The sequence below is a fragment of the Nonomuraea sp. NPDC001699 genome (genome assembly GCF_053596455.1).
Genome location: NZ_JBSFGF010000031.1, coordinates 1 through 56,790 on the forward strand (window position 1 = coordinate 1; position 56,790 = coordinate 56,790).

The 56,790-nt window shown below is 71.7% G+C and carries 52 protein-coding genes (1 of these 52 only partly in view); 27 read left to right on the forward strand and 25 right to left on the reverse strand.

The features are described from left to right. Positions 1-278: 278 nt before the first annotated feature. Positions 279-737, forward strand: a complete 459-nt coding sequence (locus ACWCSU_RS46765; RefSeq protein WP_449942812.1) for a hypothetical protein — start codon at positions 279-281, stop codon at positions 735-737. 154 nt (positions 738-891) lie between these two features. Here ACWCSU_RS46765 and ACWCSU_RS46770 read toward each other — a convergent pair whose 3' ends face one another. Together ACWCSU_RS46770 and ACWCSU_RS46775 are read right to left on the reverse strand one after the other, a co-directional pair. Beyond that, a complete protein-coding gene (locus ACWCSU_RS46770; RefSeq protein WP_357696634.1) occupies positions 892-1,422 on the reverse strand; it encodes a YbhB/YbcL family Raf kinase inhibitor-like protein in 531 nt (176 codons plus the stop codon). A gap of 62 nt (positions 1,423-1,484) precedes the next feature. Further along, positions 1,485-3,485 (reverse strand): HelD family protein, encoded by a 2,001-nt coding sequence (locus ACWCSU_RS46775; RefSeq protein ID WP_397038054.1) that lies wholly within the window; start codon positions 3,483-3,485, stop codon positions 1,485-1,487. Positions 3,486-3,605: 120 nt separating this feature from the next. On the opposite strand from ACWCSU_RS46775, the gene ACWCSU_RS46780 reads away from it, so the two are divergent. After that, positions 3,606-3,941: a hypothetical protein gene (locus ACWCSU_RS46780; RefSeq protein ID WP_449942814.1), complete on the forward strand. Its 336-nt coding sequence runs from the start codon at positions 3,606-3,608 to the stop codon at positions 3,939-3,941. Positions 3,942-4,027: 86 nt separating this feature from the next. On the opposite strand, the gene ACWCSU_RS46785 is transcribed toward ACWCSU_RS46780, so the two are convergent. Further along, a complete protein-coding gene (locus ACWCSU_RS46785) occupies positions 4,028-4,672 on the reverse strand; it encodes a TetR/AcrR family transcriptional regulator (protein WP_449942816.1) in 645 nt (214 codons plus the stop codon). After that, a complete protein-coding gene (locus ACWCSU_RS46790) occupies positions 4,672-5,271 on the reverse strand; it encodes an NADPH-dependent FMN reductase (RefSeq protein ID WP_449942818.1) in 600 nt (199 codons plus the stop codon). The genes ACWCSU_RS46785 and ACWCSU_RS46790 overlap by 1 nt, the downstream gene beginning before the upstream one ends. A gap of 83 nt (positions 5,272-5,354) precedes the next feature. Between ACWCSU_RS46790 and ACWCSU_RS46795 the strand changes: the two genes are divergently transcribed. Then, complete coding sequence (locus ACWCSU_RS46795) at positions 5,355-6,539, forward strand: MFS transporter (RefSeq protein WP_449942820.1); 1,185 nt, start codon at positions 5,355-5,357, stop codon at positions 6,537-6,539. 279 nt (positions 6,540-6,818) lie between these two features. Here the strand turns inward: ACWCSU_RS46795 and ACWCSU_RS46800 are convergent, their stop codons facing one another. From ACWCSU_RS46800 to ACWCSU_RS46810, 3 genes are all read right to left on the reverse strand, one after another. Further along, on the reverse strand, positions 6,819-8,471 hold the full coding sequence (locus ACWCSU_RS46800) for a DNA repair helicase XPB (protein WP_357696610.1): 1,653 nt from the start codon (positions 8,469-8,471) through the stop codon (positions 6,819-6,821). Positions 8,472-8,538: 67 nt separating this feature from the next. Beyond that, positions 8,539-8,892 (reverse strand): hypothetical protein, encoded by a 354-nt coding sequence (locus ACWCSU_RS46805; RefSeq protein ID WP_357696608.1) that lies wholly within the window; start codon positions 8,890-8,892, stop codon positions 8,539-8,541. Between the two features lie 68 nt (positions 8,893-8,960). Beyond that, positions 8,961-10,436: an AMP-binding protein gene (locus ACWCSU_RS46810; RefSeq protein ID WP_357696606.1), complete on the reverse strand. Its 1,476-nt coding sequence runs from the start codon at positions 10,434-10,436 to the stop codon at positions 8,961-8,963. Positions 10,437-10,859: 423 nt separating this feature from the next. On the opposite strand from ACWCSU_RS46810, the gene ACWCSU_RS46815 reads away from it, so the two are divergent. Further along, positions 10,860-12,215, forward strand: coding sequence for a hypothetical protein (locus ACWCSU_RS46815; RefSeq protein ID WP_449942822.1), 1,356 nt, complete (start codon positions 10,860-10,862; stop codon positions 12,213-12,215). A gap of 22 nt (positions 12,216-12,237) precedes the next feature. On the opposite strand, the gene ACWCSU_RS46820 is transcribed toward ACWCSU_RS46815, so the two are convergent. Next, positions 12,238-14,568 carry a helicase-associated domain-containing protein gene (locus ACWCSU_RS46820; protein ID WP_449942824.1) on the reverse strand — a complete coding sequence of 777 codons (2,331 nt, stop codon included), beginning with the start codon at positions 14,566-14,568 and terminating at the stop codon, positions 12,238-12,240. 46 nt (positions 14,569-14,614) lie between these two features. Between ACWCSU_RS46820 and ACWCSU_RS46825 the strand changes: the two genes are divergently transcribed. Then, positions 14,615-15,313, forward strand: a complete 699-nt coding sequence (locus ACWCSU_RS46825; protein WP_449942826.1) for a hypothetical protein — start codon at positions 14,615-14,617, stop codon at positions 15,311-15,313. Here ACWCSU_RS46825 and ACWCSU_RS46830 read toward each other — a convergent pair. Together ACWCSU_RS46830 and ACWCSU_RS46835 are read right to left on the reverse strand one after the other, a co-directional pair. Continuing rightward, complete coding sequence (locus ACWCSU_RS46830) at positions 15,306-15,923, reverse strand: TetR/AcrR family transcriptional regulator (protein ID WP_357696596.1); 618 nt, start codon at positions 15,921-15,923, stop codon at positions 15,306-15,308. The genes ACWCSU_RS46825 and ACWCSU_RS46830 overlap by 8 nt on opposite strands. A gap of 34 nt (positions 15,924-15,957) precedes the next feature. Then, positions 15,958-16,095 (reverse strand): hypothetical protein, encoded by a 138-nt coding sequence (locus ACWCSU_RS46835; RefSeq protein WP_449942829.1) that lies wholly within the window; start codon positions 16,093-16,095, stop codon positions 15,958-15,960. Positions 16,096-16,157: 62 nt separating this feature from the next. On the opposite strand from ACWCSU_RS46835, the gene ACWCSU_RS46840 reads away from it, so the two are divergent. The 3 genes from ACWCSU_RS46840 to ACWCSU_RS46850 all read left to right on the forward strand — a co-directional run bounded on the left by ACWCSU_RS46840 (position 16,158) and on the right by ACWCSU_RS46850 (position 17,567). Further along, positions 16,158-16,367 (forward strand): hypothetical protein, encoded by a 210-nt coding sequence (locus tag ACWCSU_RS46840; RefSeq protein WP_449942830.1) that lies wholly within the window; start codon positions 16,158-16,160, stop codon positions 16,365-16,367. Positions 16,368-16,472: 105 nt separating this feature from the next. Further along, on the forward strand, positions 16,473-17,081 hold the full coding sequence (locus tag ACWCSU_RS46845) for an HAD family hydrolase (protein WP_357696592.1): 609 nt from the start codon (positions 16,473-16,475) through the stop codon (positions 17,079-17,081). A 90-nt stretch (positions 17,082-17,171) separates the two neighbouring features. Next, positions 17,172-17,567: a cold-shock protein gene (locus ACWCSU_RS46850; RefSeq protein WP_357696590.1), complete on the forward strand. Its 396-nt coding sequence runs from the start codon at positions 17,172-17,174 to the stop codon at positions 17,565-17,567. On the opposite strand, the gene ACWCSU_RS46855 is transcribed toward ACWCSU_RS46850, so the two are convergent. After that, the gene (locus ACWCSU_RS46855) at positions 17,564-19,072 is read right to left on the reverse strand and encodes an MFS transporter (RefSeq protein ID WP_449942831.1); all 1,509 of its coding nucleotides are present in this window, start codon (positions 19,070-19,072) and stop codon (positions 17,564-17,566) included. The two genes, ACWCSU_RS46850 and ACWCSU_RS46855, sit on opposite strands and share 4 nt — an antisense overlap. A 125-nt stretch (positions 19,073-19,197) precedes the next feature. Between ACWCSU_RS46855 and ACWCSU_RS46860 the strand changes: the two genes are divergently transcribed. Continuing rightward, positions 19,198-19,998: a DUF3027 domain-containing protein gene (locus ACWCSU_RS46860; RefSeq protein WP_449942832.1), complete on the forward strand. Its 801-nt coding sequence runs from the start codon at positions 19,198-19,200 to the stop codon at positions 19,996-19,998. A gap of 87 nt (positions 19,999-20,085) precedes the next feature. After that, entirely contained in the window at positions 20,086-23,118 is a 3,033-nt protein-coding gene (locus ACWCSU_RS46865) for a sacsin N-terminal ATP-binding-like domain-containing protein (RefSeq protein WP_449942834.1), read from the forward strand. An 84-nt stretch (positions 23,119-23,202) separates the two neighbouring features. Here ACWCSU_RS46865 and ACWCSU_RS46870 read toward each other — a convergent pair whose 3' ends face one another. Both ACWCSU_RS46870 and ACWCSU_RS46875 read right to left on the reverse strand, forming a co-directional pair. Next, complete coding sequence (locus ACWCSU_RS46870; RefSeq protein WP_449942836.1) at positions 23,203-24,663, reverse strand: alpha/beta hydrolase; 1,461 nt, start codon at positions 24,661-24,663, stop codon at positions 23,203-23,205. Positions 24,664-24,755: 92 nt separating this feature from the next. Beyond that, entirely contained in the window at positions 24,756-24,968 is a 213-nt protein-coding gene (locus ACWCSU_RS46875) for a DUF2530 domain-containing protein (RefSeq protein ID WP_357696581.1), read from the reverse strand. 91 nt (positions 24,969-25,059) lie between these two features. Between ACWCSU_RS46875 and ACWCSU_RS46880 the strand changes: the two genes are divergently transcribed. The 4 genes from ACWCSU_RS46880 (at position 25,060) to thpR (ending at position 28,922) form a co-directional block, all read left to right on the forward strand. Continuing rightward, positions 25,060-26,496, forward strand: coding sequence for an NCS2 family permease (locus ACWCSU_RS46880; protein WP_449942974.1), 1,437 nt, complete (start codon positions 25,060-25,062; stop codon positions 26,494-26,496). A 126-nt stretch (positions 26,497-26,622) separates the two neighbouring features. Beyond that, positions 26,623-27,069 (forward strand): MarR family winged helix-turn-helix transcriptional regulator, encoded by a 447-nt coding sequence (locus ACWCSU_RS46885; RefSeq protein WP_357696577.1) that lies wholly within the window; start codon positions 26,623-26,625, stop codon positions 27,067-27,069. Between the two features lie 23 nt (positions 27,070-27,092). After that, a complete protein-coding gene (locus tag ACWCSU_RS46890) occupies positions 27,093-28,334 on the forward strand; it encodes an MFS transporter (RefSeq protein ID WP_449942838.1) in 1,242 nt (413 codons plus the stop codon). A gap of 30 nt (positions 28,335-28,364) precedes the next feature. Then, positions 28,365-28,922: an RNA 2',3'-cyclic phosphodiesterase gene (thpR, locus tag ACWCSU_RS46895; RefSeq protein WP_357696573.1), complete on the forward strand. Its 558-nt coding sequence runs from the start codon at positions 28,365-28,367 to the stop codon at positions 28,920-28,922. Positions 28,923-29,068: 146 nt separating this feature from the next. Here thpR and ACWCSU_RS46900 read toward each other — a convergent pair whose 3' ends face one another. Beyond that, complete coding sequence (locus tag ACWCSU_RS46900) at positions 29,069-30,037, reverse strand: aldo/keto reductase (protein WP_357696571.1); 969 nt, start codon at positions 30,035-30,037, stop codon at positions 29,069-29,071. Between the two features lie 70 nt (positions 30,038-30,107). Between ACWCSU_RS46900 and ACWCSU_RS46905 the strand changes: the two genes are divergently transcribed. Beyond that, positions 30,108-31,379 carry an MATE family efflux transporter gene (locus ACWCSU_RS46905; protein WP_449942840.1) on the forward strand — a complete coding sequence of 424 codons (1,272 nt, stop codon included), beginning with the start codon at positions 30,108-30,110 and terminating at the stop codon, positions 31,377-31,379. A 35-nt stretch (positions 31,380-31,414) separates the two neighbouring features. Next, the gene (locus tag ACWCSU_RS46910) at positions 31,415-32,413 is read left to right on the forward strand and encodes a hypothetical protein (protein ID WP_449942842.1); all 999 of its coding nucleotides are present in this window, start codon (positions 31,415-31,417) and stop codon (positions 32,411-32,413) included. Between the two features lie 4 nt (positions 32,414-32,417). Here the strand turns inward: ACWCSU_RS46910 and ACWCSU_RS46915 are convergent, their stop codons facing one another. After that, the gene (locus ACWCSU_RS46915) at positions 32,418-32,789 is read right to left on the reverse strand and encodes a hypothetical protein (RefSeq protein WP_449942843.1); all 372 of its coding nucleotides are present in this window, start codon (positions 32,787-32,789) and stop codon (positions 32,418-32,420) included. A 72-nt stretch (positions 32,790-32,861) separates the two neighbouring features. Between ACWCSU_RS46915 and lhgO the strand changes: the two genes are divergently transcribed. The 6 genes from lhgO to ACWCSU_RS46945 all read left to right on the forward strand — a co-directional run bounded on the left by lhgO (position 32,862) and on the right by ACWCSU_RS46945 (position 40,482). Next, positions 32,862-34,052, forward strand: coding sequence for an L-2-hydroxyglutarate oxidase (gene lhgO, locus ACWCSU_RS46920; RefSeq protein ID WP_449942844.1), 1,191 nt, complete (start codon positions 32,862-32,864; stop codon positions 34,050-34,052). A 17-nt stretch (positions 34,053-34,069) separates the two neighbouring features. Then, the gene (locus ACWCSU_RS46925) at positions 34,070-34,762 is read left to right on the forward strand and encodes a response regulator transcription factor (protein ID WP_357696563.1); all 693 of its coding nucleotides are present in this window, start codon (positions 34,070-34,072) and stop codon (positions 34,760-34,762) included. Further along, positions 34,762-36,174 (forward strand): sensor histidine kinase, encoded by a 1,413-nt coding sequence (locus ACWCSU_RS46930; protein ID WP_357696561.1) that lies wholly within the window; start codon positions 34,762-34,764, stop codon positions 36,172-36,174. The genes ACWCSU_RS46925 and ACWCSU_RS46930 overlap by 1 nt, the downstream gene beginning before the upstream one ends. 74 nt (positions 36,175-36,248) lie before the next feature. Next, positions 36,249-36,908 (forward strand): response regulator transcription factor, encoded by a 660-nt coding sequence (locus ACWCSU_RS46935; protein WP_357696674.1) that lies wholly within the window; start codon positions 36,249-36,251, stop codon positions 36,906-36,908. A gap of 110 nt (positions 36,909-37,018) precedes the next feature. After that, positions 37,019-38,878 (forward strand): ABC transporter, encoded by a 1,860-nt coding sequence (locus ACWCSU_RS46940; protein ID WP_449942848.1) that lies wholly within the window; start codon positions 37,019-37,021, stop codon positions 38,876-38,878. Continuing rightward, positions 38,875-40,482 (forward strand): YfjP family GTPase, encoded by a 1,608-nt coding sequence (locus tag ACWCSU_RS46945; RefSeq protein WP_357696557.1) that lies wholly within the window; start codon positions 38,875-38,877, stop codon positions 40,480-40,482. Before ACWCSU_RS46940 ends, ACWCSU_RS46945 begins: the two co-directional genes overlap by 4 nt. Before the next feature lie 6 nt (positions 40,483-40,488). Here the strand turns inward: ACWCSU_RS46945 and ACWCSU_RS46950 are convergent, their stop codons facing one another. The 4 genes from ACWCSU_RS46950 to tdh all read right to left on the reverse strand — a co-directional run bounded on the left by ACWCSU_RS46950 (position 40,489) and on the right by tdh (position 44,889). Then, the gene (locus ACWCSU_RS46950) at positions 40,489-41,649 is read right to left on the reverse strand and encodes an MFS transporter (protein WP_449942851.1); all 1,161 of its coding nucleotides are present in this window, start codon (positions 41,647-41,649) and stop codon (positions 40,489-40,491) included. Positions 41,650-41,772: 123 nt separating this feature from the next. Continuing rightward, a complete protein-coding gene (locus ACWCSU_RS46955; protein WP_364095357.1) occupies positions 41,773-42,675 on the reverse strand; it encodes a LysR family transcriptional regulator in 903 nt (300 codons plus the stop codon). Between the two features lie 13 nt (positions 42,676-42,688). Next, the gene (locus ACWCSU_RS46960) at positions 42,689-43,861 is read right to left on the reverse strand and encodes a glycine C-acetyltransferase (RefSeq protein WP_357696551.1); all 1,173 of its coding nucleotides are present in this window, start codon (positions 43,859-43,861) and stop codon (positions 42,689-42,691) included. Further along, positions 43,861-44,889, reverse strand: coding sequence for an L-threonine 3-dehydrogenase (gene tdh, locus ACWCSU_RS46965; RefSeq protein ID WP_357696549.1), 1,029 nt, complete (start codon positions 44,887-44,889; stop codon positions 43,861-43,863). The genes ACWCSU_RS46960 and tdh overlap by 1 nt, the downstream gene beginning before the upstream one ends. 170 nt (positions 44,890-45,059) lie before the next feature. Between tdh and ACWCSU_RS46970 the strand changes: the two genes are divergently transcribed. From ACWCSU_RS46970 to ACWCSU_RS46990, 5 genes are all read left to right on the forward strand, one after another. Beyond that, a complete protein-coding gene (locus tag ACWCSU_RS46970; protein ID WP_449942856.1) occupies positions 45,060-46,193 on the forward strand; it encodes an ROK family protein in 1,134 nt (377 codons plus the stop codon). Between the two features lie 154 nt (positions 46,194-46,347). Beyond that, the gene (locus ACWCSU_RS46975) at positions 46,348-47,259 is read left to right on the forward strand and encodes an ABC transporter permease (RefSeq protein WP_352325034.1); all 912 of its coding nucleotides are present in this window, start codon (positions 46,348-46,350) and stop codon (positions 47,257-47,259) included. Beyond that, complete coding sequence (locus ACWCSU_RS46980; protein WP_449942859.1) at positions 47,256-48,137, forward strand: carbohydrate ABC transporter permease; 882 nt, start codon at positions 47,256-47,258, stop codon at positions 48,135-48,137. The genes ACWCSU_RS46975 and ACWCSU_RS46980 overlap by 4 nt, the downstream gene beginning before the upstream one ends. Before the next feature lie 16 nt (positions 48,138-48,153). Next, positions 48,154-49,776, forward strand: coding sequence for a hypothetical protein (locus tag ACWCSU_RS46985; protein ID WP_449942861.1), 1,623 nt, complete (start codon positions 48,154-48,156; stop codon positions 49,774-49,776). A gap of 26 nt (positions 49,777-49,802) precedes the next feature. Then, a complete protein-coding gene (locus tag ACWCSU_RS46990; protein WP_449942864.1) occupies positions 49,803-50,972 on the forward strand; it encodes a Gfo/Idh/MocA family protein in 1,170 nt (389 codons plus the stop codon). Between the two features lie 33 nt (positions 50,973-51,005). Here the strand turns inward: ACWCSU_RS46990 and ACWCSU_RS46995 are convergent, their stop codons facing one another. The 6 genes from ACWCSU_RS46995 to ACWCSU_RS47020 form a co-directional block, all read right to left on the reverse strand. Further along, entirely contained in the window at positions 51,006-52,097 is a 1,092-nt protein-coding gene (locus tag ACWCSU_RS46995; protein WP_364095345.1) for an SPFH domain-containing protein, read from the reverse strand. 4 nt (positions 52,098-52,101) lie between these two features. Then, positions 52,102-52,533: an NfeD family protein gene (locus ACWCSU_RS47000; protein ID WP_357696537.1), complete on the reverse strand. Its 432-nt coding sequence runs from the start codon at positions 52,531-52,533 to the stop codon at positions 52,102-52,104. Positions 52,534-52,622: 89 nt separating this feature from the next. Continuing rightward, the gene (locus ACWCSU_RS47005) at positions 52,623-53,774 is read right to left on the reverse strand and encodes an Ig-like domain-containing protein (protein ID WP_449942867.1); all 1,152 of its coding nucleotides are present in this window, start codon (positions 53,772-53,774) and stop codon (positions 52,623-52,625) included. 78 nt (positions 53,775-53,852) lie between these two features. Continuing rightward, positions 53,853-54,956: a fumarylacetoacetase gene (gene fahA / locus ACWCSU_RS47010; protein WP_449942870.1), complete on the reverse strand. Its 1,104-nt coding sequence runs from the start codon at positions 54,954-54,956 to the stop codon at positions 53,853-53,855. After that, positions 54,953-55,726 carry a hypothetical protein gene (locus ACWCSU_RS47015; protein WP_357696531.1) on the reverse strand — a complete coding sequence of 258 codons (774 nt, stop codon included), beginning with the start codon at positions 55,724-55,726 and terminating at the stop codon, positions 54,953-54,955. Before ACWCSU_RS47015 ends, fahA begins: the two co-directional genes overlap by 4 nt. After that, positions 55,708-56,790 carry the 3' portion of a homogentisate 1,2-dioxygenase gene (locus tag ACWCSU_RS47020; RefSeq protein ID WP_357696529.1) on the reverse strand. It continues 87 nt past the right edge of the window, so 1,083 of the gene's 1,170 nt are visible here — the last part of the coding sequence; its start codon lies beyond the right edge, outside the window — the gene reads right to left on this strand; it ends in the stop codon at positions 55,708-55,710. The genes ACWCSU_RS47015 and ACWCSU_RS47020 overlap by 19 nt, the downstream gene beginning before the upstream one ends.

Genomic DNA, 56,790 nt, shown 5'->3' on the forward strand with positions numbered 1-56,790 from the left:
GCGCTGCAGAACGCCGCCTCCATCGCGGCGCTCTTCCTGACCACCGAGGCCGTCATCGCGGAGAAGCCCGAGAAGACCCCTGCTGCTCCGGCCGGCATGCCCGGCGGCGGCGACATGGACTTCTAGGCTTCGCCTGGTCGCTGACGCATCAGAAGGCGGTTCGGATCTCCAAGGATCCGGCCGCCTTTTGTTGTGTCCAGTGCGGTCACGTTTAGTAGTTATTAACTACGGAAAGTAACGACACGAAGTGACATTCACCGCACAAAAGGAGTAGTTACATGAATTCCCGCACCGCGCGCGTTCTCGGGCTCGGCGCCGTCATGCTGGCCGCCGCTGCCGCCATGACCATGCCGGCCGAGGCCGACGACCACGGTTACCTGGACGAGTCGCTGGAGTACGTGGACGTACCCTACTGCGCGGGCTACCTGGAGCTGTACGACCGCGACTACTGCGCCTCGCCGTCGAGGTGGACGTCGTCGGACCAGCGCGAGGACCTGTCGGACGCCTTCGAGGACGAGTCGTCCGACGATCGCGCGGACGTGTCGGACGAGAGCGAGGACACGTCGGCGAACGAGGGCGCGGACGTGTCGGACGAGAGCGAGGACGCCTCGGCGAACGAGGGCGCCGACGAGGGCTCCGTCGAGGGCGAGGACATGTCGGCGGACGAGCGTGAGGACACCTCGACCGACGCTCCCGGGGACATCACGTTCGCCGACGGCACCGTGCAGGACGACTGAACCCGTCTGGGTGACGCGGGGGCGTACGAGACCCGACGCGGCACCACGGCGAAGGCGCTCCGTACGCGAACGGGGCGCCTTCGCCGCGGTGTTGTGCCGAACTCGGCCCCCGAACCCGGGCCCAGAACTCAGAGGCTGAACCCGGACGCTGAACTCAGATGCCGAAGTGCGCTATGACGTGACCGCGGGCCAGCGTGTTGGCGGTGATGTTGAAGCCGACCACGGCCGGGCTCGCGTCGCTGCCGACGCCCAGCTTGTCGACCCCGAGCGCGTGCACCGTGAAGACGTAGCGGTGGGGGTCGCCGGGCGGGGGAGCGGCGCCGCCGTAGTCTTTGGTGCCGTAGTCGTTGCGGGCGTGGACCGCGCCGGCGGGCAGGCCCTTGAAGTCGGGGCCGGTGCCCGCGCCCCTGGGGAGCTCGGCGGTGTCGCCGGGAAGGTCGAACAGCACCCAGTGCCAGAAGCCGCTGCCGGTGGGGGCGTCGGGGTCGTGGCAGGTGACGGCGTAGCCGCGGGTGCCCTCCGGGGCGCCGGACCAGCGCAGCTGCGGCGAGACGTTCCCGCCGGTCATCCCCCAGTCGTTGAAGACGTGGAGGTCGTTCAGCCGCTCGCCGTCCTGGATGTCGTCGCTCTCCACCACGAGCGCGGGGACGGAGGGCAGGTGTTCATGCGGAAGCGGTGCGGGCACGGCATCCTCCTAGGTTGACAGCTCCTTCAGGCCATCCTAGAAGCGGCCGCGCCCGCCCTCCGTCAGGCGCCGAGCTGCGCCGGGAGCGGCTTGTCGTGCAGGACCGTGAGCGAGGTGACCGCTCGGGTCAGGACCACGTACAGGCGGGCCAGGCCGCGGGGCTCGGCCTCGACGATGTCGGCGGGCTCGACGACGATCACATGGTCGTACTCCAGGCCCTTGGCGAGCGTGGCGGGCACGATCAGCAGGCGGTGCTCCTGCGCCGAGTCGGGGTCGAGCACCGCGTGCGGCAGGCCGGACAGCGCCTCGGACACCGCGGCGACCATCGCGTCGGGGACGATGACGCCGATCGAGCCCTCCCTGGCCAGCACCTCCCGGGCGGCCTCGGCGACCGTGCCGCCCTGCCGGACCGTGAGCGAGCCCGCGCCCGGACGCAGCGACCGCGGGGCGGCCAGTGCCGGGGCGATCGAGGGCAGCAGGCGGGCCGCGTAGTCGAGCACCTCGCGCGGCACGCGGAAGCCGAGCGTCAGCTCGGTCACCTCGCCCTCGTCCTGGCCGAGGTGCTTCAGCACGGTCTCCCACGAGCTGGTGGACCACGGCGTGGTGCCCTGGGCCAGGTCGCCGAGCACGGTGGCCGAGCCGTTGCGGCAGCGCCGGCCGAGCGCCCGCAGCTGCATCTCCGACAGGTCCTGGGCCTCGTCCACGACGAGGTGGCCCAGGGACGGCGTGCGTTCCATGAGGTCGTTCAGCTCGTCGAGGAGCGCGCCGTCGGCGGCCGACCATTTGGCCGACTTCCAGCTCCGATAAGGCTTCCGCCAAAGCAGCATTTCCTGCTCGTCGGGCGACAAATCGGTTTTGGCGGCTTTAGTGAGGAATTCTGGGTCTGACAGCAGGCGGTGAAGGACCTGTTCGGGCGTCAGTTTCGGCCACACGGCCTCGACGAGCTGCTTGACCGGCTTGGACCTGGCCACCGCGTCCTGGACCCGGTCGTCGGGCGACTCGCCGCGCTGCTCCATGCGTACGAGCACCTGGTGGGCCAGGCGCTGGGCCAGCGCGGCCCGCCCCGGCAGGTAGCGGGTGGTGCCGCGCAGGGACGCCACCATCTCGCGCACCTCGTGATCGGCGACCCGGTAGCGGTAGGCGCCCTTCGTGAAGACCAGGCCGTCCTCGGGCTTCACGATGTGCATCCAGAGCGCCCGTTCGAGCACCGCGGCCATCCTGGCGTCGCCCTTGACCGCGGAGACCGCCGGGTCCTCCTGGGCGGCGTGCTCGCCGAGCAGCCCGGCCACCGTGGTCTGGTCGACCTTGACCTCGCCCAGCGCGGGCAGGACGGAGGAGATGTAGGACAGGAACGCCCGGTTCGGGCCCACGATCATCACGCCCGACCTGGCCAGCCGCTCGCGATGGGTGAACAGCAGGTATGCGGCCCGGTGGAGGCCCACGGCGGTCTTCCCGGTGCCGGGGGCGCCCTGGACGCACACGGTCTGGGCCAGCGTCGCGCGGACGATCTCGTCCTGGTCGGGCTGGATGGTGGCCACGATGTCGCGCATCGGGCCGGTGCGCGGGCGTTCGATCTCCTCGGTAAGGATCTTCGAGGGGCCGACCTCGCCGCCCTCGCCGAGCGGCTCGTCCTCGAACGCGGTCAGCGCGCCGCCGTGGTACCCGAAGCGGCGGCGGCGTACGACGCCCATGGGTTCGGCGGGGCTGGCCTGGTAGAACGCGCGGGACACCGGCGCGCGCCAGTCGATGACCAGCGGCCGGCTGGTGCCGTCGTGCACGTGGCGGCGGCCGACGTAGATGGTGACCGGCAGGTCGTCGCCGCCCTCGCGGTCGAGCCGGCCGAAGAACAGCGGCGTGTCCGGATGGTCGGCCAGGGCGGCCACGCGCTGGTCCAGCAGCGACTGGAGGATCTGCTGCGAGACCCAGTCGCCGGCCGCGTCGGCCGACAACGACTGGGCATGGGCCCGCATCGCCGTGAGCGCGGCCCTGGACTCGGCCAGGTGGGCCTGCTCGGCGGAGAGCACGTCGGAGGGTATGTCGGGGGCCAGTTGATGTGCGGGCACGCGGAAGCGCCTCCCAAGGTCGGAAACGGAGGTGGTCAAGGCAGCGAATCGACCAGTTTAGCGGCGGCCTTCCGGTGGCTCCAAAGCATTTACCTGTCCCCGGCGGGGTAAAGAGGGAAGGTGGCGCGGCTTCGCCTCGGCTTCTCGCCGATGATCCCCACGGTCGCGAGCTTCCTGCTGGCGGCGCTCTGGGGCCTGTCGGTCTTCGCCGGCTGGGGGCTGGAGGCGTTCTGCTCGGGCGGCGGGCCCTCGTCGGCGTGCTCTCAACGCCTCGGCACGGTCTCCACGGTGTCGGGGGTGTTCGCCGCGGTGGCCGCCTGCTCCACGCTGGCCGCCTGGCTGGTCCCCGCGTCGCGACACGACCCGCGCACGTTCGGCCGCCTCATGGGGATGGGCGTCGCCACGTGGATCGTCGCCGGAGGGGTGCTGTTCCTCGGCGGCCTGCTCGCCCGGTAGGCCCGTCGCCCGGAGCCGACCGACCTGCCGATGACCGGACGCCGACGATCGGCAGTCCGGGTGCCACCGAATACTGTGTCGGTGTGCTACCCGGCGGTGGCGGCATAGCTGCGGAGGAAGGCCTGCACGCCCGCGGTGACGAGCCGGGTGATCTCCTCCGTGGAAAGCGGTATGGCGCCGTAGAAGGTCTGCTGGTTCACGTCGGTGACGGTCAGCAGGGTGAGGTGGGCGGCGGCAACGTCGGCGTCGTCGATCCGTAGCAGGCCGCGCTCGGCGATCCGGCGCAGGTACGGCGCCAGGCGCAGGTGCCCGGTCTGCGGGCCGGCCGCGACCCAGGCCTTGAGGATCGGCGGTGGGATGTGGGCCGCCTCCGCCTCGATGGCCCGCACCAGGGCGAAGTGGTCGGGGAAGGCGGTGACCGCGGCGACCCGGTCGAGGGAGAAGTCGATCAAGTCCTGCTCCAGATCCACGATCTTGTGCAGGTGTCGGTCCATGATCTGTGCGATCGCTGCGGTGACCTCGTCCGCGCCTTCCAGCGCGACGGTCAGGAACAGTTGCTCCTTGTCGGTGAAGTGCCGGTAGATGGTCCGTTTGGACACCCCCGCCGCCGCGGCGATCGCGTCTACGCCGGCCCGGGTGTAGCCGTCGCGGCCGAACACGCGACGGGCGGCACGGGTGATCGCCTGGCGCTTTTCCGGTCGGCCGTACGGCTCGGCCTGGCGCAGGGTCATCAACGTCCTTCCCGCTGGAAACTCCTCGGTGCAGTGTAGGGGCGTCCGGGGCTCTGGCGGGCCTTGCGGGCCAGGGCGTCGAGCAGTTCGCGCAGCAGGTCGGTGGTGTCCGGGTCGGTCAGTCGGCGGTCGTGCGTGAAGCGGGTGTCGCAGTGGAAGACCGTCACCTCCGGCTTGACGACGACTTCCGCTCCCACCGAGGCCAGGATCTGGCGAAGGGCGAGCTGGGCGCGTACCGAGCCGAACGGTCCAGGGGAGGCGCCGGCGATGGCCACGGGCTTGCCCCGCAGCAGCCCTGCGGGGGCCGTGCTGGCCCAGTCGATGGCGTTCTTCAGCGCGGCCGGGACGGAGGCGTTGTGCTCCGGCGTCGCGATCAGCAAGGCGTCGGCCGCGGCGATGCGGGCGCGCAGCGTCGTGACCGACGCCGGTGGCGTGCCGGTGTCCAGGTCCTGGTTGTAGAGGGGCAGCCGGCCCAGGTCGTGATCGATGTCGATGACGACCCCACCGGGTTCGAGCGCGCGGGCCGCGTGCAGCAGGGCCGTGTTGTGGGAGCCCGCGCGCAGGCTGCCGGACAAGGCCAGGACGGTGAGCTCGGGCATGTCTCTCCTCGGGAGTTCAGGCAACGCGACCAAAGTACACTAGTCAGTGTCAATCGGAAACCGATTGGTGTACTTTGAGGCGGGTGCCCCCCGTAATCGCGCAGAAGAGACACATCGCCGTCCTTTACCTCGTTCTCCTGGCCACGCCGACCTCACTCAGCGCCAACAGCACCATCACCGTCATCCCCGAGCTGGCCCGTGCCCTGGGCGTCTCGGCCGCCGAAGCCACCTGGGCCGCCACGGCCTTCGGCTGGGGCGGCGTCCTCGGCGCTCCGCTCACCGCCGCCCTGCTGCGCACCCGCGGCATGCGCGCCGCCACACTCGTCAATGCCACCCTCATACTTCTCGGCACACTTCTGGTGGCCGGCGCACCCGCGCTGCCGGTGTTGCTGGCCGGCCGCGCCGCCCAGGCCGCCGGCGGAGGAGGCCTGGTCACCATCGCCATCACCTTGGCCGGGACCACCTCGCGAGCAGGCGCCATCACCGCCGGGGTCGGATTGGTCGGCGCGTTCGGCCCGCTGGCCGGCTCGACCTTGTCGGTGATCTCCTGGCGGGTGCCGCTGCTGCTGTCCCTGCCCGCGCTGCTGGCCGTCCCCGCCGTCCTCCGCCACGCCGCGCATCACGGCAGCCGGGAAGCCACCGCCGCCCGCACCGACGTCATCGGGGTCCTGCTGGTGGTGACGCTGGTCAGCGCCTTGGTCCTGATCCCGCGTCTGGAACTGACGGCGGCTGCCGCCGCCGCCGTGACCGGCCTGCTGCTGACCCTGCGCGTCCGCAGGAAGCCCGCGGGGTTCGTCCCTCGGCCGGTCATCCGCTCCCGGGCGTTCGTCACCGCGGCAGCGGCGGCCGGCACGCTGTCCACCTCCTACTTCGCCCTGCTCTACACCGTGCCCCGGCTGCTGGAACACCATTGGACGACCGAGCGGATCGGGCTGATGACGCTCATGATGTTGACCGCCGGCTCGATCGCCTCACTGTCGTTCAGCCGGTGGACCTCCCGGCTCGGTGCGGCCGTCACCCGACCTGTCTTGCTGACCACGGGCGCCGTGGCTGTCGCCCTGCCGCTGCTCTCCCCTTGGCCGGTGCTCGTCGTGGCGTCCACCGCGTTCGCGGTGTTCGCCGCCACAGCGGCGATGGCCTGGTACGCGGCCCGCGTCGGCGAGGTCGTGCCGCACGAGCACCGGGCCACCGCCGTGAGCCTGTTCACCCTCTGCTACCAGCTGGGCGGCGCCTTCGGCCCGGCACTGGCCACACTCCTGCTTGCGTGAACCGGCCCGGCGTGAGAGCCGAACTCTCGATCAGCCCATTGGCGACTGGCTGGAGCCGTAGAACCCGGCAAAGACCGTATCTCTGAGTGAACGTGGGAATACCGAAAAAGTCGGGCATTTCAGGTGCGTTTGTCGGATCATGAGGGTATGTCGCAGGCGGCGTGATAGTACGCAGGTGAGGGGGGTGGTTCGATGTCGACGACCCGTGGAGTCTCGTGGACGTGACATAAACGCCGTGCCTGGCCGCTCAGGCAACGAGCGGCCGGGCATTCAACCCCGTCACACCTCGTCGTGCACGTCGTCGGCGTCGATGATCTGGTACGCGTACCCCTGCTCGGCCAGGAAGCGCTGCCGGTGGGCGGCGAACTCCTGGTCGACCGTGTCCCTGCTGACCACCGTGTAGAACCGGGCGCCACCGCCGTCGGCCTTGGGCCGCAGCACCCGTCCGAGCCGCTGCGCCTCCTCCTGCCGCGACCCGAACGTGCCCGACACCTGGATCGCGACGGCCGCCTCGGGCAGGTCGATGGAGAAGTTCGCCACCTTCGACACCACCAGCACCTGGATCTCCTTGTCGCGGAACGCCTGGTAGAGGCGCTCACGCTCCTTGACCCTGGTCTCGCCCTTGATGACCGGCGCGTTGAGGTGCTCGCCGAGCTCGTCGAGCTGGTCGATGTACTGGCCGATGACCAGCACCTGCTCGCCCAGATGCCGCCGGACCAGCGCCTCGGTCACGTACGTCTTGGACGGCGTGGTGGCGCAGAAGCGGTAGCGCTCCTCGGCTTCGGCCATCGCGTACGCCAGCCGCTCCTCGTCGGTCAGCGTGACCCGCACCTCGACGCAGTCGGCGGGCGCGATCCAGCCCTGGTTCTCCATCTCCTTCCACGGCGCGTCGTAGCGCTTGGGGCCGATGAGGGAGAACACGTCGCCCTCGCGGCCGTCCTCGCGCACGAGCGTCGCGGTCAGGCCCACCCGGCGGCGGGCCTGGAGGTCGGCGGTCATCCTGAAGATCGGCGCGGGCAGCAGGTGGACCTCGTCGTAGACGATCAGGCCCCAGTCGCGCGCGTCGAATAGCTCCAGGTGGCTGTAGACGCCCTTCCGCCTGGTGGTCATCACCTGGTACGTGGCGATGGTGACCGGGCGGATCTCCTTCTTGTTGCCGGAGTACTCGCCGATCTCGTCCTCGGTCAGCGTGGTGCGCTTGAGCAGCTCGGTCTTCCACTGGTGGGCGCTGACCGTGTTGGTCACCATGATCAGCGTGGTGGCCTGCGCGTGGGCCATGGCCGCCGCGCCCACGATGGTCTTGCCCGCGCCGCAGGGCAGCACGACCACGCCGGAGCCGCCGTGCCAGAAGGCGTCGGCCGCCTCGCGCTGGTAGGGGCGCAGCTCCCAGCCGTCCTGGAGCAGCTTGATGGGGTGGTGCTCGCCGTCGACGTAGCCGGCCAGGTCTTCGGCGGGCCAGCCCAGCTTGAGCAGCGCCTGCTTGACGTTGCCGCGGTCGCTCGGGTGCACGATGACCGAGTCGGCGCCGAGACGATCGCCCAGCATCGGCTGGATCTTCTTCGAGCGCAGCACCTCTTCGAGCACCGCGCGGTCGGTCGAGGTCAGGACCAGGCCGTTGACCGGGTCCTTCTCCAGGCGCAGGCGGCCGTAACGGGCCATGGTCTCGGCGATGTCGACGAGCAGCGCGTGCGGCACCGGGTAGCGGCTGAAGCCGATCAGCGCGTCGACGACCTGCTCGGCGTCGTGGCCGGCGGCACGCGCGTTCCACAGGGCCAGCGGCGTGACGCGGTAGGTGTGGACGTGTTCGGGCGCGCGTTCGAGCTCGGCGAACGGCGCGATCGCCTTGCGGCACGCGTCGGCCTTCTCGTGGTCGACTTCGAGCAGCAGCGTTTTGTCCGACTGGACGATGAGCGGGCCGTCGTTCACGGACATCCCTTCCTACGGTTGACCCTTATCCAACACACACGACGGCAGGAACAGTCCCGGAACGGGTAATCGATCAGTCGTCCAGGCGGCCGGTGAGGCCCAGGAAGAGGAAGAGCGCGACGTTCAGCACGAGACCGGCGCCGAACAGCACCCAGCTCCAGAGCAGCAGCGAACGGGCGCTCCCGGGCTGCTCGCGGGCCCGCGTCAGCGCCACGGCGGCGAGGATGCCGCCGGGCAGCCCGAGCACGTTGAGGCAGGAGGCCAGGGACAGGAAGTTGAGCACGACGGCGACGATGGCGCCGGCCTGCGGGCCCTCGTCGCGCCGCGGCGGGACGCCGTAGCCGTAGCCGTACTGCGGAGGTGGCTGCTCGCCGTAGGGCGCCCCGTAGGGCAGGTACGGGTAGCCGGACGGATCTTCTTGACTCACGTTCACCTCCAGACACGTCAACGTTTATCACGGAATACGGACGCGCCTGGCCCGGTGTGCGCGGAAGGTCAGAACCGGCCGCGCAGGGCCTTCCTGTCGAGCTTGAGCACGCTGGTGACCGGGATCGACTCGACGAACCGCACCTCGCGCGGGTACTTCACCCGTCCGACCCGGTCGCGCGCCCACTCGATCAGCTCCTCGGCACTCTCCTCGGCCCCCGGCCTGAGCTGCACGAACGCCACGACCTCCTCGCCCAGTCGCGGGTCGGGGCGGCCGACGACGCCCGACATGACCACATCGGGATGCTGGTTGAGCGCGTCCTCGACGTCGCGGGGGAAGACGTTGAAGCCGCCGCGGATGATCAGGTCCTTCTTGCGGTCGACGATGTAGAGGTAACCGTCGTCGTCCACGCAGCCGAGATCGCCGGTGCGCAGCTCGTCGCCGTCCAGTGCGGTGCCCTCGGGGTCGGGCTCGTGCTCGCCCCAGTAGCCGAGCATCAGCGAGTCGCCGCTGACGCAGATCTCGCCGACGTCGCCGCACTCCACCGCCTCTCCGGCGGAGTCGCGGACGGTGATCGTGTAGCCCGCCAGCGGCAGGCCGACGCTGCCGGGCCGCCGCCTGCCCGGCGGGTTGAAAGTGGTGACGGCGCTGGTCTCGGTCAGGCCGTAGCCCTCCAGGATCTGCGTGCCCGGCATCCGGCGCTCGAACTCCTGCAGCGCCTCCCGGCCCAGCGGCGCCGCGCCGCAGGTGAGGTAGGCCAGGTCGGGGAGCGGGTGGGCCTCCAGCGGCTCGGCGAGCAGCATGTGGATCATCGCGGGGACGACGGTGCCGTACTGGACGTGCTGCTCGGCGGCCAGGCTCAGGAACGCCTTCGGCTCGAACCAGCGCATGAGCACGGCCTGCTGGGGTTCGGTCGCGTGCAGCCCGGCCACGGTGATGATCAACCCGTACGCGTGCGAGAGCGGCACAGGCACAATCGCACGATTTTTCCCCTCTTGGTGGGAAATTTCGTATGCGTCCTTGGCGACCTTCCACAACCCGCGATGGCTCAGCATGACGCCCTTGGCGACGCCCGTGGTGCCGCCGGTGTACATGAGCGCGGCCAGGTCGCCGGGGTCCCTGCGCACCCGTTCGTGCTCGGCGGCGGTCTCCAGCTCGGCCGTGTCCACATAGATGGGGACGTCCACCGCGGTGGCCCGTACGGTCTCGGCCAGCTCGGGCGAGGTGACGACCGCGGACGCGCCGCTGTCGAGCAGGATGTGCCGCAGTTCCTCGGCCCCCACCAGGAAGACCACGGGCGTCACCACCGCGCCCGCCGCCCACAACGCCTGGTAGACGATCGGGACCTCGGGGGAGGTCGCCATCATCACGACCACCCGGTCACCCGGCCGGATCCCGGCCTCGACGAACCCGCCGCACATCCGCCGCGCACGTTCGGCGAGCGCGTGGCTGCGGTGCCAGACCCCGTCGTAGAACACCGAGTCGTGGTCGTCGAACCGGTTCCATGACTCCTCGGCCAGCTGGCCCAGCGTTTGCTCGGTCACATGCACAACCTGATGGGACGGCCCGTGCGCAGTCAACCCTGATCGTCCGCGTGTTCGCCCTTGACTGACGATTGTGGATGATGCTCTCATGCCGAGTAAATGTCCAATATCGGCCTAGAGGGTCATTCGAGTTTTCGGGTGGCGCTAGATCGTGTATTGGTGAGATAAGTAGGGATCCGTGCTACCAGATGGCACCTACTTCGGTTTTGTCACCGGCCCGTCGCCCAGAGCAATGGAGGACATGATCGACATGCGCGCGCCGGCGGCCGTGGCCGCGAGCTTCGCGAGGAACGCCTGGTCGGAACGGCGGCAGCCAGGCGGCGCACGCTCAATCCATAAGCCGGGGAAACAACTTGCCGGACAAAAAGTTTCGGGAAAAACTTTTTCCGTAGACAACTTTCCCGTCAGGCCCGAGGGGACTTCGTGATCGACACGCCTGAACCAGGCGGGACCGACCTCGACGACAAAACGCTCACCCAGAGCGTGATCGCCATCATCGAGCAGCTCGGGCCCCTGGTCGTCCCGGTGGCCCGCGACCTCGACCGGCGCGCGGCCGACACCCTGCTGCGTTCGTACCTGGAGCCCGCCGGCTTCGCCGACGCGGTGCGCCGGCTGTCCATGCGCCACCTGCTCGTGCTGGTGGGGGAGGCGGACATGGGCAAGCGGCTCGGCGCCATCGCCCTGCTGTCGCGCATGTCGCTGGCCGAGGGCAGGATCACCGTGCTCTCACCCGCCGGCAGCGCCGCCGACCTGCTCTCCAGGACCGAGTACGGGCCGGGGCGGGCGTACCTGCTGCACGACTGGATCGCCGGCAGCACCGACCGGATCGAGCTGCTCAACCTGGCCCGCAAGCTCGCCGAGCTGGGGTCGTACCTGGTGATCACCAGGAACGGCGACCCGTCGCAGGCGGTCGAGGTGGAGCAGCCGTGGGGCGCGCCCGACCCCGGTGACCTGTTCGACCTGTACCTGAGCGCGTTCGGCGGCCGGAACGCGCCCGCCGGGGCCGCCACCGCCCGGGTCCGCGCGCTGGCGCTGCCCACGCCCGCCGAGGTCGTCCGCCTGGCCACGCGCCTGGTGCGGGACGACGAACCCGCGGGTGAGGAGGTGGCCGCCTGGTTCGACACCAAGCCGCCGATGCACGAGGTACGCGCGGTGGCGGCGCTCGCGTTCGCGCACGGGCTGCCCGAGCCGGAGTTCGCCCGCCGGTCGGCCGGGTTCGAGCGGACCAGGGAGGCCCACGAGGCGGGGCCGCGGCCAGCCGGGGCGCCGCATCCGCTGATCGCCGTGCACGACGGCCGCGTCGTCTTCCGCGTCCCGGACCACCGCGCGCAGGTGCTCGGGGAGCTGGTCGCCCGGTACGGCTTCTGGTTGTGGCAGCCGCTGCGCGAATGGGCGCGCTCGCTGGCCGGCGAGGGGGACGACGTACGGGCGCGGGCGGCCGAGGGGGTGGCGCTGCTGGCCGCCTGCTCGCTCAAGGAGGCGCAGCAGGAGTTCCTGGAGGTGTGGGCCCAGGGGCGGCCGGCCGAACGGCTGGCGGCGGGCGAGGGGCTGTCGTACATGTGCGCCGACGACGCCCTCGCCCCCGAGGCCCTGCGGCTCGCGCTCACCTGGGCCGGCGACCCGGCCGATCCACGGGCGGTCGCGGCGGTCGTGGGGCTGTGCGGCGGGCTGTCCCTGCGCTACCCGGCCGACGCGGCGACCCACCTGCGACGCCTGTCCACCGCCGAGGGGCCCACAGGGCGGCTCGCCGCCCACGCGCTCACCCTCGGGCAGGCTTGACCCCGGCCCGGCGCGTACGCCGTCAGAGGCCGGCGACGCCGGTGATGCGGTGGAGGGCGAAGCGGTGGACGGCCGCCCTGGTCTCGTCGTACGCCGTCAGGTAGCCGCCCTCCATCCGGGCCGGCTCCAGGATGCGTGAGGTGGCGTTGCCCTGCGAGTCGAGGTACCCGATCCACACCCGTACGCCCTGCTTGATGGCGTCCTGGAGGGCCGAGATCGTGGCCGTGGCGGGGCCCCGGGGCACCGCGCCGCCCGGGGCGTCGACCGGCTCGCGCCGCGCCAGGTGGGCCGCGTCGCCCGCGCGCAGCGCGCGTACGGCCGCCGAGGCCACCTCGGGATCGAGCCCGTTGACCGAGGCCACGGCGCGTACGGGCGCCACCCCCTCGGTACGCCTGCTGTCGAGCTGAGAGATGATCACGTCGCCGTCGAGCGACTCGGCGACCGGCGCGTACCCCATGGCCCGCAGCGAGTCCACCAGCGCCGCCCTGGACGAGCGCGAGGCGATCACGGTGGGGGCCAGCCGGCGCAGGCGCAGCGCGGCGGCGCGGCGGTCGGCGGTGATCTGGTCGAGCAGCGCCGGATCGTCGCACCGGACGTAGGCGCTCGCCGTGCCCACCCGGATGCGCCCGTGCCGCCGGGCCACGTCCGTCACCAGGTACGACAGGGCCTGCGGCACCGGCGTGGCCGAATGGCGGGACAGCATGGCCAGCAGCTCCTCGCCGCCGTGCCCCGCGTCGAGCGCCCGCCGGATCGAGCTCTCGCCGAAGCGGTAGACGGTCGCCCCGCCCTTGGACTCGACGTCGGCGGTGAGCGTCATCCAGCGGTTGAGCTCGCTGGTCAGCGGCCCGGGGGCGACGGCGGTGAGGTCGGCCTGCAGCAGCACGTGATCGACGGGCTCGGGCAGCAGCGGGGCGAGCAACCGGGCCGCGTCGCCGCCTTCGAGCAGCGCCCGCCCGTGGCCGGACAGCGCGCCGAGCCCGGTCACGCCGATCTGCTCGGCCTCGCGCAGCGCGAACTCGGTGAGCTGCTCGCGCAGCGGCCCGCGGCGGCGCGGCTGCTCCCAGGCGAGGCGTTCGAGCACCGAGTCGCGGTCGGGCGCGAGGCCCGGCGCGGCGGCCAGCACGCCGAGGGCGGCCTTGCGCACCCCCGGCGCGGAGGCGCGGCGCAGGTCGGTGTGCAGGGCGTTGAGCGGCCGGTCACGCTCGTCGCGCTCGCCGACCAGGCCGGGCACGCGGTCCATGTGCAGCCAGGCCGCGGCGAGCGTCACCCAGCGGTCGGCGGTGGCCCTGACCCGCCACAGGTCGTAGCCGGAGGTCGGCAGCCACTCGCCGTCGACGCCGCCGCCCGCGGCGACCAGCCCCGCCGCGTGCGCCACCTCGACGACCAGCGCCACCGCCCATTCGGGCAGGTCGAGGTCGGTCGAGGTGCGCTTCATGTCGCGTACGCCGAGCCCGCCGGTGCGCAGCACCCCCGGCGGATCGACGCTCCACCGCTCGCACAGCTCCTCCACGGACCTGACGAACGAGAACGCCTGGCCCGCCGCCGTGCGGTCGGCCAGCTCCCGGTCGCGCGCGGCCCCGCCGAGCGCGGGCGGCACGGCGAGCAGGTCACGGTGGACGCGCCCGCCGCGCAGGTGGAGGCCCACCTCGCGGGGCAGCGTCACGCTCTCCTCGCCGGTGGCCGCGAGCAGCCCGCGCGCCAGCAGCTCCTCGATGGGCGAACGCGCCGAGGCCACGCGCACCTCGCGCCTGGCGTTGGGCACCCGCCCGGTCGGCGGCCCCCACACGAGCTGGTCGAGCGCGCCCCTGGCCTCGGGCGAGACCGCCTCCACCAGGGCCTCGGGGCTGGCCAGCACGGCGGCCAGCCGCTCCTTGCCGGGGCCGTCGGTGCCGGGGGCGATGTCGTCGGCCATCTCGTCGAGCTGCTCGGGCGGGTGGTGCCGGAACACGTCGGCGGCCCTGGGGCCGAGCCCGGCGGGCTCCTCCAGCACCTTGCGCACGCCCGGCCCGAGGTCGAGCGCGTTGTCGGGGCCGAAGACCAGCGCCAGGTCACGCAGCCGGTCGAGGGCCGCGGTGAGCGCGGGCTCGGGCCGGCCCGCCGCCAGTGCCCGTCCGACCAGGCCGCGCAGCGCCGCCTTCGTCACCGGCCCGTCCTGTACGGCCAGCGTCTCGACGACGGCCAGCGTGAACCGGTCGAGCCGGTCGAGCACCCTGCCGATCGCCGAAGGGCTGGCGGCCCGCGCGGCCAGCCCCTCCAGATGCGCGGGCACCGGAGTGATCAACTCGGGACGCGCGGAGACGAGCGCCCGAAGCTGTTCGTCGGTGCGCCCCCTGATCCACTCCGTGAACTCCATCGTTGCCATGGTATGTCCCCCCTGATCGGGGGCAGCATTGCCGGACGTGACAGAGCGTGCGGACCAAATGGTGCTGAACTACGTCAGCAAGGCGGCCGACGCCGCCCACGGCGTGCTCAGGCCCGACCAGCGGCTCGACTTCGCGCGGCGGCTGCGGGCCGACATCGAGGCGGAGCGACGGGGGAGCCCGAACGCCCGGGACGTCGCGAAGGTGCTGGCACGCTTCGGCGACCCGGCGGCCCTGGCGGAACGCGAGGCCCACCGCCTGGCCCGACCACCAGCGGCCCCCGCCACCGGCTCACCGAGAACGCCTGCGGGCGCGCGGTCCACCCTGCGTCTCCCGGCCGTCACGGCCGCGACCGGCCCGGTGGCCGCCCGTGGAAGGGCCCTCAGGGAACGTCCGCGGGACGTCGCCGCCATCGTGATGCTGGTGCTGGCCGCGTCGCTGGTGCCGTTCGGGCTGCCGGCCGTGGCGATCTTCCAGGTTCCGGTGCTGGTCTGGGCGGCGGGGGCGGCGGCCGTGCTGTTCAGCGACACGTGGACGGTGGGCGACAAGCTGGCCGGTGCCGGGGCGCCGCTGTTCGGCTACACGGTCGGCGGCGTGCTCGTCGCCGGATCGCAGGTGGCCGAGCCGGGCCTGGAGGCGTTCGTCGCCCGGTTCTTCGAGGTCAGCGGGGTCATGTTCATGATCGGTACGGCCCTGGGCGCCGCCTGGCTGGGCTACCGGCTGCTCGACGTCAGCTGACCGGCGCGGGGCTGGGGAGCAGGCCGACGGCCAGGCGTACCCAGGCGGTGACGAACTGGTCCTTCTCCGCGTGGCCCGGCATCTCGCCCACGGTCTCCTGGAAAAGCCGGTAGTGGACCACCGAGCCGCCGAGCACGGCCGCGATGCCCGTCCAGTCGACGTCGGTGTCGGCGTACTCGGGCTGGGCGCGGAACCAGGTGGTGATCGCGTCGAACATGGGCTGGAGCAGGCCCTCGCGGACCACCGCGACCAGCTCGGGGAACTGGCTCAGGTCGCGGAAGAACACCCGGGTCAGCTCGGACTCCTCCCGCACCTTGGCCAGACCCGCCCGGCACAGCAGAGACAGGCGCTCCTCCAGGCCGGCGGCGGCCTCCATGGTGCTCAGCTCGGCCAGGCTCTCGGCGACCTGGCTCCTGGTGCGGGTGGCATGCTCGTTGATCGCGGCCGCGAGCACCTCGTACTTGGACTTGAAGTGCCTGTAGAGCCCTCCGGCGCCGGGGGAGAGCCCTGAGGCGGCCTCGATCTCGGCCACGGAGGTGGCGGAGTAGCCACGCTCGGCGAACAGCCGCAGTGCCTCGTCGATGATCCGCTCACGGGTCGATCTGGTCATGTCTGTGCAGATACCTCCGTAATGAGAGTAGTCGTTAGGCCGCCGCGCGCCTGACGAGGCCCGCGACCGCCGAACCGGCCATGAGCCACACCACCGCGGCCAGGCCGTCGTTGACGAACGTGGTCCAGCGCGGGTCGGCGAGCTGGAACAGGTCGGCCAGCCCCAGCGACACCCCCGAGGCCAGCGACTCGACGAGCTGGTACCAGGGGTTGGCCGGGTTTGGCCCGGAACACCGTGAAGAGCGCGTGGAACACCAAGGAGAGCGCCGCCGCCCTGGACGCCAGCCGCACCACATACGCCGCCATCGCCACGACCCGCTGCCAGACCGTCGCCGGCGTGCCGCGCGGCCGGGCGGGCCGATGGGGGCGGGGAGCGGCGGCGACGAGCCGGTCCTCCGTGCCGGTCGTGCGGGGGGTCTCGGACACGGTCACTCCTCTCCGATAAGTAATTCCTTTCTGCCCATTCCCAGAGTCCCACAACGAGTCCTACAACAAGGGCCGTTACCGACGTCGATGCGGCGTTTGGCATCCTGCACGGGTGACTACCTCAGTGGGTTTCGACCTGGACATGACATTGGCCGACACGCGATCAGGCATCGCGGCTGTTTACGACGAGCTGTCAAGCCGTTTGGGTGTGCGCATCGACAGCGGGGAGATCGTCACCCGGCTGGGGCCGCCGCTTGAGTACGAGCTGGCCAACTGGATGCCCGCGGAGGCCATTCCCGCGGCCGCCGAGCTGTTCCGCGAGATCTATCCCGCGGTGGGCGTTCCGGTGCACACCGCGATGGCGGGCGCGTACGAGGCCATCGCCGCCGTACGGGCCCGCGGCGGCCGGGTGATCGTGGTGACGGGCAAGAACCCGCGCGACGCCGCCGGCACCGTCGAACTGCTCGGGCTGGCCGTGGACGAAGTGGTCGGATCGGTGTTCGGCGCAGCCAAGGGATCGGCACTCGCGCGCTTCGGCGCGGCGGCTTATGTTGGTGACCATGTCGCCGACATCGAGGCGGCACGCGCGGGCGGCGCCATGAGCGTCACCGTCGCGACGGGCCCTTACACAGTGGGAGAGCTGCGTGAGCACGGAGCCGATGTGGCGCTCGGCGACCTGACCGAATTCGCCGACTGGTTCGCCGGTTGGCGTGCCCGCGACGAACTACGGTAATTGCCCCGCATTTTCCCGGTCGCCTCCGCGCGCTTCGGGGCATAACCTACATCCATTCATCCTTTTCGACTGTTTGAACGAGGTCCTCCTGTGCCGAGTGGCAAGGTCAAGTGGTACGACGCCGACAAGGGTTTCGGCTTCCTCACCCGTGACGACGGCGGTGAGGTCTTCGTGCATTCCTCCGCGCTTCCCACAAACGCCGGCCCGCTCAAGCCAGGCCAGAAGGTGGAGTTCGGCGTGGCCGAGGGACGCCGGGGCCAGCAGGCGCTGTCGGTCAGGATCCTGGAGCAGCCGCCGACCCTGGCCAAGACGAAGCCCAAGACCAAGCGGAAGACGCCCGACGAGATGGTCGTCATCGTCGAAGACCTGATCAAACTGCTCGACGACGTCTCCACCTCCTACCAGCGCGGCAAGCACCCCGAGGCGGCGCACGCCAAGAAGATCGCCCAGGTGCTCAGGGCCGTCGCGGACGACCTCGACGCCTAACCGTTGGGGTTCGTCAGGGGTTTGGTGCGGTCGAGGGTCTCGGTCCGTTGCTGATCGGGGGCCTCGGCCCGCTGCCTGGCCAGCTTGGCGTCGGCCGCCCGCACCCGCCCGCGCCTGGTGACCAGCAGCCAGCCCAGCATGCCGGTCAGCACGACCGCCGGCGCGACGAACCCGGCCAGGGCGCTGCGGGTCAGCGACAGCACGAGCCCGAGCAGGCCGCCGAACACCCAGGCGAACTGCAGCACCGCCTCGACCACCCCGAACGTGGACGAGCGCACCTCCTCGCCGATCTCCCGCTGCACGATCGCGTCGAGCGCGAGCTTGCCCAGCTCCTGCGCGAACGCGGTGACCAGTGAGACCGCCAGCGCCGTCCACAGGTCGAAGAAGACGGCAGTGGCGATCGTGGTCGCGGCCGTCACCGCCAGCGTGACCAGCACGATCACCTGGGGGGCGTGGTTGCGCGTCCAGTTGGCGACCGCGGCGCCGACCAGGCCGCCCAGCCCGGCGGCGAGGGCGAGCAGCGCGATCGTCTTCGGCACGTCGAAGAACGAGGTGGCCGCCGTCGGCCGGGCCAGCCACGGCACCGCCTGGTCCTGGACCAGGAAGAGCAGGAAGAACACCAGGAAACCGGAGAAGATCCGCAGCGCCACGTTGGCCCAGACCGCCTCGGCCACCGCCGGGCCCACCTTGAGCAGGGTGCGCCAGCGCGGCGCCACGCCCTCCTCCTCCTGGTCGGGCGAGTCGACGTGCCGCGGCAGGCGTACGGCGGCGACGCCGAGCAGCAGGAACGCCGGCATGGCCACGCGCAGCACCACGGCGCTGCCCAGCCACGCGGTCAGGCCCGCGCCGACCGGCACCGCCACCCCGGCCGCCACCAGCGTGAACAGCGCCACCCGCGCGTTGGCCGAGACCAGCGTGATGTCGGCGGGCAGCACGCTCGGCATGATCGCCGCCCTGGACACGTTGTACGCCTTCGACAACACCAGCACGCCCAGCGCGCCGATGAACAGCGTCGGCAGGTCGCCCGCCCCCACCGCGGCGGCCATGGCGAAGCAGAGCAGCCCCCGGCCGAACAGCGTGCCCGCCATCACGTAGCGGCGCCCCGACCTGAACCGGTCGAGGATCGGCCCCACGAACGGCGCCAGCAGCCCGAACGGCAACATCGTGATGACGAGGTAGAGCGCCACCGACCCGCGCGCCTCGCCGACCGGCACGCCGAAGAACACCGTGCTGGCCAGGGCGACGGTGACCAGCGCGTCGGCGGCGCTGTTGCCGGCCGACAGCTCGATCAGCCGCCCGAGCCCGGTACGGCCCGCGCCGCCCGCGTAGGTGAGCTTCCTGGTCGCCCTGCCGACCTGGTGGGCGCCCCTGGCCGTGGCGCGGCCGGCCCGGACGGTGCCGCTCGCGGTGGCCCGGCCCGCGCGCACGCCGGCACGACCCGCGCCGCCGATGGCATGACCCACCCGCCGCGAGATCTCCCGAGCCTGCTCCCAGCCGCCCCCCACGTCTACCAGTCTTACCCGATTCACCCCTGTTCTCAGCCTCGGATCGGCGGTTGTGGGCCTGCCCGGTCCGGCCATGGGTGAGAATGAAGTGTGAGCGAACAGCACCTTCAGGCGGAGGCGGCCCGATGAGCCGCACCCGGGCCCGCGTCCCCGCTCCCGACCAGGCCTGTGTCGCCGCAGTCGATCTGGCGCGCGCCGCGGCGCAGGAGCTGGCGTACCCGGGCGAGGCCGGCGAGCACCTCGGCTTCGAGAGCGAGGGCGACCGGATCGTCACCCACTACTTCGCCTGCCTCGACCGGGCCTATCGCGGCTGGCGGTGGGCCGTCACGGTCACCCGTGCCTCGCGCGCGAAGAAGGTCACGGTCAGCGAGGCCGTGCTGCTGCCCGGCTCGGGCGCGCTGCTCGCCCCCGAGTGGCTGCCGTGGAGCGAGCGGCTGCGGCCGGGCGACCTGGGCGTCGGCGACCTGCTGCCGTCCCCGGAAGACGACGACAGGCTGGCGCCCGGTTTCACCGAGCTCGACGAAGATGCCGACCGCCAGATGGTTTTCGAGTACGGCCTGGGCCGAGCCCGTGTGCTCTCGGCCATCGGCAGGGACCGGGCTGCCAGACGCTGGCACGCGGGCGAGCACGGGCCGCACACTCCGATCGCACACGCCGCGCCCGCGCAGTGTTCCACCTGCGGGTTCTACTGGCTGCTCTCCGGTGAGCTGCGGCTGTCGTTCGGCGTCTGCACCAACGAGTACGCCCCCGACGACGGCAAGGTCGTCGCCGCCGACCACGGCTGCGGCGCCCACTCGGAGGCGGCCGTGCTGCCCCCGCCGGTCGAGCAGGCCAGCCCGATCCTCGACGACCTGGGTTACGACCTGATGGAGGAGGAAGAGGGCTCGGTGGACGAATCCGCCACCGAGGAGCTCGGCCACTCCTGACCGGGGCGCGAGCGCGGAACGGCGGTTTCGTCGGTCAGGGGGGCTAACCTACCCTGGCCCCTCTTCACTCGACCAGGATCGTGATCGATGACCGACACCTTTGGCACTGACCGGATGCGAGCCGCCGTCCTCTCCGCCTGGACGGCCTCGCCCGCCCGCTTCCGCGAGGACGCCAACGCCGAGGAGGACTTCGCGCTCGGCGGCTACCGCGACCGGCTGATCGTCGAACTCGCCCAGAACGCCGCCGACGCGGCGCTGCGCGCGGGGGTGCCAGGGGTGTTGCGGCTGACGTTGCGCGGCGACGTGCTGACGGCCGCCAACACCGGCGCCCCCCTCGATGCGACCGGCGTGGAGGGCCTGTCCACACTGCGCGTGTCGGGCAAACGCGACGAGATCGGCGCGGCCGGCCGGTTCGGCGTGGGCTTCGCGGCCGTCGTCTCCGTCTGCGACGAGCCGGCCATCGGCTCGCGCGGCGGCGGCTCGGTGCGCTGGTCGCGGGCCGGCACGTCCGAGCTGGTCGCCGACGTTCCCGTGCTGGCGGGGGAGCTGGCCGACCGGGCGGGCCACGTGCCGCTGCTCAGGCTGCCGTTCGACGCGCCGCCGATGGAGGTGCCCGACGGGTTCGACACGATCGTCCGGCTGCCGCTGCGCGACGCCGCGGCGGTCGACGCCGTCCGGGTGATGCTCGCCGAGACCAGCCCGGCGCTGCTGCTCGGCCTGCCCGCGCTGGAGGCCATCGAGATCGACCTCGACGGCGCCACCCGCACGGTCGTGGCCGACGGCTGGCACGTCGTGTCGGAGTCCGGCGAGTTCACCCCCGACGAGGTCGCCAGGCTGTTCGCCGACCGGCCGACCGAGGAGCGGGCGCGGCCCTTCTGGTCGCTGCGCTGGGCGGTGCCCGTCACCGGCACCGGCGAGCCCGGCCCACTGCCCGCCGCCGTGCCGCCCGTCGTGCACGCCCCGACGCCCAGCGACGAGCCGATCGACCTGCCCGCGCTGCTGATCGCGTCCTTCCCCATGGCCACCGATCGGCGGCACGTCGCCAAGGGGCCGCTCACCGACTTCCTGGTCGAGCGGGTGGCCGACGCCTACGTCCGGCTGCTGGGCGAGCTGCCCCGCACGTCCAGGCTGCTCGACCTGGTGCCGTCCCTCATGGGCAAGGGCGAGCTCGACGCCCGCGTCCGGCGGGCCGTGCTCGAACGCCTGCCGTCCGCGCCGCTGCTGCCCGCGTTGTCGGCGCCCGCGCCCGCGGTCCACACTCCCTCCTTCGCCGAGGCCGAGGTCTACGAGCCCGACGCCGAGTGGCGGGTCGAGCATCCGGCGCGCGAGCCCGAGGGCGACGGCTGGGTGGTCGCGGGCCGGGAGGCGGCCGTCGTGGCCGGCGCCACCGCCGAGCTGCTCGACACCGTGGCCGACTTCGTGCCGGGGCTGCTGCCCGCCGGGTGGCCCGCCAGGCATCCCGCCATGGTGGCCCTGGGCGTGCGCCGGGTGGAGCTGGCCGACGTGGTCGACCTGCTGTCCGGCGAGGCCGTGGAGGCGCGTGAGCCGTCCTGGTGGCGTTCCCTGTACGCGGTGCTGCCCGCCGACGACCCCGAGTCGCTGGGCGCGCTGCCGGTGCCGCTGACCGACGGCCGCGTGGTGCGCGGCCCGCGCGGCACGCTCATCCTGACCGACGGCGGGGCCGACCTCGACCTCACCCCGCTCGGGCTGCGCATCGTGCATCCGGAGGCGGCCCATCCGGCGCTGCTCAGGCTGGGCGCGGCCGAGGCGACCCCGCGTACCGTGCTGGAAGACGCGCTGACCAAGGCCGCCGTCGCGCAGTCGCTCGACAGCCCCGACCCCGAGCCGGTCGCGCGGGCCGTGTTGTCGCTGGTGGCGGCGTCCGGGCTGGTTCCCGGCGAGGCGCCGTGGCTGGCCGAGCTGGCGCTGCGCGGGGCCGACGGCGAGCTCTACCCGGCCGGTGAGCTGATGCTCGCCGACGGGGCGCTGGCCGGGCTGCTCGCCGCCGACACCCATCTCGGCGTGGCCGCGCCCGAGCTGGAGGAGACCTACGGGCCGCGGGTGCTGGCGGCGGCGGGCGTGCTCGACGGGTTCGCCGTCGCGCACGACTCCGACGTGCTGCTCGACCACGACGACTGCGACCACGATCTCGACGGCGAGGCCGACTGGCTCGACCACGTGCTCGACCTGCTGCCCGACCTCGCGGTGCCGCCGGTGGTGGCCGAGTTCGCGGCGGTGCGCGACCTTGAGCTGGTGGCCGACTGGGAGGCCGCGCTCCCGCTGCTGACCCGGCCGCCGCTGCGGGCCGCGCTGCACCCGCTGCGGGTCGAGGGTGTGGAGGTGCCCTCCTACACCGCGTGGTGGCTGGCCCACCGTCCCGTGCTCGGCGGCCGGAAGCCGCTTGAGCTGCGGCTGCCCGGCGCCGACCCGCTCCTGCAGGGCCTCTACGCCGACGCCCCGGCCGGGCTCGACGAGGCGGCGCTGTCGATGCTCGGCGTGCGCACCACGCTCACCGACCTGCTGGCCGCCCACGGCGGGCCGGAAGAACTGCTGGAGCTGATGGCCGACCCGGCGATCGAGGTCGACCGGGCCCAGCTGCGGGCGTTGTGGATCGCGCTGGCCGCCGTCGACCCGGCCCGGGTCGAGCCGCCCGCGCGGGTGCGCGCGGTGCTCGGCGGCGACATCGTGGTGGCCGCCGCCGAGGACGCGGTGGTGGTCGAGGCCCCCGACCTGCTGCAGCTCGTCACCGACCGGCCCCTCGTGCTGGCCTCCTACGACCTGGCCGAGGCGCTGTCGGAGCTGCTCGACCTGCCGCTGGCCGGCGAGCTGGCCACCGGTGAGGTGACCTCGCAGGGCGAGGTGCGCGACGTGCCGCCGCAGGTGCGCTCCCTGCTGCCGACGGCGCCCGAGACGTACGTGGAGCACGAGAAGCTGCTGGTCGACGGGGTCGCCTGCACATGGCGGTTCTTCGAGGGCGCGGTCCACTGCACCGGCGTCGACGGGCTGGCCCGCGGGCTGGCCTGGGCCACGGGCCAGTGGAACGACCGGCTGGCCGTGGCCGCGATGTTGCGCGACCCGGAGGCGGTGCCGCTGCTGCTGGCCGAGGCCGACCTGTCCTGAGACCGGCGGGCCGCCTCCCCGTCGCGGAGGCGGCCCGCCGCTGTCAGACCGCGCGGGCGGTCCCGGCCGCGGGCATCTTCCCGTTCAGGCTGCGCAGGTGGTGCCCGCCGCGGGCACCTTCCCGGTCAGCAGGTATGTGTCCACCGTGCGCGTCACGCACCTGTCGCCGCTCAGGTAGGCGCCGTGCCCCTCGCCCTCGTACGTCATGAGCACGCCGGTCCTGAGCTTGGCGTTGAGCGCGGTGGCCCACTCGTACGGCGTGGCCGGGTCGCCCTTGCCGCCGATGACCACGATGGGCGCCGAGCCGGTGGCGTCGATGCGCTTGGCCGCGTCGTCGCCGGGCGTGGGCCAGTGGCCGCAGGCGGTGGCGGCGCCGTCCGCCGCCAGGATGGGGAAGATCTTCTTGATCCGGTCGTCGACCCGGGCCATGTCGGCGGCGCTCGGGCGTTCGGTGGTGTCGGCGCAGGTGATGGCCTGCAGGCTGGTCATCATGGTGGAGTAGGTGCCGTCGGGGCGCCGTCCGGTGTAGGCGTCGGCCAGGGCGAGCAGGGTGGCGCCGTCGCCCCTGATCCCGGCCGCGGCGGCCTGCTCCAGCACCGGCCAGGCGGACTTGGCGTACAGCGGGGTGATGACGGCGAGCTGGGCCAGGCCGTAGGTGAGCTGCCGGTCGCCGACCTTGAGCGGCCTGGTCCTGAGGCCGTCGAGCAGCCTCTCGACGGCGCTCTTGACGGCGGCCGGGTCCTGGCCGAGGTCGCAGGTCTGCGCCACGCAGTCCTTCGCGAACGCCTCGAAGGCGCGGGCGAAGCCGGTGGCCTGGGTGACGGCGCGCTCCTCGAACGTGACCGTGGGGTCGAAGGCGCCGTCGAGGACGAAGCGGCCGACGTTCGCGGGGAAGCGGGTGGCGTAGACGGCGCCGAGGTGGGTGCCGTAGGAGAAGCCGAAGTAGTTGAGCTGACGGTCGCCGAGGGCGGCCCTGATGCGGTCGAGGTCTTCGGCGGCGTCCACGGTGCCCACGTGGGGCAGGATCGGGCCGGAGTCCTTCTCGCAGGCCGCGGCGAACTTCTTCGCCGTCGCGTCGCCGTCGGCGCCGGTGGGCGCGGCGAGGAGGGCGTCGAGTTCGCCGCCGCACTTGACGCCGGCGCTGCGATCGACGCCGCGGGGGTCGAAGCTGACGAGGTCGTAGCGGCCGCCCAGGCTGCCGAACGCCTTCGCGACCTGGGCCAGCGTGTCGACGCCGGACGCCCCGGGCCCGCCGAAGTTGAAGACCAGCGAGCCGAGGGGCTCGCCGGTGGCCTTCACCCGGATCAACGCCAGGTCGATCTTCCGGCCGCCGGGATCGCCGTAGTCGAGGGGCACCCGCACGGCCCCGCACTGGACGGACGCGTCGGCGGGCAGCGGCTTGCCGTCGGGCCCGGTCAGCTCGGCGCACGGGCTCCAGGCGACGGCGCTCCCGGCGGGACCGGGCTGCTTCGCGGGCCCACCCGTGGTGCCGCAGCCCGCGAGAACGGCGGCTCCCACGAGCAGCGCCGACATCGCCTTCTTCATGCCGGCCGGCCTGCGGACACGGCATCGGTCCAGGTGGTGGGGAGAGACATGGGTTCCTGACGACTTCGAGGATGTGCGGAGGACGACGAACGTCACCCCCGGCGCGGACGGCGGACGAACCACATGCCGAAGAGGCCGAACCCGACCCCGGTGACGCAGGTCCAGATCCACCACGTGTTCTCGGGCGCCGGGCGGAAGATCAGCAGGACGATCAGCGCGACGGCCCACAGGGCGGTGCCGACCCCGACGGCGGCCGTGTCGTTGGTCTTGATCGGCTCGGGATCGGGGTGCCACTGCTGCTTCACGTGTCCAGCCTAGCTTCCAATCGGGTCTCGATCCGATTGCGGACACTTTTCCCAGTTCACCACTACTGTCACTCTTCGGCGCGTGAGTGACATGCGTAATGCAATAGACCGTTTCTTCGCAATCTCTGAACGAGGCTCGACGATCTCCCGTGAGGTGCGCGGCGGCCTGGCCACGTTCTTCACGATGGCCTACATCGTGGTGCTGAACCCGATCATCCTCGCCTACGGCAAGGACATCGAAGGCCAGGTCATCGGCGACGGCACGACCCCGCAGGTGCCGCTGGTCGCCGCGGGCACGGCGTTCGTGGCCGGCGTGCTGACGATCATCATGGGCGTGGTCGGCCGGGTGCCGTTCGCGATGGCCGCCGGGCTCGGGCTGAACGCGTTCGTGACCTTCAACATCGCCACGATGATGACCTGGGAGGAGGCCATGGGCCTGGTCTTCCTCGAAGGCGTCATCATCGCGATCCTGGTGCTGACCGGCCTGCGGACGGCGGTGTTCCGCGCCATCCCGGCCCAGCTCAAGACCGCCATCAGCGTCGGCATCGGCCTGTTCATCGCGCTGATCGGCTTCGTGGACGCCGGTTTCGTGCGCAAGGCCGCGGGCACGCCGCTGGAGCTGGGCATCGGCGGCCAGCTCACGTCCTGGCCGGTCCTGGTGTTCATCGTCGGCCTGCTGGCCACGGCGGCCATGGTGGCGCGGAAGGTCAAGGGCGCGATCCTGATCGGCATCGTCGTCTCGACCGTGCTGGCGGTCGTCGTCCAGGTGCTGACCAAGCTGGAGCGGGCCACGCCGGAGAGCCCCGGCGGCTGGCAGCTCAACGTTCCCGCCATCCCCGAGGCCGGCGAGATCTTCGGCTTCCACAACCCGCTGACGCTGTTCACGGAGTTCGACCCGATCGGCGCCTTCAGCCGGATCTCCGTGCTGCTGGCCGTGCTGTTCGTGTTCACCCTGCTCATCACCGACTTCTTCGACACGATGGGCACGATCGTCGGCGTCGGCCGCCAGGCGGGCCTGGTCCAGGCCGACGGCACGCTGCCGCGGACCAAGGAGATCCTGCTCGTCGACTCGATCGCCGCGGCGGCGGGCGGCGCCGGCTCGGTCTCGTCGAACACCACCTACATCGAGTCGGCCGCCGGCGTCGGGGAGGGCGCGCGGACCGGTCTGGCCAGCGTGGTCACCGGCGTGCTGTTCCTGGTGGCCATCTTCTTCGCGCCGCTGGTCGCCGTCGTGCCCTACGAGGCCGCCACGCCCGCGCTGGTCGTCGTCGGCTTCCTCATGATGACCGCCATCCGCGACATCGACTGGGACGACTACGAGATCGCCATCCCGGCCTTCCTCACCATCGTGGTCATGCCGTTCACCTACTCCATCTCGAACGGCATCGGCGCCGGCTTCATCAGCTACGTGCTGGTCAAGGTCGTACGGGGCAAGGCGCGCGAGGTGCACCCGCTGCTGTGGGGCGTCACCGCGCTGTTCGTGCTCTACTTCGCCATCGGCCCGATCCGGGCCGCGATCGGGATCTGACCTCGACATTCCCGGAGCCGCCCCGCACATGTGGGGCGGCTTCGGGGTATCAAGGGGTGAGACGAATCTGACCTAGGGAAATATCTTGCCTTCGCATATAGTTAGCAAAGGTAATGAGACGTGCTAATGAACAACCAGCCCAAGATGGACCTGCGCAGCGACGCGGGCCTGGCCTCAGCCCTGCGCGTGTCGATGGCAAGGCTGACCAGGCGACTCCGGCGTCAGGCGGCGGCGCACTCGCTGACGCCCACCCAGTTCGCGACGCTCGCCGCCGTGGAACGGCATTCCGGGATAACCCCCGGCGAATTGGCCGAGCTAGAGAAGGTGCAACCGCCCTCGATGACGCGCGTGATCGCCGCGCTAGAGGAACGCGGCCTGGTCGCACGCACCCCGCACCCGACCGACCGGCGTCAGGTGACCGTGACCGTGACCGAGGCCGCCCAGACGTTGCTGAAGGAGGAACGCCGCCGCAAGGAGGCGTGGCTGACACAGCGGCTGAAGGAGCTCTCACCGGAGGAGCGGTCGATCCTGCGGCAGGCGGCGCCGATCCTGGAGAAGCTCAGCAAGATATAGAACCCGAGCAACCCAAGACCGGGATGTTCCGGTCGCTCAAGGTTCGCAACTATCGCATGTTCGCGGCAGGTGGCGCCGTCTCCAACGTCGGCACCTGGCTGCAGCGCACCGCCCAGGACTGGCTGGTGCTCGACCTGACCAAGGGCCCGCACGGCGCGGGAGGCAGCGCGGCGGCCCTCGGCCTGGCGACCGCGCTGCAGTTCCTGCCGATGTTGCTGTTCGGGCTCTTCGGCGGCGTGCTCGCCGACCGCTACCCCAAGCGGCCCATCCTCATCGCCGCCCAGTCGATGATGGCGGTGCTCGCGCTCACCATCGGCGTGCTGACCATGACCGGCACCGCGCAGGTCTGGCACGTGTTCGTGATGGCTTTCCTGCTCGGCATGATCTCCTGTGTCGAGGTGCCGACCAGGCAGGCGTTCGTGGTCGAGATGGTCGGACGGCAGGACCTGCCCAACGCCATCGCCCTGAACAGCTCCATCTTCAACCTGGCCCGCGTGGTCGGCCCGGCGCTGGCCGGCATCCTGATCTCCGTGCTGGGCGGCACGGGACCGATCTTCCTGATCAACGCGCTCACCTTCGGCGCGGTGATCTCCAGCCTGATCTTCATGCGCAGCTCCGAGCTCAACCTGTCCGAGCCGGTGCCGAGGGCCAAGGGCCAGCTCCGGGAGGGGCTGCGGTACGTCCTGGGACGCCAGGAACTGCTCATGCCGATCCTGCTGATCGCCTTCGTGTCGATGTTCTCGCAGTCGTTCTCGATGTCGATAGCGCTGATGGCTCGCGAGGTGTTCGGCGCGGGGGCGTCGTCGTTCGGGCTGGCCTCCAGCATGTTCGCGGTGGGCGCGCTGGGCGGCGCGCTGCTGGCGGCGCGGCGGGCCAGGCTCTCGCGCAAGGTGCTCTTCTCCGGGGCGATCGGGTTCGGGCTGTTCCAGGTGCTGACCGGGCTGGCCCCCTTCTACCCGGTCTATCTGCTGCTACTCATCCCGACCGGCATCGCGTTGATCACCATCAACACGGCCGCGAACGCCAGCGTGCAGATCGCCACGTCCCCCGAGATGCGGGGCCGGGTCATGGGCATCTACATGCTCGTCTTCACCGGTGGCGCGCCCGTCGGGGCGCCGCTGATCGGGTGGCTGTCGGAGCTGGGCGGGCCGCGTGCGGGGGTGCTGCTGTCGGGCGTGCTCGTCCTGGTGGGCACCGGGCTGGCGGTGCTGGTGACCAAGCTGATCGGCAACCGGATGGCCAGACCGGCGCTGGCGATGGCGTGAGCCGTCCCGGTCCGGGGACAATCGCATGACATGAGGCTCTTCGCGGCCGTGGTCCCGCCTGAGGAGGCGCTCGACGAGGTCGAGCGCGCCGTGGCGCCGTACGTCGGGCAGGTGCCGGGGCTGCGCTGGGCCGGCCGCCCCACCTGGCACATCACGCTGGCCTTCTACGGCGAGGTGCCCGAGCGGGCGCTGCCCGACCTGGAGACGCGCCTGGCGCGGGCCGCCCACCGACACACGGTGCTCGACCTGGCCCTCGCCGGGGCCGGGGCGTTCTCCTCGGCGCGGCGGGCCAGGGTGTTGTGGGCCGGGGTCGCGGGCGACCCCCTGACCCGGCTGGCCGACTCGGCCCGCGCGGCCGGCCGCCGCGCGGGGGCCGTGCAGACCGACGAGAAACGGTTCCACCCCCACCTCACCCTGGCCAGGGCCCGGACCGACACGGACCTCAGGGAGCTGGTGGAGTCGCTGGCGGCGTTCGCCGGGACGCCCTGGCGGGCCGAGCGGCTGCACCTGTTCCGCAGCCACGGCGGCCCCCAGGTGAGGCACGAGTCACTCGGCGATTGGGCGCTCGCACCGGTGAAGCAGGGCTAGGCTCCAGGGCGTGGACCGTCCTCGCCCCTGGCTGCTGCCCCTCGTGCTGGGCCTGCTGTTCCTCATCGTCATCCTCGGCGCCCTGCTGACCTGAGCCGCCCCGAGCGGCCGGGCCGTGGTCGTGCCGGGCCCGGCCGGTCACGCTCTCACCAGGCGTAGTCCTCCGGCGCGGTGCGGTGGCCGGGGAAGATCTCGTCCAGGCGGGCCAGGGTGGCGTCGTCCAGCTCGATCTCCAGCGTGCGCATGCTGCCTTCGAGCTGCTCCAGCGTGCGCGGGCCGATGATCGGGGCGGTGACCGCGCGCTGCCTGAGCAGCCACGCCAGCGCCACGTACGCCGGGTCCTCGCCCAGCTCGTCGCAGAGCTTCTCGTACGCCTCGATCTTGTCCCGGTGCTTGTCCAGCTCCCTGACCATGGTGTCGGAGGCCGACCGGCCCTTGTCGATCTTGCGCAGGACGCCGCCGAGCAGGCCGCCGGCCAGCGGGCTCCACGGGATCACGCCGATGCCGTAGTCCTCGCAGGCGGGCAGCACCTCCAGCTCCACCGTCCGGGTGAGCAGGTTGTAGTGGCTCTGCTCGCTGGTCAGCCCGAACGTGCCGCGCCGCGCCGCCGTCTCCTGGGCCTTGGCGATGTGCCAGCCCGCGAAGTTGGACGAGCCAACGTAGATGATCTTGCCCTGCTGGCGCAGGATCTCCATGGCCTCCCAGAACTCGTCGAAAGGCGTGTTCCGGTCGACGTGGTGGGCCTGGTAGACGTCGATGTAGTCGGTCTGCATGCGCTTGAGCGAGGCGTCGCAGGCCCGGCGGATGTTCAGCGCCGACAGGCGGCGCTCGTTGGGCCAGTCGCCCATGTCGCCGTAGAGCTTGGTCGCGATGACCGTGCGCTCGCGGCGGCCACCACCCTGGGCGAACCAGCGGCCCAGGATGTTCTCCGTGATGCCCTCGCCCCTCTTCCAGCCGTAGACGTTCGCGGTGTCGAAGAAGTTGATGCCCAGGTCGTGGGCCTTGTCCATGATCGCGAAGGAGTCTTCCTCCGAGGTCAGCGGGCCGAAGTTCATCGTGCCGAGGCAGAGCGGGCTCACCTGGAGGCCGCTGCGTCCGAGGTTGACATAGTCCATGGGGTCCACACTAAATACCTGGAGTGCGCTCCAGGCCATAGGCTGAGTTCGTGATCTGCGCGGAGTCGTCGTGATCGTTCTTCTCCGCGCCGCGTTGCCGATCTTCCTGGCGATGGTCACGGGCATGGTGGGCACGCTGGTGGTCACGTCCGTGCTCGGCAACCACGAGACGGTCGCGCTGGCCGCCTTCGCGGTGATGACGGCGGTGCTCAATCCCGCCACCGCCGCCGTGCAGGGCGCGTTGCGGGGGCTCGGGCCGTTCGTGGCGCCGTACCGGGACGATCCGGGCGCGGCGGTGCCCGTCGTCCGGGACGCGCGCTGGCTCAGCCTGGCCACCGGCACGCTGGGGGCGCTGGCGGTGCTCTGCGTGCCGGCGCTCGCGCGGGTGAGCGGGGTGCCCGGCGAGGTGGTCGGCGAGCTGGGCCTGCTGCCCTGGCTCCTCGCCGCCTACCTGCTGGTCTTCGCCTCCACCGGCGGCGCGAGCACGATCCTGGTGGCGCTCGGCCGCAGCCGCGACGTGTTGTGGGCGAATCTGGCCTTCGGCCTGGTGCTGAGCGCGCTGACCGCGCTGCTGGCGCCGCGGCTCGGGCTCGACGGCGTGGGCCTGGCCTGGGTGGCGGCCGGGGTGGCGGCCGCGGTCGTGGCGAGCCTCAACCTGCGCCGCGCGCTCGGGCGGCCGATCGGGCAGGCGCGGCCCCGGATGGCCGAGATCGTCCGGCTGGCCAGGGTCAGCGTGCCGCTGGCGGCGACCGTGCTGATCAAGTTCGGGGTGCTCGGCGTGGTCACGTTCGCCGCGAGCACCACCGGCGCCCGCGACACCGCCGCGCACGCGGTGCTGACCACGCTCACCGGCCTCATCATGATGGCCTCGCTGTCGGTGGCGCAGGCGTCGGTGCCCGAGGTGGCCCGTGCCGGAGACCCGGCCGGGGCTCGCCGGGCCAACCGCACCGCCGCGCTGCTCGCCGTCGCCGGCACGCTGACCGCCGCCCTGGCGCTGCTGCTGTTCGGCGAGGAGGTGCTCGGGCTGTTCACCGGCGACGTGGCCGTACGCGAGCGGGCGCTCGGGCTGCTGCCGCTGATGCTGCTGTCGTCGCTGGCCGACGCCGCGCAGGCCGTGCAGGGCGTCGGGCTGACCGCGCTGAAGAGGTCCGGGGCGAGCCTGGCCTACTTCGTCCTCGGCTACGGCGCGCTCCTGGCGGCGGCCGTGCCGGTGGCGCGGACGTGGGGGATCACCGGGCTCTGGGTGGCCATGGCGGCGGCCAACGGCCTGCTGCTGGTGCTCCAGGGGGCCGGGTTCCGCCGCCACAGCGCCCGCGTGGGCACGGCCGAGGCGGTGGCCTGAGCGTCCCGGGCCGAGTCGTGGGGCATGATGGCGAGGTGGGGGTTGTCGTGTTCCGGGTTCTGGCCGCCGTGGCGGCGACGTTCGCGCTGTCGGCGGCTCCGGCGTGGGCGGACGACGACGGGCCGGAGAAGCTGTTCACGTTCAAGGACCGGAACATCACCGAGTCGAGCGGCCTGGCCGTGTCGCCCACGCACCAGAACGTCTTCTACACCCACAACGACAGCTCCGCCGCCCCCGTCTTCTACGCGGTCGGCCCCGACGGGCGTACGAAGGCCACCTTCCACCTGCGCGGCGCCGAGGCCCGGGACTGGGAGGCCATGGCCGCGACCAAGGACCCCGCCACCGGGCAGGGCACGCTCTGGTTCGCCGACATCGGCGACAACCTCGACGGCGCATGGCCCGACGTGTCGATCTACAAGGTCGCCGAGCCGCGCACGCTCCGGGACGCCACGCTGCCGGCCACCCGCTACCGCTTCCGCTACGCCGGCGGCGGCCGCAACGCCGAGGGCATCATGATCAACCCGCGCACCGGCCGCCTCTACGTCGTGTCCAAGGAGTTCTCCGGGTCCGTCTACGCCGCGCCGAAGAAGCTCCGCACCGACAAGGTCAACGTGCTGCGCCGGGTCGCCGCGGCCCCGATCATGGCCACGGACGCCGCCTACGCCCCCGACGGCTCCTCCTACGTCATCCGCACGTACTTCTCGGCGACCCTCTACCGGCCCTCCGGGGAGACCCTCGCCAGGGTCACCATGCCGGAGCTGCGGCAGGCCGAGTCGGTCGCCTACACCGCCGACGGCAAGGCCCTGCTGGTCGGCTCCGAGGGCCCGAACAGCCCGGTCTACCGGGTGCCGCTCCCCGAGCGCGCCCAGGCCACGCGCACGCCCACGCCTAAGCCCGTCGCCGCGCAGGAGAGCGCGCGCCCGTCCGACACCGCGGAGCCGAGCGGCCTGACGGCCAAGGACGTGCTGATCTGGCTGGCCGCGGCCGCGGGGGCGACCGGCGTGATCACCTTCATCGCGCGCCGCACCCGCTGAGCCGTCAGGGGTTGCGCATGGTGGCGGTGAACATGTCGCCGCGCAGCGCGCGCTCGACCACCTCGATCGAGCGCGACAGGCGCACCAGCCGCGGCCCCTCCTGGCGGTAGGTGTCGAGCACGCCCTCGACGGCGTGCGGCGGCAGGTGGCCCTTGAGATCGACGGCCGCGCCGCGATAGCCCGCGCGGGCGGCCTCGACCGCCGCCCGGACGTGGTGCCTGGCCATGAAGGCCAGGGCCACCGGGTGCCGCCTCAGCACTTCGTAGGCCCGGTAGTCGGGCGGCACCGCGTCGAGCAGCCAGGCCACCGCCGAGGTCTCCCAGTCGGGGACGCTGGGCGGGCGGACCTCGGCGGGCCACTCTGGCGGGACGTACATGAGGCCATCGTACTCATGTTCGATTCGCCCAGGTATGGCGGCAGGGTGGCCTTTAGCAGGAAAATCGGGTGTGTGACGGAAAAGATCGGTGTCGTCGGGGCGGGGATCGTCGGGCTGGCCGTGGCGCGCGAACTGGCCGCCTCCCGGGGCGCCGAGGTGACCGTGCTGGACAAGGAGCCGCGCGTCGGCGCCCATCAGACCGGGCACAACAGCGGCGTCGTGCACGCCGGGATCTACTACCCGCCGGGCTCGCTCAAGGCCAGGTTGTGCCGGGAGGGCGTGGCGCTGCTCAAGGCGTACTGCGCCGAGCACGGGCTGCCCTACCGCGAGGTCGGCAAGCTGGTCGTGGCCAGTACGCGGGCCGAGCGGGCGCCGCTGCGGGCGCTGGCCGAGCGGGCGCGGGCCAACGGCGTGCCCGGCCTCGCCGAGCTGGACGCCCTCGGCCTGCGCGAGATCGAGCCGCACGCGGTCGGCGTCGCCGCGATCCACTCGCCGCACACCGCCGTCGCCGACTTCCCCGCCGTCGCCCGCGCGCTGGCGCTCGACGTGGCGCGGATGGGCGGCTCGGTACGCCTGTCGCACCCCGTACGGGCGATCCGCGAGACGTCGAAGGGCGTCCAGGTGCTGGCCGGCGGCCGGCGGTTCACCTTCGACCGGCTGGTGGTCTGCGGCGGGCTCGGCACGGACGCGGTCGCCAGGATGGCCGGGGCGCCGGGGGACGTGCGGATCGTGCCGTTCCGGGGCGAGTACTACGCGCTGGCCGGGGCGGCCAAGGAGCTGGTGCGCGGGCTGATCTACCCGGTGCCCGACCCGCGTTACCCGTTCCTGGGCGTGCACCTGACCAGGCACATCGACGACGAGGTGCTGGTGGGGCCGAACGCGGTGCTGGCTCTGGCCTACGAAGGCTACAGATGGCGAGATGTACGAAATTTCGGTCAAATTATGCGTTGGCCGGGAACGCTTCGCATGGCGCGCGCCCACTGGCGTACCGGGATCAAAGAGGTCTACGGCTCCGTCGTCAAGAGCGCCTTCGTCAGGGCCGCCCGCCGGTACGTGCCCGAGCTCACCGCCGCCGACCTCGTCAGGACCGGTGGCGGCGTCCGGGCCCAGGCCGTCGCCAGGGACGGGCGGCTGGTGGACGACTTCGTGGTCGACGTCCAGGGCGGTGTGGTCCTGGTCCGCAACGCCCCTTCGCCCGCGGCGACGTCAAGTCTGGCAATTGCCCGGCATATTGCCGGAATTGTTCCAGCACTGTCCCGATGAGGGCATCCTTGGATGTGATGGAATCACGCCTGCTGATAGTCGAGGACGACCCCAACATCCTCGAACTCCTCGCCGCGAGCCTGAGGTTCGCGGGCTTCGACGTGACCACGGCCAAGAGCGGCCTCGACGCCGTCAGCGCCGTGCAACGGCACCGGCCCGACCTCGTCGTGCTCGACGTCATGCTGCCCGACCTGGACGGCTTCGAGATCGTCCGGCGGATGCGGAGCGGCGGGCTGCACACGCCCGTGGTGTTCCTGACCGCCCGCGACGAGACCGAGGACAAGATCCGCGGGCTCACGATCGGCGGCGACGACTACGTCACCAAGCCGTTCAGCCTGGAGGAGGTCGTGGCCAGGATCCACGCGGTGCTCCGGCGCACGAGCGGGGACGCGCAGGCCGCGCCGCCCAGGCTGACCTTCGCCGACATCGAGCTGGACGAGGAGAGCCACGAGGTCTGGCGCGGCGGCCACGCCGTCTCGCTCTCGCCGACCGAGTTCAAGCTGCTGCGCTACTTCATGACGAACGCCGGCCGCGTGCTGTCCAAGCCCCAGATCCTCGACCACGTCTGGGACTACGACTTCAGGGGCGAGGTGGGCATCGTGGAGTCGTACGTGTCCGTCCTGCGCAGGAAGATCGACAACCGTAGCCCCCGGCTCATCCACACCCTGCGGGGTGTCGGATACGTGCTGCGCCTGCCACCGAGCCCCTGATGAGAGCCCTGCCGCTGAGGGTCAAGCTGATCGCGGCGATGCTGGCGCTGCTCGGCTGCGGCATGACCTTCGTCGGCCTGGTCAGCGTCTCGGTGCTGCACGGCTACCTCATGGACCGGGTGGACAGCCAGCTCAACCTGCTCAGTGTGCGCATGCACAAGAAGGTCATGAGCGACTGGCGGCGGGACAGGGAGACCCCCGACCGCCCGATCCTCATCGAGTCCGACGCGATCGCGCTGGTCAAGGAGCCGGGCGAGGAGTTCGTCCCGATGTTGCGCGACCGCGACGTGGACGCCAAGCCCAAGCCCGTCCTGCGCGGATCGCCCGGCGGCGACGCCTACACCGCGCCCGCCGTCGGCGGCGACGGAGAGTGGCGGGTGCTGCAGAGCGTGCTCCAGCGGCGCACGCTGGTCGTCGCCGTGGACCTGGAGGAGGTGGACGCCATCACCCGGCGGCTCGTGCTGATCGAGCTGCTCGGCGGCGGCGGCATCCTGCTCATCCTGGCGGTCGCGGGCGTCACCATCGTCCGCCGCAGCATGCGGCCGCTCGGGCAGATCGAGCGCACGGCCGAGGCCATCGCGGGCGGGGAGCTCGGCCGCCGGGTGCCGGACGCCGACCCCCGTACCGAGGTGGGCCGCCTGGCCAAGTCGCTCAACGGCATGCTGGCGCAGATCGAGACCGCCTTCGCCGCGCGCTCGGCGTCCGAGGCGGCGGCCCGCCGCTCCGAGGACCGCATGCGCCAGTTCGTCGGCGACGCCTCCCACGAGCTGCGCACCCCGCTGACCTCGATCCGCGGCTTCGCCGAGTACGCCCGCCAGAACCCCGGCGCCGACCCCGCCGAGCTGATGCAGCGCGTGGAGAAGGCCGCCGGGCGCATGAGCCTGCTGGTCGACGACCTGCTGCTGCTGGCCAGGGTGGACCAGCAGCGCCCGCTGCAGATGCGCCCGGTGGACATGCTGGCCCTGGTCGCCGACGCCGTGCACGACGCCCGGATCCTCGCGCCCGACCGTACGGTGAAGCTGGACGTGGTCGGCGGCGCGGCCCTCATCGTCTCCGGTGACGAAGTGCGCCTGCGGCAGGTCATCAGCAACCTCATGACCAACGCCATCGTGCACACCGAGCCCGGCACGCCCATCGTGGTACGCGCCGGGGCGACCGACGACACGGTCTTCACCGAGGTCGCCGACAGCGGCCCCGGCCTGCCCCCCGAGCAGGTCGAGCGGGTCTTCGAACGCTTCTACCGCGCCGACTCCGCGCGCAGCCGCCGCCGCTCCTCCGAGGACCGCGGCAGCGGGCTGGGCCTGGCCATCGTGCAGGCGCTCGTCCGGGCCCACAGCGGGACCGTGACGCTGACCAGCTCGCCCGAGGAGGGCTCGACCTTCAGGGTCGAACTCCCACTCGCCTTGGAGTGAGCCTTCAGCTAACCCTCAGGTGCCTGAGCCACCCTGGAATCGTGACAAAACCCGAGGTCCGCGAGGCGTTGATCATGGTGGTGGACGACGAGCCCAGCATCAGGGACCTGCTCTCCGCCAGCCTGCGCTTCTCCGGGTTCGAGGTGCTGACCGCCGCCGACGGGCAGGAGGCCGTGGAGGTCGCCGAACGCGCCGCGCCCGACCTGGTGGTGCTCGACGTCATGCTGCCCGACCTGGACGGGTTCGAGGTGGCCAGACGGATCGACGCGCCCGTGCTGTTCCTCACCGCCCGGGACGCCACCGAGGACAAGATCGCCGGTCTCCGGGTAGGCGACGACTACGTCACCAAGCCGTTCAGCCTGGAGGAGGTGCAGGCCAGGATCCGGGCGGTGCTGCGGCGTACCAGGACCGAGGGGGCGCCGGTCAGCCGGCTCAAGGTGGCCGACCTGGAGCTGGACGAGGACGCCCGCGAGGTCTGGCGGGCCGGCCGCCAGGTCCGGCTGTCCCCGACCGAGTTCAAGCTGCTGCACTACTTCATGGTCAACGCCGGACGGGTGTTGTCGAAGGCGCAGATCCTCGACCACGTGTGGAACTACGACTTCGGCGGCGACGCCGGCGTCGTCGAGTCGTACGTCTCCTACCTGCGGCGCAAGGTGGACGACGTCGAGCCCCGCCTGATCCACACCCTGCGCAGCGTCGGGTACGTGCTCAGGGAGCCGCCGCCCGCCGGTTGATCCCCGGCCCGCGGCCACGCGCTGTGGACCGTCCCGGCGCGCTCACCGTAGCGTGGACCTGCGGGCGCGAGGTGTCGAGCGGCGTACCGCGGGAAGCGGGGTTGGCACCTATGGAGCTGCTGGGGGCGTTGGAGTCGTTGCGCCGCCCGCTCGATCGCGAGCTGTTCCCGCTGGCGATCGGCGAGGCCGCGGCGGACCGGCGTGCCCTGCGCGAGCTGACCGGCCAGCTCGACGACTACCTGCTGCCGCGGCTGCGGGCGATCGACGCGCCGCTGCTGGCCGTCGTCGGCGGGTCCACCGGGGCGGGCAAGTCCACGCTGGTCAACTCGCTGGTCGGAGCCGACGTGGCCGAGCCGGGCGTGCTGCGGCCCACCACGCTGGTGCCCACGCTCGTCGTCAGCCCGGCCGACCGCGACTGGTTCACGGGCCAGAACGTGCTGCCCAGCCTGTCCCGCGCCACCGGCGGCCCCGGGAGGCCCAGTGCTGCCGGCGGTGCCGGCTCGCTGCGCGTGGTCGTGTCCGACGCGCTCGGCGCCGGGCTGGCGCTGCTCGACGCCCCCGACATCGACTCCGTGGTGACCTCCAACCGGGAGCTCGCCGCGCAGCTCCTCGCTGCCGCCGACCTGTGGCTGTTCGTCACCACCGCCGCCCGGTACGCCGACGAGGTGCCCTGGAGCTTCCTGCGCTCGGCCCGCGAACGCAGCACGGCCCTGGCCGTCGTCCTCGACCGGATCGCGCCCGAGGCCGTCGAGCCCGTCTCCCGTGACCTCGACCGCCTCCTGGCGGAGAACGGCCTGTCGGGCACCCGGCTGTTCACCGTGCCGGAGGCCGCGCTGCCCGACGAGAAGGCGCGGCTGCCGGAGGAGTCGGTGCGGCCCATCGTCTCCTGGCTCACGGGGCTGGCCGCCGACGCCGCCGAACGGTCCCGGGTCGTACGCCAGACGTTGTCGGGCGCCCTGGACAGCCTGGACACCCGCGTCCCCGCGCTGGCCACGGCCGTCGAGCGCCAGCAGGCCGCCTTCGACGGGCTGCGGACGATCGTGACCGGCGCGTACGCGGGCGGCATGGCCGACTTCGACGAGGGCATGCGCGACGGCTCCCTGCTGCGCGGCGAGGTGCTGGCCCGCTGGCAGGACTTCATCGGCACCGGCGACCTCATGCGGTCCCTGGAGAGCCGGGTCGGGTGGCTGCGTGACCGGATCGTCGGCTTCTTCACCGGCCGCGCCCCCGCCGTCGAGCTCAAGGACGCCCTGGAGAGCGGCGTCGAGTCGCTGATCAGGGGCGCGGCCGACGGCGCGGCCGAACGCGCGCTCGAAGGGTGGTCGGCCGCGCCCGGCGGGGGCGGGCTGCTCGACCGGCTCGGCGCCATGGAGGCCGCGCGGCTCGGCCGGGCCTCTCCGGACCTGGGCAGGCGGGCCGAGGCGGCGGTGCGCGGCTGGCAGGAGTTCGTCCTCGACCTCGTACGGGAGGAGGGGGCGGAGAAGCGGACCACGGCGCGGCTCGCGTCGTTCGGGGTCAACGGGGCGGGGCTGCTGCTCATGCTGGCCGTGTTCGCCTCGACCGGCGGGCTCACCGGGATCGAGGTCGGCATCGCGGGCGGGACGAGCGTGTTGTCGCAGAAGCTGCTGGAGGCCGTCTTCGGCGACCAGGCCGTGCGCTCGCTGACCACGCGGGCCCGCGAGGACCTGCGGGAACGGGTGCGCGTGCTGCTGGCGGAGGAGGCCGCCCGCTTCACCGCCCGGCTGGAGACCGTCGAACCGCCCAGGGGCACGGCCGACGCGTTGCGCGCGGCGGCCCGCGCGATCCACGACCACCGCGCCGAACTCCCCACCCCCCGCACGGCCGAACTCCCCGCCCCTGAGGCCCCGACAGCTGAACTCCCCGCTCCTGAGGCCCCGACAGCCGAGCTGCCCGCTCCTGACGGTCCCACGGCCGAGTCGCCCGCTCCCGACCGTGCGGAGGGGCCGTGAAGCTGCTGCGCCGCAAGGAGGGCCCCTCGCTCGACGCCCGGCTGGCCGCCCTGCTGGAGGCCGCCGAACTGGCCGAGGGACGCCTCCCCGAGCAGGACGTGTCCGCCGCGCGGGCCGTCGCGGAACGGGCCGGCGCACGCCGCAGCCTCTCGGTCGACCACACCGTGGCCGCGCTCGCCGGCGCGACGGGCAGCGGCAAGTCCTCCCTCTACAACGCCCTGGCCGGCGAGGAACTGGCCGCCGTGGGCGTCACCAGGCCCACGACCTCCACCGCCCAGGCCGCCCTGTGGGACGGCGAGGGCGCCGGCCCGCTGCTGGACTGGCTCGACGTCCCGCGCCGCCACTCCGCCGCCGAGGCGCCGGGGACGTCCGGTCTCGTCCTCCTCGACCTGCCCGACCACGACTCGATCCGGCTCTCCCATCGCCTTGAGGTGGACCGCCTGGTGGCGCTGGTGGACCTTCTCGTCTGGGTCGTCGACCCCCAGAAGTACGCCGACGCCGCGCTGCACGAGCGCTACCTGCGTCCGCTGGCCGGACACCGCGACGTGATGCTGGTGGTGCTCAACCAGGTGGACCGCCTGCCTCCACAGGCTGTGGAACGCTGCGTGGCCGACCTGCGCCGCCTCCTGGAGGAGGACGGGCTCGCGGGCGTGCCGGTGCTGCCGGTCTCCGCCAGGACCGGCGCCGGCCTGCCGGAGCTGCGCTCGATCCTGGCCGACCGGGTCGCCCGGCGCGAGTCGTGGGCCGCCCGCCTGGCCGCCGACGTCACCACCGCCGCCGGCCACCTGGCCGTGGACGGCCCGCCGCCCGGCCCCGGCGCCAAGCGGGTGGCGGGGCTGGACCGGCGGCTCACGGGCGCGCTCTCCCAGGCCGCCGGGGTGCCGCTGGTCCTGGAGGCCGTGGCCAAGGGACACCGGCACCGTGCCGTGGTCGCCACGGGCTGGCCGGTCACCCGGTGGCTGCGCAGGTTCCGGCCCGACCCGTTGCGCAGGCTCAGGATCGGGGTGGGGCGGCCGGACAAGGAGATCGTGGGGCGTACGTCGGTGCCGGCGGCGTCGGCCGTACAGCGCACGCAGGTCGAGACGGCGATCAGGGACGTCGGCGAGGCGGCCGCGGCGGACCTGCCCGGCCCGTGGGCGGCGGCGGTGCGGCAGGCCGCGCGCTCGCGCTCCCCGGAACTGGCCGACGCGGTCGACCGGGCCGTGGGCCGCACCACCGCCGGGACCACCCGCAGGCCGCGGTGGTGGCGGATGGTGAACGTGTTGCAGTGGGTCGTCTTCGCCACCATGGCGGCGGGCGCCCTGTGGCTGGGCGTGCTGTTCGGGATGGACTACCTGCGCCTGCCGCAGCCGCCGCTCCCCACCCTGGGCGCGGTGCCGTGGCCGACCGTGCTGCTGGCGGGCGGCGCGCTGGCCGGGGTGGTGATCGCGTTGTTGTCCCGACTGGCCGCGTGGGCGGGCGGGCGGCGCAGGGCCGGACGTACGGCGCGGGCCCTGCGTACCGCCATCGGCGAGGTCGCCGAGAACTACGTGCTGGACCCCGTGACGGCCGAACTCGACCGCTACACCCGCTTCACGGACGCCGTCACCACAGCCCGCTCCTGACCACCGTCACGCTCTTTTCCTACCGAGCAGTGGGACCGCGAGCAGGGCGCCCAGCAGGGCGGACGCCGCGCTCACCAGGAACGGCGCCGACGCCCCGGACCACTGCCCGGCCACCCCCGCCACCCCCGATCCCGCCGCGGCGCCCATCCCCATGGCCGTGGACAACCACCCGAACGCCTCTCCCTGGGCCCCGGGCGCGAACCGGTCCACCAGCAGCGACGACGTCGTCAGCGCCGGATTCAGCACCAGCCCCCCGGCGAACAGCATCGCCCAGAACGCCGGCAACGCCCCGACCACCGCCAGCGGCGCCAGCACGACCCCGAGCACCAGCATCAACCCCACCAGCCGCGCCGCCGGCGAGGACGCCCACGTACGGGCCCCGTACCCGGCCGCCCCGGCGATGCCGCCCAGTGAGAGCGCCGCCACGAGCAGCCCGGTGGCGGCGGGCACGTCCCGGGCGGCGGCCATCGCGGGCACCCCCACCTGCAGCGCGCCCATGGTCCCGCCGAGCAGCAGCACCACCACGGCCAGCAGCGCCGGCATCCCGCGGTCGGCGAAGACCCGCCCGCCCTCCCGTACGGGAGCCGTCCCGTCGGCCCGCAGCGCCCGCGAGAAGGCCAGCGTGCCCGCCCCCGCGGCCACCGCCACCACCCCCAGCGCCAGCGAGGACGAGGCCGCCGCGATCACCAGCCCGAACAGCAGCGGCCCGACCAGCATGGCCAGCTCCTGCACCAGGTAGACCAGGCTGTAGACGGCCGTACGGGCGTCGTCGCCGACCTGCCGCCCCCATTCGACGCGCATGCTCACCGAGATCGGCGGCAGCCCGGCCCCGGCGACCCAGCCCAGCGCCACGAACGTCCACGCCGGCCAGCCGCCCGCCGCCGCAGCGACCAGTGCGATCAGCCCGGCGACGTGCAGGAACGCCGTCGCCGTGAGCACCGCCCGAGGGCCGCGCCGGTCCATCAGCCGCCCCTGGACGGGCCTGCCCATGCCCGCGCCCACCGAGAACGCCGCCGCGCACGTCCCGGCGAGCGCCAGCGACCCGGTCGCCGCCTGCACGACCAGGACCATCCCTACGGGCGCGACCTGCTGCGTGAGCTGGGAAAGGAAGCCGAACACGGCCTGCGCCCCGACCCCCGGCATCCTGAACAGGCCCCGATACGGCATATCCATCCCCATACGCCCACGCTAACCCCAAGATCGCCGATCTTCCCCGTCCGGAAGGCGGCAGAGCGCTGCCCCGGCCTTCCACAGGGTCGCGACGGCCCTGGAGCGGCCCTCCGGGGGCGGTCAGTCGGAGGTGAGGGAGGCGGCGACCGTGCGCAGGGCGGAGAGCAGGGGGAGGAGCAGGGGGTGTGCGTCTGAGCCCCGGCGGGTCGCGGCGAAGACCCGGCGGTCGGGCCCCGGCGTGTGGCGCACCACGACCCCCGTCAGCGCCATGTCCCGGAGCGCGAGCCGCGGTACGAGCGCCACCCCCGCCCCCGCCCCCACCAGCGCCACCACGGCCCGGAAGTCGTCGGAGCAGTGGACGACGTTGGGCGTGAAGCCCACCTGCTGGCAGGCGAAGGTGATGACGTCGTGCACGGGATTGCCCGGGTAGGGGCCGATCCAGGTGTCGGCGGCGAGCGACACCAGCGTGGCCGACCCCGCTTCCGGATGCCCCTCCGGCAGGACCAGGTCGAACGGCTCGGCGTACAGGGGGATGCGCGACAGCCGGCGGTCGGCGGCATCGGGCCCGCCCCGGTACTCGACCGTCACCGCCAGGTCGGCCCCGCCGTCGAGCAGCATGGCCAGGCTGTGGTCGCCCTCGGCGTCGAGCACCCGGACCTTGAGGGCGGGCGCGGTGGCGCGCAGGGCGGCGATGGCGGGGGAGAGCACGGCGCTGATCGCGGTGGCGAAGCAGGCCACGGTCACCTCGCCGGCCTCGCCCGTGGTGTACGCGGCCACCTCGGCCTCGGCGCGTTCGAGCTGGGCCAGCACCTCGTTGGCGTGCCCCACCATGATCTTGCCCACGGCGGTGAGGTGCACGCCCCGGCCGTCACGCGTGAACAGCCGGTGGCCCACCTCGTGCTCCAGAGCCACGAGCTGCTGGGAGACCGCCGAAGGGGTCAGGTGGAGCGCCGCCGCGGCGGCGGTGACCGTGCCGTGGTCGGCCACCGCCCGCAGTGTGCGAAGCCGCCGCGTGTCAATCACGCAGCGAGAATACTCAACCCTGGCGAGCCTGGACGAACGCCGCCACGGCCCGGTCGACGTCCTCGGCCGAGTGGGCGGCCGAAAGCTGCACCCTGATCCTGGCCTGGCCGTGCGGGACGACCGGGTAGGAGAAGCCGATCACGTAGACACCCAGGTCGAGGAGGCGTTCGGCCATGGCTCCCGCCTCGCCGGCGTCGCCGATCATCACGGGCACGATCGGGTGATCGCCCGGCAGGATGTCGAACCCGGCCTTGGTCATCTCGCCGCGGAAGCGCGCGGTGTTCGAGCGCAGCCGCTCGCGCGCCTCGCCGGACGTCTCCAGCAGGTCGAGGATGCGCAGCGAGGCCGCCGCGATGACGGGGGCCAGGGAGTTGGAGAACAGGTACGGCCGCGACCGCTGGCGCAGCAGCTCGCAGACCTCCTTGCGGGCCGAGACGTAGCCGCCGCTGGCCCCGCCGAGCGCCTTGCCCAGGGTGCCGGTGATGATGTCGACGCGGTCGGTCACGCCGTGCAGCTCGGGTGTGCCACGGCCGGTGGGGCCGACGAAGCCGACGGCGTGGGAGTCGTCCACCATGACCATGGCGTCGTACCGGTCGGCCAGGTCGCAGATCTCGCGCAGGGGGGCGAGGTAGCCGTCCATGGAGAAGACGCCGTCGGTGACGATCAGCCGCCGCCGGGCGTCGGACGCCTCCTTGAGCCTGGCCTCCAGCTCGGCCATGTCACGGTTGGCGTAGCGGAAGCGCTGGGCCTTGGACAGCCGGATGCCGTCGATGATGCTCGCGTGGTTGAGCGCGTCGGAGATCACCGCGTCCTGGGCGTCGAGCAGGGTCTCGAAGACGCCGCCGTTGGCGTCGAAGCACGAGCTGTAGAGGACGGTGTCCTCCATGCCCAGGAAGTCCGACAGGCGCGATTCGAGCTCCTTGTGCACCTCCTGGGTGCCGCAGATGAACCGCACGGACGCCATGCCGAAGCCCCAGCGGTCGAGCGCCTGCTTGGCCGCCTCGACCACCTCGGGGTTGTCGGCCAGGCCCAGGTAGTTGTTGGCGCAGAAGTTCAGCACCTCGCGCCCGGCCACGCCGACCTGGGAGCTCTGCGGGGTGGTGATCACCCGCTCGGGCTTGAGCAGCCCGGCCTCGGTGATCTCGTCGAGCGTCGTACGCAGCTGCTCGCGCACGTTCGTGAACATCAAGCGCTCCAATCGAGGATGACCTTGCCCGTACGGCCGCTCGCGGCCGTGTCGAAGGCGGCGTCGAAGTCGTGGTACGAAAACCGATCAGTGATCACGGGGGAGAGGTCGAGCCCCTTTTCCAGCAGGACTGACATGTTGTACCAGGTCTCGTACATCTCCCGGCCGTAAACGCCCTTGATCGTGAGCATCGAGGTCACCACGGTCGCCCAGTCGACGGCGAACTCCTCGGCGGGAAGACCGAGCATCGCGATCTTCCCTCCGTGCGTCATGTTCGCGATCATGTCTCGCATGGCCCCTGGGTTACCGGACATCTCCAGCCCGACGTCGAAGCCCTCCCGCATGTGGAGCTGGCGCACGCCCTCGCCGATCGACGCCCTGGAGACGTTGAGCGCGAGCGAGACGCCGAGCTTGCCGGCCAGGTCGAGGCGCTCGTCGCTGACGTCGGTGATCACCACGTTGCGCGCGCCGACGTGCGTGGCCACGGCCGCGGCCATGAGGCCGATCGGGCCGGCGCCGGTGATCAGCACGTCCTCGCCGACCAGGGGGAAGGACAGTGCGGTGTGCACGGCGTTGCCGAACGGGTCGAAGATGGCCGCCACGTCGGGATGAACGGGCACCCGGTGCACCCACACGTTCGAGGCGGGCAGGGTGACGAACTCGGCGAACGCGCCGTCCCGGTTCACGCCGAGGCCGACCGTGTTGCGGCACAGGTGGCGGCGTCCGGCCATGCAGTTGCGGCACTTGCCGCAGACGATGTGGCCCTCGCCGCTCACCAGGTCGCCGACGGCGATGTCCTCCACACCGGGCGCGACCTCGACCACGTGGCCGCTGAACTCGTGTCCGACGACGAGCGGGAGCTTCAGCGTGTGCCGCGCCCAGTCGTCATATTTGCGGATGTGCAGGTCGGTGCCACAGATGCCGGTACGCAGCACCCGGATCTTCACCTCGCCCGGCCGAACCTCGGGCTCCGGCACGTCCACCAGCCAAAGGCCGGGCTCGGCCTTCTGCTTGACCAGCGCTTTCATCGATTCACTTCCCCCTGTTCCGAACCTAACGCACTGTGCCCGCTCCCCTCGGAACCTGTCCATCGAGGGATTCTTAAGTGCCCCCACAGCTCAGCTTCACGCGGCAGCGGGACCAGGCACAATTACGAAATAAGCTTGTAGATGACCTGCCCGTCGACTCGGAGGTATCGGTGCGACAGCAGAGCGGCGACGCCTCGCTCCTGCGCAAGCTCAACTCGGCGGCCATCCTGCGCGTGCTGCGCGAGGCCGACGTGGCCACGCTGTCGGAGCTGGCCAGGGCGGCCCGGGTGTCCAGGCCGACGGCCGAGGTCATCGTCGACGACCTGGTCACCGAGGGCTGGGCGGAGGAGTGCGAGGAGGAGGCCGGCGACCGCCAGCGAGGGCGACCGGCCAAGCGGTTCAGGTTCCGCGCCTCGGCGGGGCACGTGCTGGGCGTCGGCATCGGCGGTTCCAGCCTGCGCGCCATGCTGGCCGACCTGAACGGCACGATCACGGTCACCCGCCGCGCGCCCAACCACCGGGACATGCCCGCCGCCGAGCGGCTGGACGAGATCGTCGAGCTCGCCTCGGCGACCGCCGCCCAGGCCGGGCTGGCGCTCGCGGACGTCACCGTCGTCGGCGTGGGCACCACCGGCACGGTCGACGGCTCCGGGCGCGTCGTGAAGAGTGTCGCCCTGTCCGACTGGACCGGCATCGACCTCCAGGGCGAGCTGTCGGCCCGCATCCCCGCGCCGGTGCTCGTCGAGAACGACATGCGCCTGGCCGTCCTCGCCGAGCACTGGCGGGGCGCCGCCCAGGGCCGCGACGACGTCGTCTACCTGTTCACCGGCGACCGCATCGGCATGGGCCTGCTCATCGGCGGCCGGCCGTACCGGGGGGCGCACGCGGCCGGCGGTGAGATCGGCGCCCAGCCGCACAACAACTGGACGGCCTTCCGGCACGTCCTGGAGTACGCGATGGCCGTCGAGCCGGGCGAGCTGCGCTCCAGCAGGCAGAGCGCCGAGTTCGCGATCGCCAGGGCCCGCGCCGGCGACGAGCGGGCGGGCCGGGCGGTCAGGGAGTTGGCGCGCGGCCTGGCCGCCGGGCTCATCACGGTGGTCAATCCGCTCGACCCGGACTTGGTGGTCATCGGCGGCAGCCTGTCCTCGGCCGGAGACCTGCTGGTCGAGCCGGTGCGCGAGGTGTTCGAGGAGTACTGCCTCTATCCGCCGGAGGTGGTCGCGTCAGGGCTGGGCAGCGAGTGCATCACGCTGGGTGCTGTCCGTTTTGCCCTCGACCAGGCGAATCGACTGCTCTTTACGTAGCTTTCTTGGTTAATTAGGTCACCGTTCTGTCACGGCCATGTCGCTGAGTGACATCGATCCGGCAGTCGTGCGTAGATCTGCTCGATTTAAGCTAGTTATTTGCATAAATCGGTACTAGCCTCCAGCCAATCCCGACCCGACTGGAGGTGAGCGTGTGGCCGCTGTCACCCTGCTTGAGCGGCTGAAGCGCGACTGGACGCTGCTGGCCCTGTGCCTGCCCGGCGTCCTGTATTTCGTGGCCTTCTTCTACGTGCCGCTGCTGGGCAACGTCATCGCCTTCAAGGACTACGCGCCGTTCCTCGGCATCGCGGGCAGCCCCTGGGTGGGCCTGGACAACTTCGTGATGCTGCTGGAGGAGCCCGAGTTCTGGAGCGCGGTCGGCAACACCCTGCAGATCACGGCGCTGCAGCTCGTCCTCTACTTCCCGGCCCCGATCGCGCTCGCGCTCCTGCTGAACTCCCTGATCGGCCACCGCGTCAAGCGGTTCATCCAGACCGTCGTCTACCTGCCGCACTTCCTGTCGTGGGTGGTCGTGGTGGCGATGTTCCAGCAGGTCATCGGCGGGGCCGGCACGGTGAGCTCGTTCCTGAACTCGCACGGCGTCACCATCGGCAACCTGATGTCGAACGCCGACACCTTCAAGCTCCTCGTGACCGCCCAGGTGATCTGGAAGGACTGCGGCTGGGGCACGATCATCTTCCTGGCCGCGATCACCGCGATCGACATGAGCCAGTACGAGGCCGCCGCGATCGACGGCGCCGACTGGAAACGCCGCCTGTGGCACGTCACGCTGCCCGGCATCCGCTCGGTCATCCTCATGATGCTCATCCTGCGCCTGGGCGACATCCTGTCCGTCGGCTTCGAGCAGATGGTCCTGCAACGGGAGGCCGTGGGCGCCGGAGCGGCCGAGGTCATCGACACCTACGTCTACTACCACGGCATCCGGGACGGCGACTGGGGCATGAGCACCGCGGCCGGCCTCATGAAGGGGCTCATCGGCGCGGCGCTCATCTACGCGGCGAACAAGCTCGCGCACCGCTTCGGAGAGCAAGGGATCTATCGATGAGGCCGCCGTGGATGGAGCGCCCGACCGTCGCCGGGCGCACGCTCAAGTTCGTCGTGCTGACCGCGATCACCGTGGTCGTGCTGTACCCGTTCGGGCTGGCCGTCGGCACGAGCCTGATGGGACGCGCCGAGAGCATCGCCAACGGCGGCAGCTACGTGCTCTGGCCCTCGCACCCTACGTTCGAGGCGTACTCGCTGATCCTGTCCGGCGGCGCGGTCACCCGGTCGGTGCTGATCAGCATCGGCATCACGCTCACCGGCACCGCGCTCAGCCTGATCTGCACGGTCTTCCTCGGCTACGCGCTGTCGCGGCGCGGCATGCTCGGCGGCAAGCCGATCCTGCTCATGGTGCTGGCCACGTTCCTGTTCACGCCCGGCATGATCCCGAGCTACCTGATGGTCAAGGAACTCGGGATGATCGACACCTACCAGTCGCTCATCGTGCCGGTGCTGGTCAACGCGTTCAACGTGGTCGTGGTCAGGTCGTTCTTCCAGAACCTGCCCGAGGAGCTGTTCGAGGCCGCCCGCATGGACGGGTGCGGCGAGTTCCGCATGATGTGGCGGATCGCGATTCCGCTGTCCAAGGCGGTGATCGCCGTCGTCGGCCTGTTCTACGCGGTCTCGTACTGGAACACGTTCTTCAACGCCATCCTCTACATCAACGACCAGACCAAGCACCCCATCCAGGTCGTGCTGCGGCAGTTCATCTTCCGCGGCACCGCGGCCACGGGCTCGGACGTCGCGATCGTGCGCGACCTGCCCGCCTCATCGGTGCAGATGGCGGTGCTCATCATCGCGCTCGTGCCGATCCTGCTCGCCTACCCCTTCCTCCAGAAGTACTTCACCAAGGGCGTCCTCACCGGCGCCATCAAGGGCTGAGAACCCGGGAGCAACCATGTCATCCATCATGTCCCGTCGTGGATTCCTCGGACTCGCGCTCGCCGGCGCCACGGTAGCCGGGCTCGCGGCCTGCGGAGGCGAGGGCGGCCCCGCGGGTGTGAAGCAGGGCGGCGCCGATCTGTCCAAGAAGCTGACGCTGCCGACGTACACCGCCGCCAAGATCCCCACGCCCGACCTGCCGATCGACGCGGGCCAGGACCCGGCGTACCTGAAGTACCCGAGCGAGCTGGTCAAGTCCGTCGCCACCGCGCCCGGCGACGGCCAGAAGATCACCTCGCTCACCCAGACGTGGGACGTCGCGCCGCCCGCGCCCGGCCAGAACACCTACCTCCAGGAGCTGGGCAAGGCCCTGGGCTCCGAGTGGAGCATGAACATCGTGGTGGGCGACGGCTACCCCGACAAGTTCAACGCCATCATCGCCAGCGACGACCTGCCCGACCTGGTCTGGTTCCCGCCGAACCAGGGTCTGCAGCGGGTGCCCGAGCTGCTGGCGGCCAAGTTCCACGACCTGACGTCGTACCTGAGCGGCGACGCGATCAAGAAGTATCCGAACCTGGCCAACCTGGGCGACGTGACCTGGAAGTCCGCGGTCACGGACGGGAAGCTGTACGGCGTGGCGGTGGCCTACAGCCGGTTCGGGCAGGTGTTCCTGGTCAACACCGACTACTGGGAGCCGGTCGGCGGCACGGCCTTCACCGGCGCCGACGACTTCCTGGCCAAGGCCAAGCAGCTGCTGGACGTGAAGAAGAACAAGTACCCGCTCGAACCGAGCTACTACAACCACGTGCACATGTTCAGCCACTGGTACGGCGCCCCCAACACCTGGAAGCTGGCCGGGGGCAAGCTGACCCACCAGTTCGAGACGCCCGAGTACCAGGCGGCCCTGGAGCTCGCGGTCAAGTGCTTCAAGGCCAACCTGTTCTGGCCCGACCCCGCCCTGGCCACCATCAAGGACAAGGTCGCCAACGGCCAGATCGGCGCGTACGTCGAGTCGTTCCCCGGCTTCCTCAACGACGCCAAGACCCAGAAGTACAAGCTGGGCGCGATCGTGCCCTTCGCGGCCACGCCGTCGTCCAAGCCGGTCTACAACGCCGGCCTCGGCTCGGTGGGCTTCACCTCGATCAGCAAGAAGGTGGACCCCAAGCGCATCGAGACCCTGCTCGGCGTGCTCAACTACCTGACCGCCCCGTTCGGCACGCAGGAGTACGAGCTGGTCAACTTCGGCGTCGAGGGCACCCACTTCACCAAGAAGGACGGCGACCTCGCCTTCACCGACAAGGGCGCGGCCGAGGTGCCCACCACGCAGCAGCCGCTCTCGTTCGTGATCGGCTCGCCGTCCGCGCTGTTCCTGCCCGGCCAGCCCGAGCGCACCAAGCTCATCCACGACTTCGAGACCAAGATCGCGCCTATGCTTCAGGAGCGCGTCACCACCGGCCACTTCTCCGACACCTACACGCAGAAGAACGGTGAGCTGAGCACCATGGGCAAGGACATGGTCGACGACATCGTGACCGGCCGTAAGTCGATGTCGGACTGGCCGGCCTTCGTCAAGAAGTGGCTGGGCAGGGGCGGCGAGGCGATGCGGGCCGAGTACGAGGCCTCCATCGCCAAGGGCTGACCGTTCTACCGTTTGAAAGGACACTTGTGGAAGACCTGCGCATCGGAGTCATCGGGCTCGGGCTGCGGACGAGCCTCGCCCTGGCCGCGCACCGGCCCGGCGAGGGCTCGGTCGTGGCGGCGCTGTGCGACTCCGACCCGGCAGTGCTCAAGACGAAGTCGGAGCGGTTCGAGGCGGAGTTCCTGACCGGGGAGTACCGCGAGCTGCTCGACCGGACGGACCTCGACGCGATCATCGTCAACACCCCCGACGACACGCACGAGCGCATCGCGATCGACGCCCTCCAGGCAGGCAAGGCCGTCTACCTGGAGAAGCCGATGGCGATCACCGTCGAGGGCTGCGACAACATCCTGAGGGTCGCCCGCGAGACCGGCACCCGCCTGTACGTGGGGCACAACATGCGCCACATGGGCGTGGTGCGGCTGATGCGCGACATCATCGGCAAGGGTGTGATCGGCGAGCCCAAGACCGTGTGGGTACGCCACTTCGTGTCCTACGGCGGCGACTACTACTTCAAGGACTGGCACGCCGACCGCACCCGTACCACGGGCCTGCTGCTGCAGAAGGCGGCGCACGACCTCGACGTGATCCACTGGCTGGCCGGCGGCTACACCACCCGCGTGAACGCCCTGGGCGACCTGATGGTCTACGGCGACCTGCCGCGCCGCGAGCCCGGGACGCCGCGGCCGGAGGGCTGGCTGCGGGACTTCGACTGGCCGCCCACCGAGCGGCGGGACCTGCACCACGTGGTGGACGTCGAGGACGTGTCGGTGATGAACATGCGCCTGGACAACGGCGTCATCGCCGCCTACCAGCAGTGCCACTTCAGCCCCGACTACGTGCGCAACTACACCGTCATCGGCACCGAGGGCCGCCTGGAGAACTTCGGCGACGGCCCGGGGGACACGGTCAAGGTGTGGAACACCGGCCCCACCTCCTACCGGGACGACTGCGACATCGCCTACCAGGTGCCGGCCGCGAAGGGCACACACGGCGGGGCCGACCCGCAGATCCTGGCCGAGTTCTGCCGGTTCGTCAGGGAAGGCGGAGCGACCGACACCTCACCCGTGGCGGCCAGGATGAGCGTGGCGGCCGGCTACATGGCCACGATGTCGCTGCGCGACGGCGGCATGCCGTACGACGTGCCGCCGCTGGACCCGGAGCTGGCCGCCTACTTCGACAACGGCCAGCGCTGAGCGACGCCGGGGCCGCGCGGGCCCCGGCGGACGTCAGCGGTCGCTCTCCTTGGGGGCGCTCTCGCGCTCGCGGTCCAGGTCGGCGAACGGGGACGGCTCGTTCACGGCCTGGGCGATCTGGCGCGGCCCCTTGGGGCTCTCGGCCTGCTGCGCGTCGGCGACCGCCTCGGCCGCCGCCTCCGTGGCCGCCGCGATCTCCTTGTCCAGCTCTTCCGACGGCCGGGGCTGATCCTCGCGGGTGGCGGCCGACTTCGGCAGCGCCTCGGTGAAGGCCTTCGAGACGCCCTGCAACGCCGAGGTGACCTCGCTCGGGATGACCCAGAACGTGTTGCCGTTGCCCTGGGCGAGCTGCGGCAGCACCTGAAGGTACTGGTAGGCCAGCAGCTTGGGGTCGGGGTCGTTGCGGTGGACGGCCTGGAAGACCTGGTCGATGGCGCGCGACTGGCCCTCGGCCTCCAGGATGGCGGCCGAACGCTGGCCCTCGGCCCGCAGGATGCGGCTCTGCTTGTCGCCCTCGGCCGTGAGGATCTGCGACTGTCGCGCGCCCTCGGCGTTGAGGATCGCGGCCCGCTTGTCGCGCTCGGCCCGCATCTGCTTCTCCATCGCGTCCTTGATGGTCTTGGGCGGGTCGATGGCCTTGACCTCGACACGGTTGACGCGGATGCCCCACTTGCCGGTGGCCTCGTCGAGCACGCCGCGCAGCTGGCTGTTGATGGTGTCGCGCGAGGTGAGCGTCTTCTCCAGGTCCATCGAGCCGATCACGTTCCGCATGGTCGTGACGGTGAGCTGCTCTATGGCCGTGATGTAGTTGGCGATCTCGTACGCCGCCGCCCGGGGGTCGGTGACCTGGAAGTACAGGACGTTGTCGATCTCGACGACCAGGTTGTCCTCGGTGATGACCGGCTGGGGACGGAACGTCACCACCTGCTCGCGCAGGTCGATCATCGGATAGACGCGGTCGACGTACGGGATGACGAAGTTGAGGCCCGGCTTGAGCGTGCGGTGGTAGCGGCCGAGCCGCTCCACGTTGCGCGCCCGCGCCTGCGGCACGATCCGCACGGCTTTGAGCACGGTGAACGCGGCGAAAAGGATGATCAGCAGTCCGGCTATCAGCAACGGGTCCATGTGCTCACTCCCGTGGATACACGAGGGCTGTGGCGCCCTCGATCTCGATGATGTCGACGGTGGCCCCGGTGGGGATCACCAGGGTCTCGTCATATGCGCGCGCGGACCACTCCTCACCCCCGATGCGGACCCGCCCGTCGCGGCCGGTGACCTCGGCGACCACGTACGCGGGCTTGCCGACGAGGGCCTCCACACCGAACCGCTGCAACGGCGGCTGCTGGAGGTGGCGGAGGGCGAGCGGCCGGATGACCACCATCCCGGCCGCCGACGACAGGGCGAACACGAGGATCTGCAGCGGGACGGGCAGCCCGACGGCGGCGGTCAGGGCGGTCAGGAGAGCGGCCACGCCCAGGAGACCCAGCGCCGCCGTGAGAGTGAACAGTTCGGCCACACCGAGGACGACTGCGAGGATTATCCAGATGACCCATTCATCCATGCTCCGGCCCTCCTGAACCTATAACGGGCCTGTGTGTGTGACTGGTTCCCCCTTACCACCGTAATCCCCCATTCGTCCGCAGGCACCCGTCACCTGCTGGACGGCGGCGCGGGCAACGCGCTTCCCTGGAGCCATTTGTCCCACGGAAGTTGCCAGAAACCCCACCCGTTGTCCCATTCCAGCTCGCGGGCCGTGCCGGTGATCAGGACGGGGTCGCCGCGCAGCGAACCGGCGTAGAACCAGGACGCCTGGTCGGGACGCGCGTTGATGCAGCCGTGGCTGACGTTTTCCTTTCCCTGGGCCCAGACATTGTCCTTCGCGTGCACGTACTCGCCGCTGTTGGAGATGCGCACGGCGTGCTCGATCAGCAGGTCGTAGTAGCCGGGGTCGCCCTTGGAGCGGCCGGGGGAGATCATGCGGACCGGGTTTCCCTTGTCCATGGTCAGGTGCATGCCGCTGGTCGTGGTGTATTCGCGGGTGGTGGCCATGCCGGCGCTGATGGCCATCTGCTGCACCACCTTGCCGTCGCGGCGCACGACCATCTGGTGGGTGCGGGTGTCGACCGTGCTGGTCTGCCTGCGGCCCACGGTGAAGGCGAAGGTGGAGTCGAGGGTGCCGTAGACGCCCGGCGCGGGGTGCACGCCGGCCAGGTGGGCGCTGACCATCACCTGCTGCCCGGAGGCCCAGAACCGGCGGGTGCGGTAGACCACCTGGGTGTCGCTGGTCCATCGCCAGGCGCCCTCGGCCGGGGTCTTCGTCGTGACCTCAAGGGAGCGCTCGACGGCCGCCTTGTCCTGGATCGGGGTGTCGAAGTCGATGACGACCGGCATGCCGACGCCGACGGTCTCGCCCGGCAGCGGCGCGGTGGCGGCCACCCCGAACGTCTGCTCGGCGGCGCGGGTGCGGAAGCGGCCCATGGAGACGGTGGACGGGCCGTTCTCGCCCGCGGCCGTGGCGGTCACCGTGTACTCGGTCGCGGGCTTGAGCGTCCAGTCGGAGCGCCACGTGGTGTGCGAGGCGTCGAACCGGCCCGGGACGTGCTCGCCTCCCTCGTAGACCAGGACCTGGGACAGCCGGCCGCCCCGGGCCGTGATGACCAGGCCCTTGTCGGGACGGGCCCGCTTGGAGTCGAGAGCGGGGAAGACGTGCACGACCGCGGGCGCGGTCGCGGACTCCGAGACGGGACCGCAGCCGCAGCAGGCCAGGAGGAAGCCGACACACAGGATCGCGGCACGCCGCACGTCACTCTCCGAGGGCTTTCCGAGGGAAGGGGAGTTCCCAGGTTAGCGGTGAGCGACGGTCGAAGCACCCTGAGTTACTTATCCGATGGTTCCGGACACCTCGCCCAATGTCAGGTCGCCGGCGGTGGCCCGGATCGTCACCGTGTCGCCGTCCTGGAGGAAGGTGCGGGTGTCGCCGCCGGACAGCTTGATCGGGTCGGCGCCGTTCCAGGTCAGCTCGATGAGCGAGCCGCGCTGGTCGCGTTCGGGGCCGGAGATCGTGCCGCTGGCGAACAGGTCACCGGTGCGCAGGGAGGCGCCGTTCACGGTCATGTGGGCGAGCATCTGGTCGGGCGTCCAGTACATGCTCGGGTACGGCGGCCGCGAGATCACGTCGCCGTTGAGCAGGACCTCGACGGCGATGTCCAGCCCCCAGTCGCCCTGCCTGCGCAGGTAGTCCAGCGGCTCCGGGTCCTGGGCGCGGCCGGGGATCCTGGGCAGCGCCTCCAGCGGCGTGACCCAAGGCGAGACCGAGGTCGCGAACGACTTGCCCAGGAACGGGCCGAGCGGCACGTACTCCCACGCCTGGATGTCGCGCGCGCTCCAGTCGTTGACCAGCGTCACCCCGAACACGTGGTCCTCGAACGCCCCCGCCGGCGAGCCCAGCTCGGACGGCACGCCGACCACGAACCCCAGCTCGGCCTCGATGTCGAGCTTGGCGCACGGCCCGTAGACCCCGGCCCTGAGCTGGCCCAGCGGCCGCCGGACCGGCGTGCCCGACACGACGACCGTGCCCGCCCTGCCGTGGTAGCCGACGGGCAGGTGCCGCCAGTTGGGCAGCAACGGCTCGGCGTCGGGACGGAAGATGCGGCCGATGTTGCTCGCGTGGTCGAGCGAGCAGTAGAAGTCGACGTAGTCGGCCACCTCGAACGGCAGATGCATCCGCACCTGGTCGAGCGGGATCAGGTGGCTCTCGGTGACCGAGGAGTCGCCGGTCAGCTTGTTCTGGATGAGGGCCCTGGTGTCGTGCCAGGCCGAGCGGCCCCGGGCCATGAACGGGTTGAGCGAGGGGGCGGCGAACACCTCGTCGTGCAGCGCCGCGGCCAGGTCGAGCACCTTGTCGCCGTACCTGACGCCCACTCTCGGCGGTTCGCCCCGGCGGGAGAACACGCCGTAGGGCAGGTTGTCCACTCCCCAGCTCACTGGATCACTCCTAGCGTCCGCAGGTCCTCGATGGGCGTGCCGGTGCTGCAGGAGCCGTAGCTGACCAGCAGCCGCCGCGCCCGCTTGGCGGTCTCCTCCGTCACGGCCCCGGCCAGCCGGACGAGGTGGCCGACGTCGGTGGTGCGCAGCACGGGTGCGGGATCGCGCCCTTCCACAGCCTCGCAGACGGCCAGCAGCAGGTTGAGGAAGCCGTGCCGGTCGACGCCGAGCGCCGGGTCGAAGTGCCGCACCGCGTGGTGCAGCCCGGCCGTGGCCTTGAACGGGACGTCGGCGTCCACGCAGGACCGGATGAACGCCGCGAGGTGCTCGACCGGCGGGAACGCCTCGGCCTTCAGCCCGCCGCAGCGCACCTTCAGGCCCACCCCGTCGGGCACGCCGGTGACCTTCTTGTCCGGCGGGACCTCGACGAACAGCCGTACGTGCGCGGGGAGGCCGAGCCGCCGGGCCAGGCCGGCGACGGACTCGTCGGCCCCGAGCGGGATCTCCACGAAGTCCACCGGCAGGTCGCCGAACTCGGGGACCTCCGGCGTGTCCACGATCACCCCGATGCGCCGCGGCCGGTAGGCGTGCCCGCGCAGCCGGTCGAGCCGGCTGGCCGGGCAGAGGAAGCGGTGGGTGAGCACGTCGTCGCCGCGCTCCAGGTCGCGCTGGTTGCGGGTCAGCGCCTCGTCCATGTGCAGGGAGGTCGGCGGGAACAGGCCCGCGTCGTCGACCAGTTCGGTGTAGAGAGTCATCGTGCCCAGGTCCATGCGTAGCCGGGGTCCTCACAGGACAGTGCGCCCTGCCCGAGGTCGAGCGGCCGGAAGGTGTCGACCATCACGGCCATCTCGCTGGTCGTGGTGACGCCGCGGGCGACCGCGTCGATCACCGCCTCGACCGCGCCGGGCTGCGGGCCGTGCGTGAACCCGGCCGGGTGCAGCGAGACCGAGCCGACGTCGATGCCCGAGCCCTTGCGCGCGGTGTAGTCGCCGCCCACGTAGAACATGAACTCGTCGGAGTCCACGTTGTGGTGGTTGTACGGGATCGGGATGGCCTCGGGGTGGTAGTCGAGCGGCCGCGGGCAGAACGAGCAGACCACGAACCCGGGCCCCTCGAACGTCTGGTGCACCGGCGGCGGCGCGTGCGTCTTCTTCACGATCGGCTCGAAGTCGTCGATGTTGAAGGCGTACGGATAGAGGTAGCCGTCCCAGCCGACCACGTCGAAGGGGTGGTTGCGGTAGACGAGCCTGGTCAGGCCGCCCCGCGTGCGGACCAGGACGGGCACCTCCTCGCCCTCGACGAGCAGGGTCTGCGAAGGGGCGCGCAGGTCGCGCTCGCAGTACGGCGCGTGCTCCAGGAACTGCCCGTACTGGGACAGGTAGCGCTTGGGCGGCCTGATGTGCCCGGACGCCTCGATGGCCAGCACGTTGACCTGGCCGTCGGGGACCCAGCGGTGGATCGTGCCGGTCGGGATGATGACGTAGTCGCCCTCGCCGGCCTCGATGACGCCGTACGTGGACTCGAAGCGGACCGAGCCGCGCTGCACGTAGACGCACTCGTCGCCCATGGAGTTGCGGTACAGCTCGCTCGGCTGGTCGCTGGTGGCGTACGACAACCGGACGTCGGCGTTGCCGGCGAGCAGGATGCGGCCGTCGACCAGGTCACCGGCGCCGGCCAGCTCCTGGGTGCGGAAATGGCGCGGGGAGAGCGGCAGGTTGGGCTCCAGCCGCGTCGCCGACGTGGGTGTGACCGCCTCGGCCTTGATGATCGCGGTGGGCAGGTAGCGGTGGTAGAGCAGCGAGGAGTCGGACGAGAAGCCCTCCTCGCCCATCAG

Excerpts from the sequence above, each read along its gene's own strand:
- ACWCSU_RS46820 (WP_449942824.1), bottom strand. The coding sequence starts at position 14,568 with ATGGAGTTCACGGAGTGGATCAGGGGGCGCACCGACGAACAGCTTCGG.
- ACWCSU_RS46765 (WP_449942812.1), top strand. The coding sequence starts at position 279 with ATGAATTCCCGCACCGCGCGCGTTCTCGGGCTCGGCGCCGTCATGCTG.
- ACWCSU_RS46925 (WP_357696563.1), top strand. The coding sequence starts at position 34,070 with ATGGAATCACGCCTGCTGATAGTCGAGGACGACCCCAACATCCTCGAA.
- thpR (WP_357696573.1), top strand. The coding sequence starts at position 28,365 with ATGAGGCTCTTCGCGGCCGTGGTCCCGCCTGAGGAGGCGCTCGACGAG.
- ACWCSU_RS46900 (WP_357696571.1), bottom strand. The coding sequence starts at position 30,037 with ATGGACTATGTCAACCTCGGACGCAGCGGCCTCCAGGTGAGCCCGCTC.
- ACWCSU_RS46790 (WP_449942818.1), bottom strand. The coding sequence starts at position 5,271 with ATGCCCGAGCTCACCGTCCTGGCCTTGTCCGGCAGCCTGCGCGCGGGC.
- ACWCSU_RS46785 (WP_449942816.1), bottom strand. The coding sequence starts at position 4,672 with ATGACCCTGCGCCAGGCCGAGCCGTACGGCCGACCGGAAAAGCGCCAG.
- ACWCSU_RS46870 (WP_449942836.1), bottom strand. The coding sequence starts at position 24,663 with ATGAAGAAGGCGATGTCGGCGCTGCTCGTGGGAGCCGCCGTTCTCGCG.
- ACWCSU_RS47000 (WP_357696537.1), bottom strand. The coding sequence starts at position 52,533 with ATGGATGAATGGGTCATCTGGATAATCCTCGCAGTCGTCCTCGGTGTG.
- ACWCSU_RS46885 (WP_357696577.1), top strand. The coding sequence starts at position 26,623 with ATGAACAACCAGCCCAAGATGGACCTGCGCAGCGACGCGGGCCTGGCC.
- ACWCSU_RS46940 (WP_449942848.1), top strand. The coding sequence starts at position 37,019 with ATGGAGCTGCTGGGGGCGTTGGAGTCGTTGCGCCGCCCGCTCGATCGC.
- ACWCSU_RS46935 (WP_357696674.1), top strand. The coding sequence starts at position 36,249 with ATGGTGGTGGACGACGAGCCCAGCATCAGGGACCTGCTCTCCGCCAGC.
- ACWCSU_RS46880 (WP_449942974.1), top strand. The coding sequence starts at position 25,060 with ATGCGTAATGCAATAGACCGTTTCTTCGCAATCTCTGAACGAGGCTCG.
- ACWCSU_RS46980 (WP_449942859.1), top strand. The coding sequence starts at position 47,256 with ATGAGGCCGCCGTGGATGGAGCGCCCGACCGTCGCCGGGCGCACGCTC.
- ACWCSU_RS46950 (WP_449942851.1), bottom strand. The coding sequence starts at position 41,649 with ATGCCGTATCGGGGCCTGTTCAGGATGCCGGGGGTCGGGGCGCAGGCC.
- ACWCSU_RS46865 (WP_449942834.1), top strand. The coding sequence starts at position 20,086 with ATGACCGACACCTTTGGCACTGACCGGATGCGAGCCGCCGTCCTCTCC.
- ACWCSU_RS46800 (WP_357696610.1), bottom strand. The coding sequence starts at position 8,471 with ATGTCCGTGAACGACGGCCCGCTCATCGTCCAGTCGGACAAAACGCTG.
- ACWCSU_RS46960 (WP_357696551.1), bottom strand. The coding sequence starts at position 43,861 with ATGTTCACGAACGTGCGCGAGCAGCTGCGTACGACGCTCGACGAGATC.
- ACWCSU_RS46890 (WP_449942838.1), top strand. The coding sequence starts at position 27,093 with ATGTTCCGGTCGCTCAAGGTTCGCAACTATCGCATGTTCGCGGCAGGT.
- ACWCSU_RS46995 (WP_364095345.1), bottom strand. The coding sequence starts at position 52,097 with ATGGACCCGTTGCTGATAGCCGGACTGCTGATCATCCTTTTCGCCGCG.
- ACWCSU_RS46985 (WP_449942861.1), top strand. The coding sequence starts at position 48,154 with ATGTCATCCATCATGTCCCGTCGTGGATTCCTCGGACTCGCGCTCGCC.
- ACWCSU_RS46860 (WP_449942832.1), top strand. The coding sequence starts at position 19,198 with ATGAGCCGCACCCGGGCCCGCGTCCCCGCTCCCGACCAGGCCTGTGTC.
- ACWCSU_RS46915 (WP_449942843.1), bottom strand. The coding sequence starts at position 32,789 with ATGTACGTCCCGCCAGAGTGGCCCGCCGAGGTCCGCCCGCCCAGCGTC.
- ACWCSU_RS46930 (WP_357696561.1), top strand. The coding sequence starts at position 34,762 with ATGAGAGCCCTGCCGCTGAGGGTCAAGCTGATCGCGGCGATGCTGGCG.
- ACWCSU_RS46830 (WP_357696596.1), bottom strand. The coding sequence starts at position 15,923 with ATGACCAGATCGACCCGTGAGCGGATCATCGACGAGGCACTGCGGCTG.
- tdh (WP_357696549.1), bottom strand. The coding sequence starts at position 44,889 with ATGAAAGCGCTGGTCAAGCAGAAGGCCGAGCCCGGCCTTTGGCTGGTG.
- ACWCSU_RS47015 (WP_357696531.1), bottom strand. The coding sequence starts at position 55,726 with ATGGACCTGGGCACGATGACTCTCTACACCGAACTGGTCGACGACGCG.